58 protein-coding genes and 2 pseudogenes (2 of these 60 only partly in view) are annotated in these 56,489 nt (G+C 66.1%); 42 read left to right on the top strand and 18 right to left on the bottom strand.

Translation table 11 applies throughout. The features are described 5' to 3' along the window. On the bottom strand, positions 1-728 hold the 5' portion of the coding sequence (gene ramB / locus H7K34_RS21000; protein WP_108926068.1) for an acetate metabolism transcriptional regulator RamB. 688 nt of this gene lie to the left of the window's left edge; the window shows 728 of its 1,416 coding nt (coding positions 1-728); the start codon lies at positions 726-728; its stop codon lies beyond the left edge, outside the window. Positions 729-891: 163 nt separating this feature from the next. Between ramB and H7K34_RS20995 the strand changes: the two genes are divergently transcribed. The 4 genes and pseudogenes from H7K34_RS20995 to H7K34_RS20980 all read left to right on the top strand — a co-directional run bounded on the left by H7K34_RS20995 (position 892) and on the right by H7K34_RS20980 (position 5,216). Continuing rightward, a complete protein-coding gene (locus H7K34_RS20995; RefSeq protein WP_108926069.1) occupies positions 892-1,686 on the top strand; it encodes an acyl-[acyl-carrier-protein] thioesterase in 795 nt (264 codons plus the stop codon). Between the two features lie 253 nt (positions 1,687-1,939). Beyond that, the gene (aceA, locus tag H7K34_RS20990) at positions 1,940-3,226 is read left to right on the top strand and encodes an isocitrate lyase (protein WP_108926070.1); all 1,287 of its coding nucleotides are present in this window, start codon (positions 1,940-1,942) and stop codon (positions 3,224-3,226) included. A 205-nt stretch (positions 3,227-3,431) separates the two neighbouring features. Continuing rightward, a pseudogene (locus H7K34_RS20985) lies at positions 3,432-4,246 on the top strand (3-hydroxybutyryl-CoA dehydrogenase). Positions 4,247-4,355: 109 nt separating this feature from the next. Next, positions 4,356-5,216 carry a cyclopropane mycolic acid synthase family methyltransferase gene (locus H7K34_RS20980; RefSeq protein WP_264063980.1) on the top strand — a complete coding sequence of 287 codons (861 nt, stop codon included), beginning with the start codon at positions 4,356-4,358 and terminating at the stop codon, positions 5,214-5,216. A gap of 49 nt (positions 5,217-5,265) precedes the next feature. On the opposite strand, the gene pcaA is transcribed toward H7K34_RS20980, so the two are convergent. Both pcaA and H7K34_RS20970 read right to left on the bottom strand, forming a co-directional pair. Continuing rightward, a complete protein-coding gene (gene pcaA, locus H7K34_RS20975) occupies positions 5,266-6,129 on the bottom strand; it encodes a cyclopropane mycolic acid synthase PcaA (protein WP_264063979.1) in 864 nt (287 codons plus the stop codon). A 182-nt stretch (positions 6,130-6,311) separates the two neighbouring features. After that, a complete protein-coding gene (locus tag H7K34_RS20970; protein ID WP_108926074.1) occupies positions 6,312-7,013 on the bottom strand; it encodes a TetR/AcrR family transcriptional regulator in 702 nt (233 codons plus the stop codon). A gap of 134 nt (positions 7,014-7,147) precedes the next feature. Here H7K34_RS20970 and H7K34_RS20965 point away from each other — a divergent pair, with 134 nt between their 5' ends. The 6 genes from H7K34_RS20965 (at position 7,148) to deoC (ending at position 11,411) form a co-directional block, all read left to right on the top strand. Then, a complete protein-coding gene (locus tag H7K34_RS20965) occupies positions 7,148-8,527 on the top strand; it encodes a DUF445 domain-containing protein (protein ID WP_372510829.1) in 1,380 nt (459 codons plus the stop codon). Between the two features lie 87 nt (positions 8,528-8,614). Then, a complete protein-coding gene (locus H7K34_RS20960; RefSeq protein WP_108926075.1) occupies positions 8,615-9,022 on the top strand; it encodes a helix-turn-helix domain-containing protein in 408 nt (135 codons plus the stop codon). A 313-nt stretch (positions 9,023-9,335) separates the two neighbouring features. Next, on the top strand, positions 9,336-9,944 hold the full coding sequence (locus H7K34_RS20955; protein ID WP_108926076.1) for a heparin-binding hemagglutinin: 609 nt from the start codon (positions 9,336-9,338) through the stop codon (positions 9,942-9,944). A 72-nt stretch (positions 9,945-10,016) separates the two neighbouring features. Next, complete coding sequence (locus H7K34_RS20950; RefSeq protein ID WP_036466514.1) at positions 10,017-10,304, top strand: DUF2516 family protein; 288 nt, start codon at positions 10,017-10,019, stop codon at positions 10,302-10,304. 4 nt (positions 10,305-10,308) lie between these two features. Continuing rightward, positions 10,309-10,746 carry a DUF2599 domain-containing protein gene (locus tag H7K34_RS20945; RefSeq protein WP_264063978.1) on the top strand — a complete coding sequence of 146 codons (438 nt, stop codon included), beginning with the start codon at positions 10,309-10,311 and terminating at the stop codon, positions 10,744-10,746. Continuing rightward, positions 10,743-11,411: a deoxyribose-phosphate aldolase gene (deoC, locus tag H7K34_RS20940; protein ID WP_264063977.1), complete on the top strand. Its 669-nt coding sequence runs from the start codon at positions 10,743-10,745 to the stop codon at positions 11,409-11,411. Before H7K34_RS20945 ends, deoC begins: the two co-directional genes overlap by 4 nt. Positions 11,412-11,419: 8 nt before the next feature. On the opposite strand, the gene H7K34_RS20935 is transcribed toward deoC, so the two are convergent. From H7K34_RS20935 to H7K34_RS20925, 3 genes and pseudogenes are all read right to left on the bottom strand, one after another. Continuing rightward, the gene (locus H7K34_RS20935) at positions 11,420-12,292 is read right to left on the bottom strand and encodes an LmeA family phospholipid-binding protein (RefSeq protein ID WP_372510864.1); all 873 of its coding nucleotides are present in this window, start codon (positions 12,290-12,292) and stop codon (positions 11,420-11,422) included. A 125-nt stretch (positions 12,293-12,417) separates the two neighbouring features. Beyond that, a complete protein-coding gene (locus H7K34_RS20930; protein WP_264063975.1) occupies positions 12,418-13,260 on the bottom strand; it encodes a carbon-nitrogen hydrolase family protein in 843 nt (280 codons plus the stop codon). A gap of 80 nt (positions 13,261-13,340) precedes the next feature. After that, positions 13,341-13,852, bottom strand: a pseudogene (locus H7K34_RS20925) (DUF2505 domain-containing protein). Positions 13,853-13,854: 2 nt separating this feature from the next. On the opposite strand from H7K34_RS20925, the gene H7K34_RS20920 reads away from it, so the two are divergent. Continuing rightward, positions 13,855-14,955: a UDP-N-acetylmuramate dehydrogenase gene (locus H7K34_RS20920; protein ID WP_372510863.1), complete on the top strand. Its 1,101-nt coding sequence runs from the start codon at positions 13,855-13,857 to the stop codon at positions 14,953-14,955. Positions 14,956-14,994: 39 nt separating this feature from the next. After that, positions 14,995-16,356 carry a L,D-transpeptidase gene (locus H7K34_RS20915; protein WP_372510828.1) on the top strand — a complete coding sequence of 454 codons (1,362 nt, stop codon included), beginning with the start codon at positions 14,995-14,997 and terminating at the stop codon, positions 16,354-16,356. Here the strand turns inward: H7K34_RS20915 and H7K34_RS20910 are convergent. Further along, positions 16,340-17,089 carry an SDR family oxidoreductase gene (locus H7K34_RS20910; RefSeq protein ID WP_108926085.1) on the bottom strand — a complete coding sequence of 250 codons (750 nt, stop codon included), beginning with the start codon at positions 17,087-17,089 and terminating at the stop codon, positions 16,340-16,342. The genes H7K34_RS20915 and H7K34_RS20910 overlap by 17 nt on opposite strands. Before the next feature lie 178 nt (positions 17,090-17,267). Between H7K34_RS20910 and H7K34_RS20905 the strand changes: the two genes are divergently transcribed. From H7K34_RS20905 to H7K34_RS26990, 8 genes are all read left to right on the top strand, one after another. Then, positions 17,268-18,575 carry an ROK family protein gene (locus tag H7K34_RS20905; RefSeq protein WP_264063972.1) on the top strand — a complete coding sequence of 436 codons (1,308 nt, stop codon included), beginning with the start codon at positions 17,268-17,270 and terminating at the stop codon, positions 18,573-18,575. 59 nt (positions 18,576-18,634) lie between these two features. Beyond that, the gene (gene mshA / locus H7K34_RS20900; protein ID WP_264063971.1) at positions 18,635-19,969 is read left to right on the top strand and encodes a D-inositol-3-phosphate glycosyltransferase; all 1,335 of its coding nucleotides are present in this window, start codon (positions 18,635-18,637) and stop codon (positions 19,967-19,969) included. Further along, positions 19,966-20,481 (top strand): type III secretion system chaperone family protein, encoded by a 516-nt coding sequence (locus H7K34_RS20895; RefSeq protein ID WP_165839911.1) that lies wholly within the window; start codon positions 19,966-19,968, stop codon positions 20,479-20,481. The genes mshA and H7K34_RS20895 overlap by 4 nt, the downstream gene beginning before the upstream one ends. Before the next feature lie 25 nt (positions 20,482-20,506). Continuing rightward, complete coding sequence (locus H7K34_RS20890; RefSeq protein WP_264063970.1) at positions 20,507-21,256, top strand: phosphoglyceromutase; 750 nt, start codon at positions 20,507-20,509, stop codon at positions 21,254-21,256. 162 nt (positions 21,257-21,418) lie between these two features. Beyond that, positions 21,419-22,648 (top strand): sensor histidine kinase, encoded by a 1,230-nt coding sequence (locus tag H7K34_RS20885; RefSeq protein ID WP_108926087.1) that lies wholly within the window; start codon positions 21,419-21,421, stop codon positions 22,646-22,648. Positions 22,649-22,697: 49 nt separating this feature from the next. Next, positions 22,698-23,381 carry a two-component sensory transduction protein RegX gene (gene regX, locus H7K34_RS20880; protein ID WP_108926088.1) on the top strand — a complete coding sequence of 228 codons (684 nt, stop codon included), beginning with the start codon at positions 22,698-22,700 and terminating at the stop codon, positions 23,379-23,381. 367 nt (positions 23,382-23,748) lie between these two features. After that, the gene (locus tag H7K34_RS26665) at positions 23,749-24,966 is read left to right on the top strand and encodes a PPE family protein (protein ID WP_272896336.1); all 1,218 of its coding nucleotides are present in this window, start codon (positions 23,749-23,751) and stop codon (positions 24,964-24,966) included. Between the two features lies 1 nt (position 24,967). Continuing rightward, positions 24,968-25,153 carry a PPE family protein, SVP subgroup gene (locus H7K34_RS26990; protein WP_372510826.1) on the top strand — a complete coding sequence of 62 codons (186 nt, stop codon included), beginning with the start codon at positions 24,968-24,970 and terminating at the stop codon, positions 25,151-25,153. 46 nt (positions 25,154-25,199) lie between these two features. Here H7K34_RS26990 and H7K34_RS20870 read toward each other — a convergent pair whose 3' ends face one another. Together H7K34_RS20870 and H7K34_RS20865 are read right to left on the bottom strand one after the other, a co-directional pair. Further along, positions 25,200-26,141: a hypothetical protein gene (locus H7K34_RS20870; protein ID WP_264063969.1), complete on the bottom strand. Its 942-nt coding sequence runs from the start codon at positions 26,139-26,141 to the stop codon at positions 25,200-25,202. Between the two features lie 31 nt (positions 26,142-26,172). Further along, entirely contained in the window at positions 26,173-26,958 is a 786-nt protein-coding gene (locus tag H7K34_RS20865) for a hypothetical protein (protein WP_108926092.1), read from the bottom strand. 174 nt (positions 26,959-27,132) lie between these two features. Here H7K34_RS20865 and H7K34_RS20860 point away from each other — a divergent pair, with 174 nt between their 5' ends. The 9 genes from H7K34_RS20860 to H7K34_RS20820 all read left to right on the top strand — a co-directional run bounded on the left by H7K34_RS20860 (position 27,133) and on the right by H7K34_RS20820 (position 34,727). Beyond that, positions 27,133-28,149 carry a Ppx/GppA family phosphatase gene (locus H7K34_RS20860; protein WP_264063968.1) on the top strand — a complete coding sequence of 339 codons (1,017 nt, stop codon included), beginning with the start codon at positions 27,133-27,135 and terminating at the stop codon, positions 28,147-28,149. Next, positions 28,146-29,165 carry a hypothetical protein gene (locus H7K34_RS20855; protein ID WP_264063967.1) on the top strand — a complete coding sequence of 340 codons (1,020 nt, stop codon included), beginning with the start codon at positions 28,146-28,148 and terminating at the stop codon, positions 29,163-29,165. The genes H7K34_RS20860 and H7K34_RS20855 overlap by 4 nt, the downstream gene beginning before the upstream one ends. Positions 29,166-29,181: 16 nt before the next feature. Beyond that, entirely contained in the window at positions 29,182-30,024 is an 843-nt protein-coding gene (locus H7K34_RS20850; protein ID WP_264063965.1) for a sugar phosphate isomerase/epimerase family protein, read from the top strand. Positions 30,025-30,037: 13 nt separating this feature from the next. After that, positions 30,038-30,868, top strand: coding sequence for a thioesterase family protein (locus tag H7K34_RS20845; protein ID WP_264063964.1), 831 nt, complete (start codon positions 30,038-30,040; stop codon positions 30,866-30,868). A 36-nt stretch (positions 30,869-30,904) separates the two neighbouring features. Next, positions 30,905-31,783 carry a pyrroline-5-carboxylate reductase gene (gene proC, locus H7K34_RS20840; protein WP_201263613.1) on the top strand — a complete coding sequence of 293 codons (879 nt, stop codon included), beginning with the start codon at positions 30,905-30,907 and terminating at the stop codon, positions 31,781-31,783. A 140-nt stretch (positions 31,784-31,923) separates the two neighbouring features. Then, positions 31,924-32,178, top strand: a complete 255-nt coding sequence (locus H7K34_RS20835) for a cell division/environmental response transcriptional regulator (RefSeq protein WP_108926097.1) — start codon at positions 31,924-31,926, stop codon at positions 32,176-32,178. 175 nt (positions 32,179-32,353) lie between these two features. Next, a complete protein-coding gene (locus H7K34_RS20830) occupies positions 32,354-32,455 on the top strand; it encodes a 30S ribosomal protein bS22 (RefSeq protein WP_003402602.1) in 102 nt (33 codons plus the stop codon). Positions 32,456-32,538: 83 nt separating this feature from the next. After that, positions 32,539-33,666, top strand: a complete 1,128-nt coding sequence (locus tag H7K34_RS20825; RefSeq protein WP_372510825.1) for an SDR family oxidoreductase — start codon at positions 32,539-32,541, stop codon at positions 33,664-33,666. Continuing rightward, positions 33,648-34,727: a lysophospholipid acyltransferase family protein gene (locus tag H7K34_RS20820; protein WP_264063963.1), complete on the top strand. Its 1,080-nt coding sequence runs from the start codon at positions 33,648-33,650 to the stop codon at positions 34,725-34,727. Before H7K34_RS20825 ends, H7K34_RS20820 begins: the two co-directional genes overlap by 19 nt. A 98-nt stretch (positions 34,728-34,825) precedes the next feature. Here the strand turns inward: H7K34_RS20820 and cmaA2 are convergent, their stop codons facing one another. The 5 genes from cmaA2 to H7K34_RS20795 form a co-directional block, all read right to left on the bottom strand. Continuing rightward, positions 34,826-35,734 carry a cyclopropane mycolic acid synthase CmaA2 gene (gene cmaA2, locus H7K34_RS20815; protein ID WP_264063962.1) on the bottom strand — a complete coding sequence of 303 codons (909 nt, stop codon included), beginning with the start codon at positions 35,732-35,734 and terminating at the stop codon, positions 34,826-34,828. A gap of 10 nt (positions 35,735-35,744) precedes the next feature. Beyond that, positions 35,745-36,278 (bottom strand): FAS1-like dehydratase domain-containing protein, encoded by a 534-nt coding sequence (locus H7K34_RS20810; RefSeq protein WP_264063961.1) that lies wholly within the window; start codon positions 36,276-36,278, stop codon positions 35,745-35,747. 47 nt (positions 36,279-36,325) lie between these two features. Next, entirely contained in the window at positions 36,326-37,243 is a 918-nt protein-coding gene (locus H7K34_RS20805) for an HAD family hydrolase (RefSeq protein WP_108926287.1), read from the bottom strand. Between the two features lie 296 nt (positions 37,244-37,539). Then, a complete protein-coding gene (locus H7K34_RS20800) occupies positions 37,540-37,830 on the bottom strand; it encodes a WXG100 family type VII secretion target (RefSeq protein ID WP_264063960.1) in 291 nt (96 codons plus the stop codon). After that, positions 37,823-38,134, bottom strand: a complete 312-nt coding sequence (locus H7K34_RS20795; protein WP_264063959.1) for a WXG100 family type VII secretion target — start codon at positions 38,132-38,134, stop codon at positions 37,823-37,825. The genes H7K34_RS20800 and H7K34_RS20795 overlap by 8 nt, the downstream gene beginning before the upstream one ends. 95 nt (positions 38,135-38,229) lie before the next feature. Here H7K34_RS20795 and H7K34_RS20790 point away from each other — a divergent pair, with 95 nt between their 5' ends. From H7K34_RS20790 to H7K34_RS20760, 7 genes are all read left to right on the top strand, one after another. After that, positions 38,230-38,499: a glutaredoxin family protein gene (locus tag H7K34_RS20790; RefSeq protein WP_264063958.1), complete on the top strand. Its 270-nt coding sequence runs from the start codon at positions 38,230-38,232 to the stop codon at positions 38,497-38,499. 122 nt (positions 38,500-38,621) lie between these two features. Further along, positions 38,622-40,019 (top strand): glutamyl-tRNA reductase, encoded by a 1,398-nt coding sequence (locus H7K34_RS20785; protein ID WP_264063957.1) that lies wholly within the window; start codon positions 38,622-38,624, stop codon positions 40,017-40,019. 13 nt (positions 40,020-40,032) lie between these two features. Beyond that, positions 40,033-40,980, top strand: coding sequence for a hydroxymethylbilane synthase (gene hemC / locus H7K34_RS20780; protein WP_264063956.1), 948 nt, complete (start codon positions 40,033-40,035; stop codon positions 40,978-40,980). Between the two features lie 23 nt (positions 40,981-41,003). Next, a complete protein-coding gene (locus H7K34_RS20775) occupies positions 41,004-42,671 on the top strand; it encodes a bifunctional uroporphyrinogen-III C-methyltransferase/uroporphyrinogen-III synthase (RefSeq protein WP_264063955.1) in 1,668 nt (555 codons plus the stop codon). Positions 42,672-42,717: 46 nt separating this feature from the next. Beyond that, entirely contained in the window at positions 42,718-43,707 is a 990-nt protein-coding gene (gene hemB / locus H7K34_RS20770) for a porphobilinogen synthase (protein ID WP_264063954.1), read from the top strand. Between the two features lie 40 nt (positions 43,708-43,747). Beyond that, on the top strand, positions 43,748-44,299 hold the full coding sequence (locus H7K34_RS20765) for a DUF3093 family protein (protein ID WP_264063953.1): 552 nt from the start codon (positions 43,748-43,750) through the stop codon (positions 44,297-44,299). Then, positions 44,296-44,550, top strand: a complete 255-nt coding sequence (locus H7K34_RS20760) for a hypothetical protein (RefSeq protein ID WP_264063952.1) — start codon at positions 44,296-44,298, stop codon at positions 44,548-44,550. The genes H7K34_RS20765 and H7K34_RS20760 overlap by 4 nt, the downstream gene beginning before the upstream one ends. Here H7K34_RS20760 and H7K34_RS20755 read toward each other — a convergent pair. Next, entirely contained in the window at positions 44,534-44,971 is a 438-nt protein-coding gene (locus H7K34_RS20755; protein ID WP_264064815.1) for an STAS domain-containing protein, read from the bottom strand. The genes H7K34_RS20760 and H7K34_RS20755 overlap by 17 nt on opposite strands. A gap of 305 nt (positions 44,972-45,276) precedes the next feature. Here H7K34_RS20755 and H7K34_RS20750 point away from each other — a divergent pair, with 305 nt between their 5' ends. Together H7K34_RS20750 and H7K34_RS20745 are read left to right on the top strand one after the other, a co-directional pair. Further along, positions 45,277-46,521 (top strand): acyltransferase family protein, encoded by a 1,245-nt coding sequence (locus tag H7K34_RS20750; RefSeq protein WP_264064814.1) that lies wholly within the window; start codon positions 45,277-45,279, stop codon positions 46,519-46,521. Positions 46,522-46,739: 218 nt separating this feature from the next. After that, positions 46,740-47,435 carry an Rv0518 family GDSL lipase gene (locus H7K34_RS20745; protein ID WP_264063951.1) on the top strand — a complete coding sequence of 232 codons (696 nt, stop codon included), beginning with the start codon at positions 46,740-46,742 and terminating at the stop codon, positions 47,433-47,435. A 278-nt stretch (positions 47,436-47,713) separates the two neighbouring features. Here H7K34_RS20745 and H7K34_RS20740 read toward each other — a convergent pair whose 3' ends face one another. Together H7K34_RS20740 and H7K34_RS20735 are read right to left on the bottom strand one after the other, a co-directional pair. Continuing rightward, on the bottom strand, positions 47,714-49,906 hold the full coding sequence (locus H7K34_RS20740; RefSeq protein ID WP_264063950.1) for an acyltransferase family protein: 2,193 nt from the start codon (positions 49,904-49,906) through the stop codon (positions 47,714-47,716). A gap of 20 nt (positions 49,907-49,926) precedes the next feature. Continuing rightward, positions 49,927-50,811, bottom strand: a complete 885-nt coding sequence (locus tag H7K34_RS20735; RefSeq protein ID WP_272896328.1) for an alpha/beta hydrolase — start codon at positions 50,809-50,811, stop codon at positions 49,927-49,929. Between the two features lie 225 nt (positions 50,812-51,036). Between H7K34_RS20735 and H7K34_RS20730 the strand changes: the two genes are divergently transcribed. From H7K34_RS20730 to H7K34_RS20720, 3 genes are read left to right on the top strand one after another with little or no spacing between them, the layout of a single operon-like run. Further along, the gene (locus H7K34_RS20730; protein WP_264063949.1) at positions 51,037-52,182 is read left to right on the top strand and encodes an LLM class flavin-dependent oxidoreductase; all 1,146 of its coding nucleotides are present in this window, start codon (positions 51,037-51,039) and stop codon (positions 52,180-52,182) included. Positions 52,183-52,184: 2 nt separating this feature from the next. After that, positions 52,185-53,525, top strand: coding sequence for an MFS transporter (locus H7K34_RS20725; RefSeq protein WP_372510823.1), 1,341 nt, complete (start codon positions 52,185-52,187; stop codon positions 53,523-53,525). Between the two features lie 43 nt (positions 53,526-53,568). After that, entirely contained in the window at positions 53,569-54,951 is a 1,383-nt protein-coding gene (locus H7K34_RS20720) for an amino acid permease (RefSeq protein ID WP_264063948.1), read from the top strand. Here H7K34_RS20720 and H7K34_RS20715 read toward each other — a convergent pair. After that, positions 54,948-55,343 carry a nitroreductase family deazaflavin-dependent oxidoreductase gene (locus H7K34_RS20715; protein ID WP_264063947.1) on the bottom strand — a complete coding sequence of 132 codons (396 nt, stop codon included), beginning with the start codon at positions 55,341-55,343 and terminating at the stop codon, positions 54,948-54,950. The two genes, H7K34_RS20720 and H7K34_RS20715, sit on opposite strands and share 4 nt — an antisense overlap. A 100-nt stretch (positions 55,344-55,443) precedes the next feature. Between H7K34_RS20715 and hemL the strand changes: the two genes are divergently transcribed. Next, on the top strand, positions 55,444-56,489 hold the 5' portion of the coding sequence (hemL, locus tag H7K34_RS20710) for a glutamate-1-semialdehyde 2,1-aminomutase (protein ID WP_264063946.1). 286 nt of this gene lie beyond the right edge of the window; 1,046 of the gene's 1,332 nt are visible here — the first part of the coding sequence; the start codon lies at positions 55,444-55,446; its stop codon lies off the right edge, out of view.

Below are 56,489 nucleotides of genomic sequence, written 5' to 3'. Positions count from 1 at the left end.
ATCAGGTCACCGAACTCCAGGTAGGCCAATTCGGCGGCCATCTTGAAGACCTGCTGTCCCAGCGAGAGGTGATTGCTCATCTCCAGCGTCTTGGTCTTCGGCTCGAAGCGGTGCAGCACCGTGTCACCGAGGTCGATGCGCCTATTGATGTGTACGCCGTGCACCTCGGTGAGCCGACGCGTTAGTTCGCGGGCCAGGTCGCCGTGGTTCAGCCGGGTATGGACCGTGAGGTCCTCGGCCGCGGTGTCCAGCTCGTGCAGGTAGTTCTGCCGCTGGTAGAAGTAGTCGCGCACCTCTTCGTGCGGCATGGTGATCGATCCGCTGCCACTGCCGTCGGAGTAGCGCTCCTCGGTGGCGGCCGCCAGCTGCGCGGTGGTGAGGCGGTAGCGCCGGTGCAGGTTGACCACCGCGCGGGCCAGGGCGGGATGGGTGTTGACCATCTCGGCGACCTCGGGCGGATCGATGTTGATGTCCAGATCGCGATCCATGGTCACCTCGCGCAGCTCGGCGACCAGGCGGGTGTCGTCATGGGAGGCGAAGAAGGTCGCGTCCACACCGAACACCTCGGTGATCCGCAGCAGCACGGCCACCGTCAGCGGGCGAACGTCGTGCTCGATCTGGTTGAGGTAGCTCGGCGAGATCTCGAGCAGCTGGGCCAGCGCGGCCTGAGAGAACCCGCGTTCGTTGCGCAGCTGGCGAACCCGTGAGCCGACGAACGTTTTCGACATTTAACGCAGTCTACCTGCATTGCGAAGGAAGGATTCGCAGACTTGGCAGCCGACAGCCGGCGTCGCCAGGTTTGGTGTTTGTCTGCCGTCGTTGGCATGATTCGCATCGGGTCCTCGGGTACACCCCGGGGTAACTGACGCACGTTAATTGGGGAGCGAAGTCGTGAGCCTGGATAAATCAATGATGCCGGTGCCCGACGGTCACCCCGACGTGTTCGACCGCGAATGGCCGCTTCGGGTTGGCGACATCGACCGCACCGGCCGGTTGCGGTTGGACGCCGCGTGCCGGCACATCCAGGATGTCGGGCAGGACCAGCTGCGCGAGATGGGCTTTGAGGAGACCCATCCGCTGTGGATCGTCCGGCGGACAATGCTCGACCTGATCCGCCCCATCGAGTTCCAGGACATGCTGCGGTGTCGCCGCTGGTGTTCGGGCACGTCGAACCGGTGGTGTGAGATGCGGGTTCGGGTCGACGGACGCAAGGGCGGCCTGATCGAATCCGAGGCCTTCTGGATCAACATCAACCGGGAGACTCAGATGCCGTCGCGCATCTCCGACGACTTCCTGGAGGGCCTTCACAAGACCACGTCCGTCGATCGGCTGCGGTGGAAGGGCTATCTGAAGCCCGGCAGTCGCGACGATGCGACGGAGATCCACGAGTTCCCGCTGCGCGTCACCGACATCGACCTGTTCGACCACATGAACAACTCCGTTTATTGGAGCGTCATCGAGGACTATCTCGCGTCGCACCTGGAATTGATGCGGGCACCGCTGCGCATCACCATCGAGCACGAGGCTCCGGTGGGGCTGGGCGACAAGCTGGAGATCATCTCGCACGTCCATCCCGCCGGATCGACCGAGCAATTCGGTGCCGGACTGTCCGATCGCCCTGTTACAACGCTCACATATGCGGTCGGGGACGAGACAAAAGCGGTCGCTTCGCTCTTCAATCTTTAACCGGACAAGCGTCCCGTTAAATTAGCCGTGACCTGCGGATTTTAGTTACTGGCGGGTAGTTTCTGGAACGGTTCAGTTGCCGTTTACCTTCGCAGAATTTGCAAAATCGCGGCTTGGTCGTGGCCGAAATTGGCAATCAAAATGGGTGGACCAGCATCAACAGGCTGTGCGATCGTCGTGTTAACACACGAGTGAAGCTGTTATCGAACGCTGGTACGGCTTAACAAATTTTGACTGTTAAGGAGTAGCCCAAATGTCTGTTGTTGGCACCCCGAAGAGCGCCGAGCAGATCCAGCATGACTGGGACACCAACCCGCGCTGGAAGGACACCAGCCGCACCTACACCGCCCAGGATGTGGTGGCCCTGCAGGGCAGCGTCGTCGAGGAGAACACGCTGGCCCGTCGCGGTGCCGAGGTGCTGTGGGAGCAGCTGCACGACCTGGAGTACATCAACGCCCTGGGTGCCCTGACCGGCAACATGGCCGTGCAGCAGGTACGCGCCGGCCTGAAGGCGATCTACCTGTCCGGTTGGCAGGTCGCCGGCGACGCGAACCTGTCCGGCCACACCTACCCGGATCAGAGCCTGTACCCGGCGAACTCGGTGCCGCAGGTCATCCGTCGCATCAACAACGCGCTGCTGCGCGCCGACGAGATCGCCAAGGTCGAGGGTGACCGGTCGGTGGAGAACTGGCTGGCACCGATCGTCGCTGACGGTGAGGCCGGCTTCGGTGGCGCTCTCAATGTGTACGAGCTTCAGAAGGCGATGATCGCCGCAGGCGTCGCGGGGTCGCACTGGGAAGATCAGCTGGCTTCGGAGAAGAAATGCGGCCACCTCGGTGGCAAGGTGCTGATCCCGACCCAGCAGCACATCCGCACCCTGACCTCGGCGCGTCTGGCCGCCGACGTCGCCGGTGTGCCGACGGTCGTGATCGCTCGCACCGATGCCGAGGCGGCCACCTTGATCACCTCGGACGTCGACGGGCGCGACCAGCCGTTCATCACCGGTGAGCGGACCAAGGAAGGCTTCTACCGCGTCCGCAACGGCCTCGAGCCCTGCATCGCGCGGGCCAAGGCCTACGCGCCGTACTCCGACCTGATCTGGATGGAGACCGGGACTCCGGACCTCGAGCTCGCGGCCAAGTTCGCCGAGGGTGTCAAGTCCGAGTTCCCCGACCAGATGCTGGCCTACAACTGCTCGCCTTCCTTCAACTGGCGCAAGCACCTGGACGACTCCACCATCGCGAAGTTCCAAAAAGAGCTTGGCGCAATGGGATTCAAGTTCCAGTTCATCACGCTGGCCGGCTTCCACGCGCTGAACTACTCGATGTTCGATCTGGCCTACGGCTACGCCCGCAACCAGATGAGCGCCTACGTCGAGCTGCAGGAGCGCGAGTTCGCCGCCGAAGAGCGTGGCTACACCGCGACCAAGCACCAGCGCGAGGTCGGTGCCGGTTACTTCGACCGCATCGCCACCACGGTCGACCCGACGTCGTCGACCACCGCGCTGGCCGGTTCCACCGAAGAGGGTCAGTTTCACTGAGGACGAGCGGGCTTTGGCCGCGAGGACGAAGTGAAACCGACGGCCGAAGTCACTGAGCTAAGCTGCGCAACTCGCGGCTGAAGTAGCATAGGCCCCGCCCAGCGATCCTGGGCGGGGCCTATTGCGGTGCAAGACACTACGAGTAGAGAGAAACGCAGTGAGCGACAAAGGGATTCAGCGGGTTGGGGTCGTCGGAGCCGGCCAGATGGGGTCCGGAATCGCCGAAGTTTCGGTCCGCGCCGGTGTCGCCGTCACGGTGTACGAGTCCACCGAGGCACTGATCACGGCCGGCCGCAACCGCATCGTGAAGTCGCTGGAGCGCGGCGTCAGCGCGGGCAAAGTCACCGAGCGCGAGCGCGACCGCGCTCTGAGCCAGCTCACCTTCACCACCGATCTGAAGGACCTCGCCGACCGCCAGCTGGTGATCGAGGCGATTATCGAGGACGCCGCCGTCAAGGCTGAAGTCTTCGCGAAACTCGACGAGGTAATCACCGATCCCGACGCGGTGCTCGCGTCGAACACTTCGAGCATTCCGATCATGAAGATCGCGGCGGCCACCAAGAACCCCCAGCGGGTGTTGGGTCTGCACTTCTTCAACCCGGTGCCGGTGCTGCCGCTGGTCGAATTGGTCAGCACGCTGGTCACCGACGAAGCCGCCGCCGCTCGTACCGAAGAGTTTGCCGGTGCGGTGCTGGGCAAGCAGGTGGTGCGCTGTTCTGACCGATCCGGATTCGTGGTGAATGCCCTTCTGGTGCCCTATCTGCTGTCCGCTATCCGGATGGTGGAGGCGGGATTCGCCACCGTCGAGGATGTGGACAAGGCGGTCGTCGCCGGCCTGTCGCACCCGATGGGTCCGCTGCGGCTGTCGGATCTTGTTGGCTTGGACACACTGAAACTGATCGCCGACAAGCTGTTCGAGGAGTTCAAGGAACCGCACTTCGGTCCGCCGCGCTGCTGCTGCGGATGGTCGAGGCGGGCATGCTGGGCAAAAAGTCGGGTCAGGGCTTCTACGCGTACTGAACCGCCTAGCATATTTCTGCACCGACCTGCGCATTGTCGTTGTGAGAAGCATGTGAGCACGTCGGGTATCATTTTTGGCGGTCACCAAAGCGAGAGGTATTTATTTAGCATGACGCAGCTCAGGCCGTATTACGAAGAGTCGCAGTCCATCTACGACGTCTCGGACGAGTTTTTCGCATTGTTCCTGGACCCGACGATGGGTTACACGTGCGCTTACTTCGAGCGTGACGACATGACGCTGGAAGAGGCGCAGAACGCGAAGTTCGACTTGGCGCTGGGCAAGCTGAACCTCGAGCCCGGCATGACGTTGCTCGACATCGGTTGCGGCTGGGGCGGCGCGCTGCAACGAGCGGTTGAGAAGTTCGACGTTAACGTCATCGGAATCACGCTGAGCCGCAATCAGTTCGAGTACAGCAAGGCCAGGCTGGCCAAGGTTCCTACCGAACGCACCGTCGAGGTGCGCCTGCAGGGCTGGGAAGAATTCGAGGACCGGGTCGACCGGATCGTCACCATCGGCGCCTTCGAAGCCTTCAAGTCGGAGCGTTACCCCGCGTTCTTCGACCGTGCCTACAACGTTCTTCCCAACGACGGCAGGATGCTGCTGCACACAATTCTGGCGCAGACTCAGAAGTCGATGTTCGAAAAGGGCATCAAATTGACGATGAACGATATCCGTTTCGCGAAGTTCATCGGCGACGTGATTTTCCCGGGTGGGCGGTTGCCGGCCGTGGAGGACCTCTTGCAGCTTGCGCCGGACGCCGGATTCACGGTCGAGAAGGTGCAATTGCTGCAGCCGCATTACGCCCGGACGCTGAATATGTGGGCCGCCAACCTCGAGGCCAACAAGGACAAGGCGATCGAGATCCAGTCCGAAGACATCTACGACCGCTATATGCATTACCTCACGGGCTGCGAGAACTTCTTCAACAAGGGCATCACCGACGTAGGCCAATTCACCTGCGTCAAGTAGACCCCAGCAGAAAGGGCGGGCCGGGCTGTTTGTCCCGGCCCGCTTTCGTTTACTTTTCCAGCGTGAACTGGTCGACGTCGGTGTAGCCTTGGCGGAACAGCTTGGCGCAACCGGTCAAGTACTTCATGTAGCGGTCGTAGACCTCTTGAGACTGGATCTCGATCGCCTTGTCCTTGTTGGCTTCCAGCGCGGCGGCCCACATGTCCAGGGTTCGCGCATAGTGCAGCTGCAGCGACTGGACCCGGGTGATCTTAAAGCCGGCGTCGCTAGCATGCTCTTCCACCAACTGAGCGGTGGGCAGCCAGCCGCCGGGAAAGATCTCGGCCAGGATGATCTGTGTGAAGTGAACGACTTCGTGGGTCAGCGGTCGGCCGTTTGCCCGGGTCTCCTTGAACGTGGGGCGCGCGATGGTGTGCAGCATCATCACGCCGTCGGCCGGCAGTACTCGATAGGCCATCTCGAAGAAGCGGCCCCAGCGCGCGCGGCCGAAGTGCTCGAATGCACCGATTGAAACGATCCGGTCGACCGGCTCGTCGAATTTCTCCCAGCCTTCCAGCAACACCCTCCGAGTGCGCTCGGTGTCCAGCTGATCGAAGGATTTCTGGACGTGCTCGGCCTGGTTCTGGGACAACGTCAGGCCCACGACATTGACGTCGTACTTCTCGATGGCCCGCCGCAGGGTGGCACCCCAGCCGCAGCCGACATCCAGCAATGTCATCCCGGGTTCGAGGTGCAACTTGGACAGCGACAGGTCGATCTTGGCGAGCTGCGCCTCTTGCAGGGTCATGTCGTCGCGCTCGAAGTACGCGCAGCTGTAGGTCTGCGAAGGGTCCAGAAAAAGCCGGAAGAAATCGTCAGACAGGTCGTAGTGTGCTTGCACGTTTCCGAATTGCGGCGTGAGCTGCACGGCCATAACGAAAAACGCCTTTCTGTATCCCGGAGGAGGAAACGAATCGGGAGGGAACCTATCGACCTCCGGTGCATGCCTCACTGCATGCTAGCGGGTTCGACCGGCACAGGTTGTGCTCGCGGCCGTCACCTAGAGTCACATGGAGCAGGGGCAATTCACAAAACGAGCGGCACGCCGGGGATCGTTCAGGACTCGCGCGGGGGCACGATCGGCGAAGGATGGGGTTCCTCGCGGAACTTCTCCAGCGATCCGCCCACTTCGACGATTCCGCACAGTGCATTCCAGCTAAGCATGGTCAAGTAGTCGATCAGTTCGTCTCTGCTCATCCGCGGGTTCGACATCCACGAGTGAGTGGCCAATTGCACACCGCCGACGATCAAGTAGGACCATGGCTCCGCGCCGCCGGTGTCCATCCCGGCCTGCTCCATGCGGCGGCGCAGCATCACCGCGATCATGCGGGCGATGATCCGCTCGGAGTCGGCGATCACCTTGCTTTTGCTGGCCGAGCTGTTCGCCATCACAAACCGGTATGGCTCCGGTTCGTTCGCGACGGTGTCGACGTAGACGCGGATCACCGCGCGGGTCAGGTCGATGCCGTCGAGATTGGAGGACAGCGCCGCGGCCATGTTCGGAATCAGCGTGGTCTGCGCGATCCGGCGCATCACCGCGGTCGTCAAATCGTTCTTGTCGACGAAGTAGCGGTACAGAACCGTCTTGGAAACCCCGATCTCCGCCGCGATCTCGTCCATGCTGAGGTAGCGGCCATGTCGGCGAATTGCCTCGATCGTGCCGTCAACCAGCTCATTGCGACGCTCGACCTTGTGTTGATGCCAGCGCCGCTTGCGACCGTCCGTCTTAACGATTACAGCCGGGATTTGCTCTGTCACTGTCGACGATTCCCATTCACTAGACGTCCCCGATACTACGACGGAGGGGGTCTGTTTGGCGGACGGGACGCCATCTCCGGGGACGGCGGGCGGTGGTGTCGTAACACGAATTGGCCCAGGCGATACATGATGGTGTGGTGGTACATAGAGCCTCGCCGAGAACCGAGGCATCGGAGCCGGCCGCCCCGCGGCCGCAGCCAACCACGTCGTCAGAGGCGCAGCGGACCCGCACATCCTTCGCGGAGTCATTCGCTGGAGCCGACCCGGAGGCGGACGCGCAGCGCCGGATAGGGCTGCGCCGGATGAAATTGGTGGCATTGAGTTTCTTGATTGGTGCCACCGGCGTGTTCCTCGCCTGTCGATGGGCGCAGGCGCACGGCAGCGTGGGCGTCTGGGTCGGCTATGTCGGTGCGGCCGCCGAGGCGGGCATGGTGGGTGCCCTCGCGGACTGGTTCGCGGTGACCGCGTTGTTCAAGCACCCGCTGGGCATACCGATCCCGCACACCGCGATCATCAAGCGGAAGAAGGACCAACTCGGCGAGGGTCTGGGGACCTTTGTGCGGGAGAACTTCCTGTCGCCGGCGGTGGTGGAGACGAAGCTGCGCGACGCCCAGGTGTCCGGGCGGCTCGGCAAGTGGCTTTCGGAGCGGGCGCACGCCGAGCGGGTGGCGAGCGAGGCTGCGACGGTGCTTCGCGTGCTCGTCGAGCTGCTGCGTGACGAGGACGTCCAGCAGGTGATCGACAAGATGATCGTGCGGCGGATCGCCGAACCGCAGTGGGGGCCACCGGTAGGGCGGGTGCTGGCGACGCTACTCGCCGAGAACCGGCAGGAAGCCCTCATCCAGCTGCTCGCCGATCGGGCCTTTCAGTGGTCCCTGAACGCGGGCGAGATCATCCAGCGAGTAGTCGAGCGTGACTCGCCGACCTGGTCGCCGCGGTTCGTCGACCATCTCGTCGGCGACCGCATCCACCGCGAATTGATGGACTTCACCGACAAGGTGCGGCGCAACCCCGACCACGAGTTGCGCCGTTCGGCGACCCGCTTCCTGTTCGAGTTCGCCGACGACCTGCAACACGACCCGGACACCATCGTGCGCGCCGACGCGATCAAAGAGCAGCTGATGGCCCGCGACGAGATCGCCAACGCGGCCGCGACGGCGTGGACGACGCTGAAGCGGCTGGTGCTCGAGGGCGTCGACGATCCGTCCAGCGCGTTGCGCACCCGCATCGCGGACGCCGTCGTTCGCATCGGGGAGTCACTGCGCGACGACGCCGAGCTACGTGACAAGGTCGACGGCTGGATTGTGCGGGCCGCTCAACATCTCGTCTCGCAGTACGGCGTCGAGATCACCGCGATCATCACCGACACGATCGAACGCTGGGATGCCGAGGAGGCGAGCCGGCGAATCGAGCTGCACGTGGGCCGTGACCTCCAATTCATTCGGATCAACGGCACCGTGGTCGGGTCGCTCGCGGGGCTGGCGATCTACGCGATAGCGCAGCGGTTCTTCTAGGGGTGCTAACTACTGCTTGCAAATGCAAGCACATGTCCGTACGCTCTGTTCCTGTCAAGGTCGGCCATCGGACCCAAGGAGCACGCAATGTCACCGGAGGAGACGCTCTCCGCCAAGGTGTCTACCGCGGCGTCCGATATCGGCAGCTTCATCAGAAGTCAGCGCGAGCTCGCTCAGGTCTCGGTGCGACAACTCGCCGAACTGGCCGGTGTCAGCAATCCCTATCTGAGCCAGGTCGAGCGCGGCCTGCGTAAACCCTCCGCCGACGTCCTCAGTCAAATCGCGAAGGCGCTGCGGGTCTCCGCCGAAGTCCTCTATGTGCGCGCCGGAATCCTTGAGCCGAGCGACAAGAGCCAGGTGCGTGACGCGATCATCACCGACACGGCGATCACCGAGCGTCAGAAGCAGATTTTGCTCGAGATCTATGCCTCATTTGCCCAGCAAAACGAATCGATCCATGAGGAGTGTCCGCCCGAATCCGATAGCCACGAGTGACGTAGCCCGGCCCGGCCCGCTCAGCTGCGAAATCGCCTGAGTTTGAGTTGGTGACGTATATCCCAAGGGCCGCCGGGTTACCTAGAAGGGAAGGATCCCTTGATCCTCATTGGTTTCAAGGCGCGGTGCGGCGCCGAAACCCACTCGATCGTCAACCTGACCCGACCAACCAGGAGGTTTCCCGGCAAGCCGCGTGCCATGTCAATCCGCGGGTCTTGACTACTCCTCGCACGAGGAGCCGACGCTTGCCTCGACTTCCAAACCAGACGCTTCACAACCCTAAGAACGACAACCAATCATGAAAGGAAAAACCATGGCTGAAAACACGAACATCGAAGAGCTTCGGGCGCCGCTGCTGGCGGCCCTGGGTGCCGCAGACTTGGCCCTGGCCACGGTGAACGAGCTGCTCGGCAGCCTGCGTGACCGGGCCGAAGACACCCGCACCGACACCCGCAGCCGGGTCGAGGAGAGCCGCGCTCGCATCGCCAAGCTGCAGGAGGACCTGCCCGAGCAGTTCACCGAGCTGCGTGAGCGCTTCACTCCCGACGAGCTGCGCAAGGCCGCCGAGGGCTACCTCGACGCCGCGACCAACCGCTACAACGAGCTGGTCGAGCGGGGCGAGGCCGCGCTGCAGCGCCTGCGGAGCCAGCGGCCCTTCGAGGAAACCACGGCTCGCGCCGAGGGCTACGTCGACCAGGCCGTCGAACTGACCCAGGAGGCCCTGGGCACCGTCGCCACGCAGACTCGCGCGGTCGGTGAGCGTGCGGCCAAGCTGGTCGGCATCGAGCTGCCCAAGAAGGCCGAGTCGGCCGGCAAGGCAGTGGCGAAGAAGGCCCCGGCCAAGAAGGCGCCCGCCAAGAAGGCCCCGGCCAAGAAGGCTCCCGCCAAGAAGACCGCGGCCAAGAAGGTCACCCAGAAGTAGTTCGGATTCCGAGTTGCCCTTCGGGGCAACTCGGATTCGACGTTTCTGACGGTGCCCGCATACCCTTAAGTCGTGAGTCACCTCGTGGGTACCGTCATGTTGGTCTTGCAGATCGGCGTCCTGGTGATGTCGGTGTACGCGTTCGTGCATGCTGCGATGCAGCGCCCCGACGCCTACACCGCCGCCGAAAAGCTGACCAAGCCGGTGTGGCTGGTGATCCTGGGCCTGGCTGTTGCGCTGACTTCCATCCTGAGCTTCGTTTTCGGCGTGCTGGGAATGGCGATCGCGGCATGCGCGGCCGGTGTGTATCTGGTCGACGTGCGGCCCAAACTTCTCGAAATTCAGGGTAAGTCGCGCTGACGCGATGAAGCCCCTGCTGGCCGCGCCTGCGGCGGCGGTTCTCGCGCTGCTGGGCCTGCTCCCGGAGACGGCCTCCGCCGATCCCGGCACCGAGACGCCGAATCCGGTGTACTCCCCGCCTTTTGTCGACCACACCGCATGGGCGCAGTGGGCACGGCTGACCAGCCTGCGGGTCTTCCCCACACCATCCGGGCGGCTGGCGTCACGGCAACCCGGCACGACAGATGCGGCCGACAAAGCCTGGTCCGAGGTGCTGGCGATGGCGCCGGACGCGGACACCCCCGGCATGCGGGCGCAATTCATCTGCCATTGGCAATTCGCCGAAACGGCGCAACCCGGCAAGACCAGCTGGAATCTCGAGCCCTGGCGGCCCGTCGTCGACGACACCGAGATGTTCGCGTCCGGGTGCAATCCCGGCGGTCCGGAAGAATCGTTCTCGTGACGCTGAATCGTGAGCAGCTGGCCGCACTCGTCGACCACACGCTGCTCAAACCCGAGGCCACCGAGGCCGATGTCGTCGCACTGATGGCCGAAGCCGCCGACTTGGGTGTCTACGCCGTCTGCGTCTCTGCGTCGATGGTGGAGGTCGCCGTCGCGGCCGGGGGCGTGCGGGTCGCGACGGTGGCGGGTTTCCCGTCGGGCAAGCACGCGTCGGCGGTCAAGGCGCAAGAGGCGGCTCGCGCGGTGGCATCCGGTGCAAGCGAAGTCGACATGGTCATCGACGTCGGCGCCGCATTGGCTTCAGAGCTGGACGCGGTGCGCTCCGACATCGCGGCGGTGCGGGCCGTGGTCCCGGGGGCCGTGCTCAAGGTGATCGTGGAATCCGCTGTGCTGTTGGGCGATTCGGACGGTCGCACGCTGACTGAGGTGTGCCGCGTCGCCGAGGAGGCCGGCGCGGACTTCGTCAAAACCTCGACCGGGTTTCACCCCGCGGGCGGGGCATCGGTGCGCGCGGTCGCGCTGATGGCCGAGACCGTCGGCGGCCGCCTCGGGGTCAAAGCCAGCGGCGGAATCCGCACCGCGGCCGACGCGATCGCGATGGTGGACGCCGGCGCGACCAGGCTTGGCCTATCGGGCACCCGGGCGGTTCTTGACGGACTCGGCTAACCCGGCGCTTAGATGTTGGCGAAGCAGGGGTTGGTGCTGCCGGTGGGAATGGTGGCGTTCTGGGTCGAGAAGTGGCTTGTCACGCCGGTAGACGTCACCTGCACGCGGTCCGCGTGGATACCCAACGGGTAATTGCCGGTCAGGTTTGCGGTGTAGGCGTCCAGCGTCGATTGCACGCTCTCTCTCGGCATGGTGAAGCCGAGCGCGTTGAAGCTCTGGATCTGCAGCTTGATCCCGGTGCCGGACACCACTGGCTTGGTGGTGATGTCGTCGAGCAATCCCTTCAGCTCGATGGTGCCGTCCGCGGGATGGGTGATCACGCTGTTGGTGACGAAGGGCCCCAGCACCGGTATCGCGTTTTGCACCGATCCCTTGATGCCGTCACTCGTCCAGGTGATGGTCGCGTCGAGCGACCCGATGGTGCCCTTCGACGACTCGGTCCTGTTCAGCTTGACGTCTTTGATGTTGATGTCGATCTTCATGCCCTTGGCATCGCGGATCTGATTGCCCGCTGTCGACACCGAGATGTTGGTGAAGTGCTGCGTCGCGAGCTGCCATAGCAACAGCGGTGCCACCCCGAACGACGCGGTGGCCTGATCCTTGACCTCGCAGGCCACCGCCTCGGCGACCTTGGTGTCGGCCACGCGCCGGGCGTACAGCTCGCCGCCGATCAATCCCGCGACGACCAGCGAAACCACGATGATGCCGATCAAAAGCAGCGACAGCGGGTCGCGCAGTCGTTTCTTCTTCGCCGGTGCCGGCTGTTCGCCGATCGGGGCAATGCGCTCGGTCGGGGCTGCGGGAGCGGGCGGCGGTGTGTAGTCGGCCTGCTGGGTGTCCGCGCCCGCCGGGTATTGCGCCGCGGTCGCGGTGTTCGGCAGCGAGCCCGCATCGTCGGCGCCCAACCCCTCGGTAGGGCCTTCGGTGAAGATTGGCCCGAAGGGTCCGTAATCCCCGGGAGGAGCCTGCGACGACGGGCCCTCGTTCGGTGGTCCTTGCGGGTTCGTCACCCGACCGATTCTGCCCTATCCCTACGAGCAAAGTCGGACTGGTTGCGCAGCACTGCGATGCTCTCCCGGGCCTTCGCGACGTTGTCGATCTCGATGTCGGCAACCACCAGCTGCGGGTTCGAGCCGGCCGAGGCGACCACCTCACCCAGCGGTGAGGCCACCAGGCTGCCGCCGACCCCCATCGGCGCACCGGAGGCAGATCCCGAGCTGTCCAGGGTGGCACCGGGATCGGCCTGACCGGCCGCGGCAACGTAGCTCATCGAGTCGAGCGCGCGGGCGCGGGCCAGCAACGTCCACTGCTCGAGCTTTCCGGGACCCGAACCCCAGGACGCGCAGACTGCGATGAGCTGGGCCCCGCGCCGGGCCAGCTCGGTGTAGAGCTCCGGAAAACGGATGTCGTAGCAAACACTCAGGCCCACTGCGACCCCGTCGACCGTGATCACCACCGGTTCCCGGCCGGGCGCCACGGTACGTGACTCGGTGAAGCCGAACGCGTCGTAGAGATGGATTTTGTCGTAATGGGTGTCCGGCTGGTTGGGAGTGCCCGGACCAGCCGCGATCAGCGTGTTCGTCACTCGCCCGTCGCCGGACGGGGTGAACATCCCGGCGATCACCGTCACGCCGGAGTCGGTCGCGATCCGCCGGACACCGTCGGCCCACGGGCCGTCGACGGGCTCGGCGATCGGTCCTAGCGGCACGCCGAACCGGCACATGGTCGCTTCGGGGAACACCACCAGGCTGGCACCGGCGGCGGCGGCTTGGGCGGTGTAGCCGCGCACCTGCTGCAGGTTCGCCGCCGGATCGCTGCCACTGAGCATTTGCGCCAACGCAATTCGCATGGCCGCCAGCTTAGGCTCGGTGACGATGCGCTCCGGTTTGCGGAGCGTTGCGGAGGCGGCCAGGTCAGCTTAGGAGCGAATCACGCGTTGTTGGTGATCCATTCCGTGGTGAAGCGGTGTTCTCTACTCACCAGATCGGCCAGATGAATGCCGATGATCTTCTCCACCTTGCCGCCGATGAGGGGGATCCGCACGTGGATGGTGATTCGGAACGTCAGACGCGCGCCGCCGCGAGCTATCGGCGACAGCTCGGCGGTGCCCGAGACGTTCACCGGGGTATCCACGATCGAGCCTTTGATGGACGCCACCGCGATGCCGTCGGTGACTGGTCCCCACGTCTCTTCGCGAGATCGCCACGGTGCAGCTGGGTGACCATGGCCGGCAGGTTGTGGCTGCGCACTTCCTGCAGCGTCACCACTTCGATGGTGCCGTCGTCCCCGGATTCACCACCGACCAGGATCGATTCCAGCCTCGCGCGGTCGACCGGAATGTCGGCCAGCCTGGCCCGCCAGTAGTCCGCCTCGCTGAAGGCCCGATGAAGCTTTTCGACACTGTCCGCGTAATCCGCGGCTAAGTCGAATGAGCGGGGCATAGCTGGTCAGGCTACCGTTACGGCCCGTGACCGGATCGCTGTACGCGGGTGCGCGCGTCGCCGAGGCGGCGCCGTTGGCTCCGCTGACCACTTTGCGGGTGGGACCGGCCGCGAGACGCCTGATTACCTGCACCAGCAGCGAACAAATCGTCGCCGTGCTGGCGGAGCTGGACCGGGCAAGCCGCGGACCGGTACTGGTGTTCGCCGGTGGCTCCAACCTGGTGATCGCCGACGACCTGACCGACCTGACCGCGGTGCAGTTGGCCACTCGCGGGATCACCGTCGACGGCAACGTGGTGCGCGCCGAGGCCGGCGCCGTCTGGGACGACGTGGTGCTCGCGTCCATCGAGCACGGGCTGGGCGGGCTGGAATGCCTGTCCGGCATCCCGGGATCGGCCGGTGCCACCCCCGTGCAGAACGTCGGGGCTTACGGCGCAGAGGTATCCGACACCATCAGCCGCGTCCGCGTGCTGGATCGCGGCAGCGGCGCGGTGCGCTGGATACCGGGCGGTGAGCTGGGCTTCGGCTACCGCACCAGCATGTTCAAGCGAGCCGGCGGTCAGCGGGTCCCAGCGGTCGTACTGGAAGTGGAGTTCGCGCTGGACGACTCGGGCCGCAGCGCGCCCTTGCGCTACGGCGAACTCGCGACGGCGCTGAACGCGACCAGCGGTGAGCGTGCCGAACCGGCGGCGGTTCGCGAGGCTGTGCTGGCCCTGCGGGCGCGCAAGGGCATGGTGCTCGACGCGGCCGACCACGACACCTGGAGCGTGGGTTCGTTCTTCACCAACCCGGTTGTCGCGCCGGGCGTTTATGAATCACTGGCGGCCCGGACCGACGGGCCGGTGCCGAACTATCCAGCACCCGACGGCGTCAAGTTGGCCGCCGGCTGGCTGGTGGAGCACGCGGGGTTCGGCAAGGGTTATCCGGCGGATCTGTCCGCCCCGTGCCGGTTGTCCACCAAGCACGCGCTTGCTCTGAGCAATCGCGGCAACGCGTCCACCGCGGATGTGATGGCGCTCGCTCGAGCCGTCCGCGACGGGGTCCGCGCCGTGTTTGCCATCACACTGGAACCCGAACCTGTCCTGGTGGGCTGTGGCTTGTAGCTGTGAATTTGGTCTAGCTGTACGCTTTCCCGACTGATTGTGGCGCCGACGGTGTCGGTCCTGCCGGTATCTTTTATTGTCGTGAGCACTTCCGACGCCCCGCCGCCAGTGAACCGGCGCCTGGCTTTGGCGGCCCTTGGGTTGGGTGTGTTCGCGCCGAGTGTGCTGGCCGCCTGCAGCGGCACCGTGGCCAAGCAAGCGCACAAGAACAAAGAGCAGTCGGCACCAAATCTGAAGTACCAGCCCGCCGACGCGGCCGCCGACGTAGTCCCCATCGCGCCGGTCAGTGTTTCGGTCAGCGACGGCTGGTTCCAGAAGGTGGCGTTGACGAATTCGTCCGGCAAGACCGTTGCCGGGGCGTTCAACCAAGACCGCACCGTCTACACGACGACCGAGCCGTTGGGCTACGACGCGAGCTACAGCTGGAGCGGATCGGTCGTCGGCCACGACGGCAAGGCCGTTCCCGTCACGGGCAAGTTCACCACCGTGGCGCCCACCAAGAAGATCGACGGCGGCTTCCAGTTGGCCGACGGTCAGACCGTCGGCGTCGCCGCGCCGATCATCATCCAATTCGACGCGCCGATCACCGACAAGGCCGCCGTCGAGAAGGCGCTGACCGTGACCACCAACCCGCCCGTGGAGGGCAGTTGGGCCTGGCTGCCCGACGAGCAGCAGGGCGCACGTATCCACTACCGGCCGCGCGAGTACTACCCGGCGGGCACCACCGTGAATGTCGACGCGAAGTTCTACGGGCTGCCGTTCGGCGACAGCGCCTACGGGCTGCAGGACATGTCGTTGAAGATCCAGATCGGCCGCAAGCAGGTGGTCAAGGCCGAGGTGCCGTCGCACCGCATCCAGGTCATCACCGATGCCGGCGTGATCATGGACTTCCCGTGCAGCTACGGCGAGGCCGACAAGGCACGCAACGTCACCCGCAACGGCATCCACGTGGTCACCGAGAAGTACGCCGACTTCTACATGTCCAACCCGGCCGCCGGCTACAGCCACGTGCACGAGCGCTGGGCGGTGCGGATCTCCAACAACGGCGAGTTCATTCACGCCAACCCATCGAGCGCGGGAGCACAGGGCAACACCAACGTCACCAACGGCTGTATCAACCTGTCAACCGAGGACGCCGCGGAGTACTACCCGACAGCGATCTACGGCGACCCGGTCGAGGTGACGGGCAGCACCATCCAGTTGTCCTACTCCGACGGCGACATCTGGGACTGGGCCGTCGACTGGGATACCTGGGTGGCCATGTCGGCGCTGCCGACGCCGAACGCGCATCCGCCGGCCAGCCAGATCCCGCTCACCGCGCCGGTCACACCGTCGACCGCGCCGAGTTTGTCGGGCACACCCACCACCACCACCACGACGTCGCCTAGCCCCGGCGGTTAAACCGCATGGTGTTGGCCTGGTCGCGCGGCTTCAGCACGATCAGGTCCAAGTCGACGTGCGAAGGCCGCGAGGCCACGAACCCGATCACCTCGGCCACGTCGGCCGCCGTCAGCGGCGTGATGCCGTCATAGACCGAGCCCGCGCGTTGCTCATCGCCGTCGAAGCGGACCAGCGAAAACTCGGTTTCCACCGCGCCCGGAGCGATTTCGGTGAGCCGTACCGGCTTGCCCAGTAGCTCGCCGCGCAGGGTGCGATGCAGCGCGCCTTGCGCGTGCTTGGCTGCCGTGTACCCCGCGCCGTTGTCGTAGACCTCGAAGGCGGCGACCGAGGTGACGGTGATGATCAGGCCGTCGCCAGAGTCGATCAGCTTGGGCAGCAGCGCGCGGGTGACCCGCAGCGTGCCGATCACGTTGGTCTCCCACATCCACTGCCAGTGCTCGAGGTCGGCGCCGGCGACAGGTGCCAATCCGCGAGCGCCCCCGGCATTGTTGACCAGCACATCGACCCGGCTCAATTTGCTCGCAAACGCCTCGACCCCAGCGTCGTCTGTGACGTCAGCCACAATTGCCGTGCCGTCGATCTCGTTCGCCAGGGCATTTATCCGATCGGCGCGGCGCGCCACAACGACAACGTGAAACCCAAGGGCTGCAAGGGTTTTAGCGGTTGCTTCGCCGATACCGGAGCTTGCGCCCGTGACCACTGCAACTCGTTGATCCGCATTAGCTGAACTCACCGAGACAACTCTAATGAACGTGCTAAATTTCTCGTGTGCACCACAGCGCCCAGTTCAGCAACACAGCCGCGTGTCTTTGCGCGGCATGTGCGTGTTGTTGCCGCGCACTTTGCCGCGCCTGAACCCAACACAGGTTGTGGCCAAGACCGGCCATTTGGAACTCGGACAAAGGACGCTCGTGCGCTCGACTTCTCTCACTCATACACTTCATTCGCCCAGCCGTAAGGGTCACCTGCGGCTGCACCGCCAGATTCTGCCGCCGTCGCTGCACATCTCCGACTCCGCCGCGGCCTCGGTATTTCGGGCGGTCCGGTTGCGCGGCCCAGTCGGCCGCGACGTCATCGCCGGAGTCACGTCGCTGAGCATCGCGACGGTGAACAGGCAAGTAATTGCGCTGTTCGACGCGGGTTTGCTGCGGGAGCGTGCCGACCTAGCGGTTTCCGGTGCCATCGGACGCCCTCGGGTACCGGTGGAGCTCAACCACGAACCGTTCGTGACGCTGGGCATCCACATCGGCGCGCGGACCACCAGCATCGTGGCCACCGATTTGTTCGGCCGCACGCTGGACACGGTGGAAACCCCGACGCCGCTGAGCCCCCCGGGAGCCGCGCTGACGTCGCTGGCCGAGAGCGCCACCCGCTACCTGCGGCGCTGGCATCGCCGCCGGCCGCTCTGGGTCGGGGTGGCAATCGGTGGCACGGTCGACGGCACCACCGGTCACGTCGACCACCCGCGGCTGGGCTGGCGGCAAGCGCCGGTCGGACCGGTGCTGGCCGACGCGCTGAGCCTGCCGGTGTCGGTCGCCTCGCACGTCGATGCGATGGCCGGAGCCGAGCTGTTGCTGGGCATGCGCCGGTTCGCGCCGAGCTCACCGACCAGCCTGTACGTCTACGCCCGCGAGACCGTCGGCTACGCGCTGGTCATCGGCGGACGAGTGCACTGCCCGTCCAGCGGCCCCGGCACCATCGCGGGCCTGCCGGCCCACTCTGAGCTGCTCGGCGGCAGCGGCCAGCTCGAATCCACGGTCAGCGATGAGGCCGTGCTGGCGGCGGCGCGCCGGCTGCGAATCCTGCCGACGGCTCCCGCGGGCCGTGCCAACGGCTCCGCCACCGCGATCACCGATCTGCTGCGGGTGGCCCGGGCCGGGAACCAGCAAGCCAAAGATCTGCTCTCGGAGCGGGCCCGGGTGCTCGGCGAGGCGGTCGCGCTGTTGCGTGACTTGCTCAATCCCGACGAGCTGGTGGTCGGCGGCCAGGCCTTCACCGAATATCCGGAGGCGATGGAGCGGGTCGAGGAGGCGTTCACCGAGCGCTCGGTGCTGGCGCCGCGGGACGTCCGCGTCACCGCCTTCGGCAACCGGGTGCAGGAGGCCGGAGCAGGAATTGTGTCGCTGGGCGGGGTGTACGCCGACCCGCTGGGTGCGATGCGCCGTGCCGGTGTGATCGGCTCCCGGATCCCGGAAATCATCCCGGAGTCTTCCGCCTGACGCGAACAAGCCGCACGCGGGCTGGGTTGGGTGAAAGCCCGTCCTGTAAAGATGAAAGTGTGCGGCACGACGACGTCCTCCTGCGCAGCGATCCACGCCGGGTCGCGCTACTGGCAGTGCACACCTCACCCCTGGCTCAACCGGGCACCGGCGACGCCGGCGGGATGAACGTGTACGTGCTGCAAAGTGCGCTGCATCTGGCCCGGCGCGGTATCGAGGTGGAGATCTTCACCCGGGCCACCGCGTCGGTCGATTCGCCGGTCGTGCAGGTTGAGCCCGGCGTGCTGGTGCGCAACGTGGTGGCGGGACCGTTCGAGGGCCTGGACAAGTACGACCTGCCCACCCAGCTGTGCGCGTTCGCGGCCGGGGTGCTGCGTGCCGAAGCGTCGCATGAGCCCGGCCACTACGACATCGTGCACTCCCACTACTGGCTGTCCGGTCAGGTCGGCTGGCTGGCCCGCGACCGCTGGGCGGTGCCGCTGGTGCATACCGCGCACACGCTTGCCGCGGTCAAGAACGCGGCGCTGGCCAACGGCGATGCGCCCGAGCCGCCGCTGCGCACCGTGGGGGAGCAGCAGGTCGTCGATGAGGCAGACCGGCTGATCGTCAACACCGATGATGAAGCAAGGCAATTGATTTCGATCCATCGCGCCGGTCCGGAGCGAATCGACGTGGTTCATCCCGGCGTCGACCTGGAGGTGTTTCATCCGGGTGATCGCCGCGCGGCGCGGGCCGCGCTGGGACTGCCGCTCGACGAACAGATCGTGGCGTTCGTCGGGCGCATCCAGCCGTTGAAGGCGCCCGACATCGTGCTGCGGGCGGCGGCGAAACTGCCGGCGGTGCGCATCGTGGTGGCCGGCGGGCCGTCGGGCAGTGGCCTGGCCACCCCGGACGGTTTGGTTCGGCTGGCCGACGAACTCGGGATCGCGGCGCGGGTGACGTTCCTGCCGCCGCAGTCCCGGGAGAATCTGGCCACCTTGTTCCAGGCCTCGAATCTTGTTGCGGTGCCAAGCTATTCGGAGTCTTTCGGCTTGGTTGCCGTCGAGGCGCAGGCCTGCGGAACTCCGGTGGTGGCGGCGGCGGTCGGCGGGCTGCCGGTGGCGGTGCGCGACGGTGTCACCGGCTCGCTGGTTTCCGGGCACGACGTCGGCGATTGGGCGCACGCACTCGATGGGCTGCTGCGGTTGGACGGCACGCCGCAGGGCACGGCGATGAGCCGGGCCGCGGCCGCGCACGCGGCGACATTCTCCTGGGAAAGCACCACTGACGCGTTGCTGGCCAGCTACCGGCGGGCCATCGGCGACTTCACCGCCGCGCGGCAGCGCCGGGTTCGCGACCGGGTCGCCGCCCGCAAACCGCGCCGCTGGACACCGCGTCGCGGGGTGGGCGCGTGAATTCGTCCGTGCAGCAGCTGATCGAGCGTGCCCTCGATGCCAGCGATCTGACGTACTCGAAACACGAAGGCGCACATGGTGGGAAGCCGGGGCTGGTGGTGGAGCTGCCCGGTGAGCGCAAGCTCAAGACCAACACCATCCTGAGCATCGGCGAGCACTCGGTGCGCGTCGAGGCGTTCGTGTGCCGCAAGCCCGACGAGAACTATGAGGGCGTCTACCGGTTCCTGCTCAGGCGCAACCGCCGGCTTTACGGAGTCGCTTACACGCTGGACAACGTCGGCGACATCTATCTGGTTGGCCGGATGTCGCTGGCATCGGTTGACGCCGAGGAGATCGATCGAGTGCTGGGGCAGGTACTCGAAGCGGTGGATGCGGACTTTAATACTTTGCTGGAGTTGGGTTTTCGCTCATCGATTCAGAAGGAATGGGATTGGCGGGTGTCGCGTGGCGAGTCGCTGAAGAATCTGGAGGCCTTCGCCCACTTGATCGACGACGACGATGACGACCGCTGAATGAGTGCGTGAGAGACTGACCGGCATGGGTGACACTGCGACGCTGGTACTGCTTCGCCACGGCGAAAGCGAATGGAACTCGCTGAACCTGTTCACGGGGTGGGTCGACGTCGGCCTCACCGAAAAGGGCCGCACCGAAGCGGTTCGCAGCGGCAAGCTGCTGACCGAACATAACTTGCTGCCCGACGTGCTCTACACCTCGCTGTTGCGACGCGCGATCACCACCGCACACCTGGCACTGGATGCGGCCGACCGGCTGTGGATCCCGGTACACCGCAGCTGGCGGCTCAACGAACGTCACTACGGCGCGCTGCAAGGCCTCGACAAGGCCGAAACGAAGGCCCGCTACGGCGACGAGCAGTTCATGGCGTGGCGGCGCAGCTACGACACCCCGCCGCCGCCAATCGAGAAGGGCAGCGAGTTCAGCCAGGACGCCGACCCGCGTTATGCCGATATCGGCGGCGGCCCGCTGACCGAATGCCTGGCCGATGTGGTGGTGCGGTTCCTGCCGTACTTCACCGACGTCATCGTCCCGGATCTGCGCTTTGGCAAGACGGTGCTGATCGTCGCCCACGGCAACTCGCTGCGCGCCCTGGTCAAGCACCTCGACCAGGTCTCCGACGGTGAGATCTCCGAGCTGAACATCCCGACCGGGATTCCGCTGCGTTACGACCTGGACGCGGACCTCCGTCCGGTGGTGCCGGGCGGTACCTACCTGGACCCCGACGCTGCGGCAGCCGGCGCCGCGGCGGTAGCCAGCCAGGGAGCCCGGTAGGTTGGCCGCGCCGCCTGATTTTCGTCGCTTTTGAGCGCAAAAGGCCCTCTGGCCAAATTTCGCATGAACGGCAGCCGAACACCTGTGGCGCAAGTTGTGACTTGTCCGATTTTGGCCTCGTTCCGCTAGGGCTGCGTTCACCAGATTTGTAGAATTTGGTTCGTGACTGTGTTCTCGGCGCTGTTGCTGGCCGGGGTCTTGTCCTTGCTGACGCTGGCCGTTGGTGTGGCGGCCGGCACCCGTTTGTCTGCACGTGTGGTCCGACGCCGTCAACGAGCGGCCACCGAATCGACTGGAATCACCATCGCGCAGATGTTGCAGCAGATCGTCACCCTGATGCCGTTGGGTGCCGCCGTGGTGGATTCACACCGCGACGTCGTTTACCTCAACGAGCGAGCCAAGGAATTGGGCCTGGTGCGCGACCGGCAGCTCGACGACCAAGCCTGGCAAGCGGCGCAGCAGGCGCTGGGCGGTGAGGAAGCCGAATTCGACCTACAGCCCGGCAAGCGCGCGGCCGCCGGGCGGTCCGGGATATCGGTGCACGGGCAAGCCCGGCTGCTCAGTGAAGAGGATCGCCGGTTCGCCGTGGTCTTCGTCCACGACCAGTCCGACTACGCCCGCATGGAGGCCACCCGGCGTGACTTCGTCGCCAACGTGAGCCACGAGCTCAAGACCCCGGTCGGCGCCATGGCGCTGCTCGCCGAGGCTCTGCTGGCGTCGGCCGACGACTCCGAAACCGTGCGCCGGTTCGCCGAGAAGGTGCTGATCGAGGCCAACCGGCTGGGGGACATGGTCGCCGAGCTCATCGAATTGTCCCGGCTACAGGGTGCCGAGCGGTTGCCGAACGTCACCGCTGTTGAGGTCGATACCGTTGTGTCCGAAGCAATTTCGCGTCACAAGGTGGCCGCTGACAACGCCAAGATCGAGGTTCGTACCGATTCGCCCGCCGGTTTACGGGTACTCGGGGACCAAACGCTGCTGGTGACCGCATTGGCCAATCTCGTGTCCAATGCGATCGCCTATTCGCCGCCGGGTTCACCGGTGTCGATCAGCCGTCGCCGGCGTGGCGAGAACATCGAGATCGCGGTCACCGATCGCGGCATTGGGATTGCGCTCGAAGACCAGGAACGGGTCTTCGAGCGGTTTTTCCGGGGGGACAAGGCGCGTTCGCGAGCCACCGGCGGCAGTGGGCTGGGGCTGGCGATCGTCAAGCACGTTGCGGCCAATCACGATGGCAGCATCGGCGTGTGGAGCAAGCCGGGAACCGGTTCGACGTTCACGTTGTCCATCCCGGCCTATCAGGACAGCGAACGCGACGAAGAATCCGAGCAACCCCGGGCTCGCGAGGTGCGGCCCAACAGGTCCCAACGAGAGGAAGAACTAAGTCGATGACCAGCGCATACGACGATGCAGAGCGAAGCGATGAGGAGGAGTGGCGCTCGTGACCAGTGTGCTGATAGTGGAGGACGAGGAGTCGCTTGCCGATCCACTGGCCTTCCTGCTCCGTAAGGAAGGCTTCGAAGCCACCGTGGTGACCGATGGGCCCGCGGCGCTATCCGAGTTCGATCGCGCCGGCGCGGACATCGTGCTGCTCGATCTGATGCTGCCGGGCATGTCGGGCACCGACGTGTGCAAGCAGCTGCGCGCTCGTTCCAGCGTTCCCGTGATCATGGTGACGGCCCGCGACAGCGAGATCGACAAGGTGGTCGGCTTGGAGCTCGGAGCCGATGACTATGTGACCAAGCCGTATTCGGCGCGCGAATTGATTGCGCGGATCCGGGCGGTGCTTCGCCGGGGCGGCGACGACGACTCCGAAATCAGTGACGGCGTCCTCGAGTCCGGCCCGGTGCGGATGGACGTCGAGCGGCACGTCGTGTCGGTCAGCGGCGACACAATTACCTTGCCGCTCAAGGAGTTTGATCTGCTCGAATACCTGATGCGCAACAGCGGTCGGGTGCTCACCCGTGGGCAGCTGATCGATCGGGTTTGGGGCGCGGACTATGTCGGCGACACCAAGACGCTGGACGTCCACGTCAAGCGGCTGCGGTCCAAGATCGAAGCCGACCCGGCCAACCCGGTGCACCTGGTGACGGTTCGCGGACTGGGCTACAAGCTCGAGGGCTAGTCGTTCGTCTGTTGTAAAGCTCTGACCCGCGCGAAACGCGTTGCCGCACATGGCAGTACGTCGCGTTGCGATTCTCGCCGAATCTCTGTTTGCTGAAAATCCGCTCCAGCCAGTCGGGACACTGGGGACATGCCATCAGGCAAGCGCCTGCTGGCAAATCAATGCAGTGCGTCGCCGCGGAGAGCGGGATACCCCACTTACCACTGACCGGCGGTCATTATCGAACCCCCTTGCGCTTGTGCCGGGCCCGTTAGACACTTTCTAGCAACACGCTTCAGAGGATTTGATCCTTAACGGGGAGACATGTGAGGCGCTTTTAGCAACACGTGTCAAAGGATTTCATCCTTAACTGGGGGAGGTTGAGGTCGTGGATTATGCGTTGTTGCCGCCTGAGGTAAATTCCGGGCTCATCTATGCCGGGCCGGGTTCGGGGCCGTTGTTGGCGGCTGCGGCAGGCTGGGATGCAGTGTTTGCCCAGTTGGAATCTGCCGCCAATGGTTACGCGTCGCAGGTTTCGCTGCTAACCGGCCAAGCCTGGTCGGGTCCGTCGTCGATGCTGATGGCTGCGGCGGCTGCGCCGTACACGGCGTGGCTACAGATCAGCGCTGCTCAGGCGGAGCAAACGGCCGCCCAGGCCTACGCCGCGGCAGCGGCTTATGAGGCGGCGTTTGCGATGACGGTGCCGCCTCCGATGGTCGCGGCCAACCGGGCGCAGTTGATGGCATTGGTGGCGACTAATTTCTTCGGGCAGAACACGTCCGCGATCGCGGCCACCGAGGCTCAGTACATCGAGATGTGGACGCAAGACACCACCGCCATGTATGCCTATGCTGCTGACGCTTCGACGGCGAGCACCCTGGAATCGTTCGAGGAGCCGCCGCGGACCACTAACGATGCCGGCCCCGCTAACCAGGCCCGCGCGGTGAGCCAGTCGGCAACGAACACCACCCAGCAAACAGTTACCAATGCCATTGGCCCGCTGCAGGATCCCACCCTGCAGCCCGGCAACATCATCACCCTCGCGCCGCGCGGCAACACCTTGGTCACCCTTAACCCCGGTGTCAGCGTCCAGGTCTTCCGCGGGTTCCCGATCGGGTTTGCCACCTCCACCGGTGCCACTGTCGATGTCGCCCAGGGGGTGGTCGAAACGGCCGACGGCTCCGCGACGGGGCTCATCACCTTGCCCGCTGGCGGTTACTTCTATCCCGCCTCGTCGGGCGCCACCTTCACCGTTGAGGCCGGCACAATGTATGCGTTGAACAACTCCGCCACGGCGGCGTCCATGACCATTACGGGAGGCGCTGTCGACGTCACTGGCGCCGCCAGCGCGTTTAGCTGGAACCCCGCCACCGGGGTCCTCACAGTCCTGGCGCACGGCAGCGTCAGCGTCGCTCCCGCCGCCCCGGTCCCTGCTGTTGTGTCGGGTTCGTCGAGTGGCGTGGCGGCCGCCCCGATGGCGGCTTCGCCGGGCTTGGTGGGGACGTCGGCAATTCAGCCTCAGTTCAATGCGGAGGGACTCGCGGATTGGGCTCGTCGACTATCTGACGCCGACCTAGCCGCCGGCCTCGGCCAGAGCGCCGGTTGAAATGGGTGAGGTGAACGTGCCGGTGCTGGCAGGGTGGCACGATTTCTCTAGCGTTCGCGTGCAGTGTGCGGGCCCGGGCACATCGTCTGCGCTGGGTGCGTTGTCGGTGCCTCCTGGCTGGCCGATGGCTGGCACAGAGGCGGATCCGGCCGCGCCGCCAGCGTCGCCGCGCTCGACGACACGGTAAATCGGCGCGCGGCTCCCCGGTTCTTCGCAGCAACGTGCACGTGCGCTCAGCGCAGGCCGACCTCGGCGTGCCCGGTTCCCAACACTGACCAGCTGTGGTCGACGACTCGGGTACGGCCTTCGCGGTGGCTGATCTCGACGTGAATGTCAGCCTGCTCGGTGTTGGTGCACACCGCGGTGTCCCCGTCGGGATCGGTGTAGCGCAGACTCACGCACCTTTGCTCCGGCTGGTCGACCCGGATCGACACCGCGCGGTTCCCGATGCGCCCCTTCAATTGCCAGTGGCCCAGCTGTAGCGTGGTCCGCATCCGGAGTGCGGGCAAAGGGCTTGCGGGCCAATCCTTTCCGTCGATACGGAAGCGGATGAACGCCATCGGTGCAAGTCTGCGCAGTCCGGGCTTGTGTGACACCGCGGTGACCACCTCCAAGACGTCGCCGCCGCCGAGGTCGGCGTGGATCCACCCCCAGCGCTTGGCGTTGCCGTGCCCGTAGATGTGGGCGAGGGCACCGCGCCAGCCGTCGACGCGTCTAGTCGCGGCGCCGATGGTCAGCGACCCGGTGAAGTCGGCGGTAGGCGCGACCACCACCTGAGCACCGGGCAGTAGCTCGCGTTCCGACGCCACCCGCGGAAACGTCCACAACGGCTTTCCGGCGTCCGTCCAGGACAGTTCCCAGGCGAGTGCTCCGGCCTGACCGGCCAGGCCTTCGGGCCCCACGCGTATGCCCCCGGCATCGAACCAGGTCGCACCGGCAGCGGCTAGAGCGGGCACAGGGCCGAACCGTTCGGTGTGCGGCGGGCCGTCCGGCGGAAACCAGGTTGCCCAGCCATGTGCATAGGGGTCACCGCCCTGGGTCGGGGCGACCGTCTCGCCGTGAACCCACAGGCCGGCGTGCGTCTGCGGGTCCGAGAGGGTGGCGTACCAGACTTCAAGCCGCCCGGCCGCACCCTTCCAGCGCGGAGCCGCCGCCGATCGCATCTCGTCATCCATGGGCCCACCTCCGGCCGGCTGGTGGGTGCGGTTACTCAGCGATTCGAGTCGCCGGGTGCACGGCGATGAGCCCTAATTGACTGCGGCGCTTACACATTGCCGCCAGCTCGGCATAGGCTTTGGAGCCGAGTAGTTCGCTGAGTTCGTCGGCCAGGCTTTCCCACACCGGCTTGGCGCCGACATGCGCGGCCGGATCGCCGGTGCAGTACCAGTGCAAGTCGGCGCCCCCGGAGCCCCAGCCGCGGCGGTCGTATTCGGTGATCCACGTCTTGAGGATCTCCGTGCCGTCGGGCCGCGTCACCCATTCCTGGCTGCGCCGGATCGGCAACTGCCAGCAGACCTCGGGTTTCATCGTCAGCGGCGGCACGCCCAGCTTGAGCGCCTTGCTGTGCAGCGCGCAACCGACCCCGCCGGCAAAGCCGGGCCGATTCAAGAAAATGCACGCCTGCTTGTATTTGCGGGTGCGGTACTGGGGCTGGCCTTCATGCTCGTCGAGTTCGAGATAACCCTTACGGCCCAAGCCTTTTTCGCGAAATTGCCAGTCATCGTCGGTGAGTTGTTTGACTGCGTCGTCCAAGCTGGCGCGGTCGTCGTCGTCGGACAGGAATGCGCCGTGCGAGCAACACCCGTCGTCCGGGCGGCCCTCGACCGTGCCGCGGCAGGCCGGTGTGCCGAAAACACACGTCCAGCGGGACAGCAGCCAGGTGAGATCGGCCGCGATCAAGTGTTCCGGATTGTCCGGATCGAAGAACTCCACCCATTCACGGGCAAAATCCAACTCCACTTCTTGCCCAGGCTCGGGGTGCGAATTCGCCACGGATGCAACGTTAGACCAATATTCGTGTCCATCGACCTGCTGACACTCGCGCCCGCCCGGTGATGGATCAGCGGATCCCGGTTTGCCCCGGAATCGTGGCTCGCCGCGCCGGAATGTTGGGCTTCCCAGCGGGGCGCAACCCAAACCGCATCGGTGTCCCGCTAGTTTGTTTTCGTGCGATTAGGCGTGCTTGACGTGGGTAGCAATACGGTCCATCTATTGGTGGTCGATGCCCACCGCGGCGGGCATCCGACCCCGATGAGTTCGACGAAAGCCACGTTGCGGTTGGCCGAGGCCACCGATAGCTCGGGCAAGATCACCAAGCGCGGCGCCGAAAAGCTGACCTCCACGATCGACGAGTTCGCAAAGATCGCCGTCAGCTCCGGTTGTTCGGAATTGATGGCTTTTGCCACCTCCGCGGTCCGCGACGCGGAGAATTCCGACGACGTGTTGACCCGGGTGCGCAAAGAGACCGGTGTCGACTTGCAAGTACTGACCGGGGTGGACGAGTCCCGGCTGACCTTTCTGGCGGTGCGCCGCTGGTACGGGTGGAGCGCCGGGCGAATCATCAACCTCGACATCGGGGGCGGCTCGCTGGAGCTGTCCAGCGGTGTCGACGAGGAACCCGAAGTGGCGTTGTCGCTGCCGCTGGGCGCCGGGCGGTTGACCCGCGAGTGGCTGCCCGACGATCCGCCCGGGCGGCGCCGGGTGGCAATGTTGCGCGATTGGCTGGACACTGAATTGGCGGATGCCAGCACGGCCGTGCTCGACGCCGGCGCCCCGGACCTCCCGGTGGCGACGTCGAAGACTTTCCGCTCGCTGGCGCGGCTCACCGGTGCGGCGCCGTCAGCCGCCGGACCACGGGTGAAGAGAACCCTGACCGCCAACGGCCTCAGACAACTCATATCTTTCATCTCTAGGATGACCACCGCTGACAGGGCGGAATTGGAAGGAGTCAGCGCCGAGCGGGCGCCGCAGATCGTGGCGGGCGCTCTGGTGGCGGAGGCGAGCATGCGAGCACTGTCGATGGAAACAGTGGATATCTGCCCGTGGGCATTACGGGAAGGTCTCATCTTGCGCAAGCTCGACAGCGAAGCCGACGGAACCGCCCTCGTAGAGACTTCGGTGCGCAATGCTGGAGGTCAGGGAGTTGATCGGAACACCAACCGATCGAGAGGCGACAAACCATGACCGGACCACATTCCGAGACCGAGAGCCCCGGCACTCGGCCCATCTCGGTGGCCGAACTGCTGGCCAGGAACGGAACCATTGGCTCCCCCGCTGTCACCCGACGGCGGCGGCGCCGCCGCGGCGATAGCGACGCGGTGACCGTCGCCGAGCTGACCGGTGAGATTCCCGTCATCCGCGACGATGACGAGCACGACGAGACAACACACCAAGCCCACGGCTCGGTCGAGGTCGCCGAGACCGAGTCCGAAGCAAGCCCCAAGCCGGTCGACGAACAACTGGCTACCCGGGACCAGCCCAAACCCGGGTACTGGACTGAAGCAGAGCCGCGTTGGCCCAAGTCGCCACCGCAGCCGCCCCGGGTCGGGCCCGAGCGCAGTGCCTACCCGCGGCCCGCGCGCCGCGATGCAGAGCAAGCCGAGGAACCTGCCGGGACGCCGATGCCGTCGTCCGGCGCCGAGGACATGAGCCCGGATCCGCTGGAGCAATACGCGGATATGCCGGTGGACGTGATGGACTCCGAGGTGCGCGAAGCCGAACCCGCGACCGAGGATTCGGCTTACGTGCGTTCCTACTTGCAGACGTCGGATTCGACCCTGTTCGGCGGGCAGACCCTGGCCGACGAGGTGGCTCGACGGCGCAGCGACGAGCGCGACGAAGCCGACGCGGACTCGCTGAACGCCGCGAAGGCTGTCGAGGAAGACCACCCGGCCGCGGCTCCGCCCAAGGACGCGCACCCGGCGCCGGGCCGATTAGCGGCGCTGTGGCACGGCAGCCTGATCGTGTTCCAGTCAATGCTGGCCGTCGCATTCGGCGCCGGGCTTTTCATCGCGTTCGACCAACTGTGGCGATGGAACAGCCTGGTAGCGCTGGTGCTGTCGGTGCTGGTCATCCTCGGTCTGGTGGCCGGGGTGCGGGTAGTCCGCAAAACCGAGGACATCGCGAGCACGCTGATCGCGGTGGCGGTCGGGGCGCTGATCACCTTGGGACCGCTGGCGCTATCCATGCAGTCCGGCTAGGCGTCACCCGCAAACTGTGCGCCCCGCAATCAAGGTCGGCCTGTCCACGGCCTCGGTCTACCCGTTGAGGGCCGAGGCGGCATTCGAGTATGCGGCCAGGCTCGGCTATGACGGGGTCGAGCTGATGGTGTGGAGCGAGTCGGTCAGCCAGGACGTCGCCGCCGTCAAGAAGCTGTCGCGGCGCTACCACGTGCCGGTGCTGTCGGTGCACGCTCCCTGCCTGCTGATCTCGCAGCGAGTGTGGGGTTCCAACCCGATTCCCAAGCTGGAACGCAGCGTGCGGGCCGCCGAGCAACTCGGTGCGCAGACCGTCGTCGTGCATCCGCCGTTTCGCTGGCAGCGGCGCTACGCCGAGGGATTCAGCGAGCAGGTGACGACCCTGGAAGCGTCCAGCGACGTGATGGTCGCGGTGGAGAACATGTTCCCGTTCCGGGCCGACCGGTTCTTCGGGGCCGACCAGTCGCGGGAGCGGATGTGCAGGCGCGGCGGCGGCCCAGGACCGGCGATTTCGGCGTTCGCGCCGTCGTATGACCCGCTGGACGGCAACCACGCGCACTACACGCTGGACCTGTCGCACACCTCGACCGCAGGCACCGACGCGCTGGAAATGACGGAACGGATGGGCGCGGGCCTGGTGCATCTGCATTTGTGCGACGGCAGCGGCATGCCGTCGGACGAGCACCTGGTGCCCGGGCGCGGCACGCAACCCACCGCCGAGGTGTGCCAGATGCTGGCCGCCGGCCAGTTCGCCGGCCACGTCATCCTCGAGGTGTCCACGTCCACCGCGCGCTCGGCCAGCGAACGTGAAGCCATGCTCGCCGAATCGCTGCAATTCGCCCGCACGCATTTGATGCGATGACCCTCAGGAGACCATGACCGCGCTATTCACCACCGCAATGACGTTGCGGGAGGTCGATCCGGGTGTATTCGAGGGAGAGCTCAACAAGCACTGGACCATCGGGACCAAGGTGCACGGCGGCGCGATGCTGGCGCTGTGCGCCAACGCCGCGCGCAGCGCGTGCGCCGGGCACCCGGCCGGACTCGAGCCGGTTGCGGTGTCGGCGAGCTTCCTGTGGGCGCCCGATCCGGGACCGATGCGGCTGCTGACCTCGATCCGCAAGCGCGGCCGCCGGATCTGTGTTGTCGACGTCGAACTCCTGCAGGGCGATCGCACCGCCGTGCACGCCGTGGTCAACCTCGGCGAGCCCGAGCACTTTTCGCCCGACGGTGACACGGCGCCGCTGCTGTCGGCGAATCCCGTCGCGGATCTGATGGCTGCAGAGCCGCCCGACGACGTCGAGCCGATCGGGCCCGGTCACCCGCTGGCCGGGCTGGTGCACCTCGGCGAGGGCTGCGATGTCCGGCCGTTGCTGTCCACGCTTGCGCCCAGCACCGACGGGCGGCCGCCGGTGCTGCAGATGTGGGCGCGGCCGCGCGACGTTGCTCCTGACGCCCTCTTCGCGCTGATGTGCGGCGATCTATCTGCACCGGTGACCTTCGCCGTGCAGCGCACCGGATGGGCACCCACGATTGCGCTCACCGCCTTCCTGCGGGCACTGCCCGCCGACGGCTGGTTGCGCGTGATCTGCACCTGCCTCGAGATCGGGCACGACTGGTTCGACGAGGACCACATCGTCGTCGACAGCCTGGGCCGGCTCGTTGTCCAGTCCCGCCAATTGGCGCTGGTGCCCGCGCCCCGGTAACCGGGAGAAGCCCGGCCGTCTGCGATGCTTTCTCCCATGGCGAGAATCGCGATCATAGGCGGTGGCAGCATCGGCGAAGCCTTGCTGTCGGGTCTGCTTCGGGCAGGTCGGCAGGTCAAAGACCTGGTGGTGTCCGAACGTGTGCCGGAACGCGCCAAGTACCTGGCCGACACCTATTCGGTGTTGGTGACGTCGTCACTGGCCGACGCCGTCGAGCACGCCACGTTTGTTGTCGTTGCGGTGAAGCCCGCCGATGTCGAGTCGTTGATGGGGGAGCTGGCCCGAGTCGCCGCCGCGGCCGAGGACGGTAGCGCCGAGCAGGTTTTCGTCACCGTCGCGGCTGGAATCACGGTCACCTACTTCGAGTCCAAGCTCCCGGCGGGAACACCGGTGGTCCGGGCGATGCCGAACGCGGCGGCGGTGGTGGGTGCGGGGGTGACCGCCCTGGCCAAGGGACGTTTTGTCACCGGCCCGCAGCTCGAGGAGGTTTCGGCGTTGTTCGAGGCCGTCGGCGGCGTGCTGAGTGTCCCCGAGTCTCAAATGGACGCGGTGACCGCACTTTCGGGTTCGGGGCCCGCCTATTTCTTTTTGATGGTCGAGGCTCTGGTGGACGCGGGCGTCGCGGCGGGGCTGAGCCGGGACGTGGCGACCGGCCTGACGGCACAGACCATGGCCGGTTCGGCGGCGCTGCTGCTGGAACGGCTCGATCAGGAGCGGGGACCGGCCGGCAGCGAGGCCCTGGGGAAGCAAGGGGATACCGCCGCGGCCCAGCTGCGAGCCACGGTGACTTCTCCGGGCGGTACGACCGCCGCTGCGCTGCGCGAACTCGAACGAGGAGGCCTGCGGACAGCCGTCGACGCGGCCGTTCAGGCCGCTAAAAAGCGCTCTGAACAGCTAAGAATTACATCGGAATAATTCAAGAAATTTAAAATGATTGTCCCCCACCAGTACCAGTAACCCCACTAGTCCCGCTATTCTCCTTTGTGTATGCCCGTGTGGGTGCCAGCGGAGGGGAAGCCGCTGGCGTTGCGCGGGCCTGACACGATTGGGTTGCGATGACGTCTACGAACGGGCCATCGGCGCGGGATTCCGCAGGTAAGCCGCGGGATACAGCTTCTGTCGATAGCCAGGCCAGGACACAATTTCTCACCGTCGCCGAAGTGGCGGCCCTGATGCGGGTCTCCAAGATGACCGTTTACCGCTTGGTGCACAACGGAGAGCTACCGGCGGTGCGGGTTGGCCGGTCCTTCCGGGTGCACGCGAAGGCGGTGCACGACATGCTGGAGACGTCCTACTTCGACGCCGGCTGAGTCACCCCTGGCCGCGAGACGACGGCGGACGGGTCGGGACTGGCGCGTGGCCTTTTGAGCGGTCGCGCGACTGGGTGGTTTGGTGTTCGGTGCGGCCCGCCGGGTAAAGTGACTCGAGATTTTCAAGTCCTTTAGCAGTCCTTAACAAGCGGTCACAGGTCAGATAGCGGAGTTCATGGGTTCAGTAATCAAGAAGCGGCGCAAGCGTATGTCGAAGAAGAAGCACCGCAAGCTGCTGCGTCGCACGCGGGTGCAGCGCAGAAAACTTGGCAAGTAAGCCCCGCTTCGCCGCATTACCGAACTCGCCGACTGCCGCGCCGCTGTAGCGCCGGGGCTTGTCTCGGCCGTTAGGCTATTTGCGTGGATTCGTCGAGCGGGGGCGGCGCCGGAACCGGCGACAACGCGGATAACACCATGCACTACCCGAAAGTGGTGCTGGTTACCGGTGCGTGCCGGTTTCTCGGTGGCTACCTGACTGCCCGGCTGGCGCAGAACCCGCTGATCCAGGGCGTTATCGCCGTAGACGCGATCGCCCCCAGCAAGGACATGCTGCGCCGGATGGGCCGGGCCGAATTCGTCCGCGCCGACATTCGTAATCCCTTCATAGCCAAGGTGATTCGCAACGGCGACGTCGACACGGTGGTGCACGCCGCGGCGGCGTCGTATGCGCCGCGCTCCGGCGGGACGGCGGCGCTGAAGGAACTCAACGTGATGGGCGCCATGCAGCTTTTCGCGGCCTGCCAGAAAGCGCCCTCGGTGCGACGCGTCGTGCTGAAGTCGACCTCCGAGGTCTACGGGTCGAGCCCCCGCGATCCGGTGATGTTCACCGAGGACAGCAGCAGCCGTCGGCCCCTGCGCGGTGGTTTCGCCAAGGACAGCCTCGATATCGAGGGCTACGTGCGCGGGCTGGGCCGGCGCCGGCCGGACATCGCGGTGACGATTCTGAGGCTGGCCAACATGATTGGGCCGGCGATGGACACCACACTGTCGCGGTATCTGGCCGGGCCGGTGGTGCCGACCATGCTCGGCCGCGATGCGCGATTGCAGTTGCTACACGAGCAAGATGCATTGGGTGCGCTGGAGCGTGCGGCGATGGCAGGCAAGGCCGGCACCTTCAACGTCGGCGCCGAGGGCATCGTCATGCTGTCGCAGGCGATCCGTAGGGCGGGCCGGATTCCGTTGCCGGTACCCGGTTTCGGGGTGTGGGCGCTGGATTCGCTGAGACGGGCTAACCGTTACACCGAAATAAATCGTGAACAATTCAATTACTTAAGCTATGGCCGAGTCATGGACACGGCGAGGATGCAGTCCGAGCTCGGCTACCAGCCGAAATGGACGACGGCGGAGGCGTTTGACGACTACGTTCGTGGTCGCGGCTTGACTCCCATAATCGACCCACATGGGGTACGCTCCTTGGAGGGTCGCGCCATAGCCTTAGCGCAGCGCTGGGGAAGCCGAAATCCAATTCCATGGGGTGGGGTCAGGTAGATATCGTGGCGGGTGAAACCAGAGCGAATGTCATTCCCCTGCACAGCAATAAGGGTCGAGTCGCAGCTCGCCGGAGAGCCGAAGCCTCGCGTCAGCATCCCTCGCTGCTCTCCGATCCGCACAACCGGGCGTCGGCCGAACAGCTCGCCGCAGTAGTTCGTGAAATCGACGAGCACCGTCGCGTCGGGGGCGGAACTTCGGCAACCGAAGCGCCGCTCAGCGAGTTTGCCCAACAGGTCGCCGCGGTTGCCGGATTCTTCCGGCAGCGGTTGACGGGCGACTACACCGTCGACGAGTTCGGGTTCGATCCGCACTTCAACAACGCCGTCGTCCGGCCTTTGCTGAGATTCTTTTTCAAGTCGTGGTTCCGGGTCGAGGTCACCGGAATCGAGAACCTGCCGAGCGAAGGCGCCGCGCTGTTGGTGGCCAATCACGCCGGGGTGTTGCCGTTCGACGGACTGATGTTGTCGGTGGCGGTGCACGACGAGCATCCGGCGCAGCGCGACATGCGGCTGCTCGCCGCCGACATGGTGTTCGACATGCCGTTGATTGGCGAAGCCGCCCGCAAGGCGGGTCACACCATGGCCTGCACCACCGACGTGCACCGGCTGCTGGCCGCGGGCGAGCTGACCGCGGTGTTCCCGGAGGGCTACAAGGGCCTGGGCAAGCGCTTCGAGGACCGCTACCGGCTGCAGCGGTTCGGTCGCGGCGGCTTTGTGACGGCGGCGTTGCGCACCAGGGCGCCGATCATCCCGTGCTCGATCATCGGGTCCGAAGAGATCTACCCGATGCTGACCGACGTGAAGCTGTTGGCGCGGCTGTTCGGCCTGCCCTACTTCCCGGTCACTCCGCTGTTTCCGTTGGCCGGGCCGGCCGGCCTGGTGCCGCTGCCGTCGAAGTGGCGGATCGCGTTCGGCGAGCCGATCTACACCAACGACTACGCCCCCTCCGACGCCGAGGACCCGATGGTCACCTTCGAGTTGACAGATCAGGTGCGCGAGACGATCCAGCAGACGCTGTACCGGCTGCTCGCCGGGCGCCGCAACATCTTCTTGGGCTGAGCTTTTCGCTTCAGCGTCTTGACCTAACTCCGCTACGTCGCCTGCAGATATGCAAGTGCCCCGGTGCCAGGGCGCCGGGGCACTATGCATGCAAGCGGTTACTTGACCAGGGTGAACTGGCACACGTTCGTGTAGCCGTCGCGGAACAGATCCGAGCAGCCCCGCAGGTAGTGCATGTAGATGTCGTAGGTCTCCTGCCCTTTAAGGGCGATCGCCTCTTCCTTGTGTGCCTCGAGCGCATCCGCCCAGGCGTTCAACGTCCGAACGTAGTTCCATCCGATTTCGTGATGGCGCTCGATCTTGAAACCCGCCTGGGTCGAGTAGTGGTCGACCTGGTCGATCTGCGGCAACTTCCCGCCCGGGAAGATCTCCCTGAGGATGAAACTGATGAAGCGCAGCAGGCTCATCTTTATCTTCAAGCCGCTGTCTTTGGTCTGCTCGGCACTGGGCACCACGATCGTGTGCAGCAGCATCCGGCCGTCGTCGGGCAGCAAGTTGTAGTACTTCTTGAAGAACGTGGCATAGCGCTCGTATCCGGCGTCACCGGCGCCATCGGCGAAGTGCTCGAATGCGCCCAGTGACACGATGCGGTCGACCGGCTCGTCGAATTGCTCCCAGCCCTGGATCCGCACCTCTTTGCGACGCGGACTGTCGACCTCTTCGAACTTCGCCTTGTCGTGGGCGAACTGGTTCTCGCTCAGCGTCAGGCCGATCACATTGACGTCGTACTCCTGGACGGCGTGGCGCATCGTCGAACCCCAGCCGCAGCCGATGTCGAGCAGCGTCATGCCGGGCTCTAGGTTCAGCTTGTCCAGCGCCAGCTTGCGTTTGGCGAACTGCGCTTCTTCGAGCGTCATGTTGGGACGCTCTTCAAAGTAGGCGCAGCTGTAGGTCATCGACGGGTCAAGCCAAAGCTTGAAGAATTCGTTTGATTTGTCGTAGTGGGACCGGACCGCTTCGACCGGTGGCTTTAACTGGGTGCCACCTGTTTCCCCCTGTGACGTCATTAAATCGACCCTACTTTCCTGCAGAAATGGACGCAATCGCGGCGACGGTTTCTTCAGCGCCGACTTCCTGATTTGCAGCCTCACCGAGCATCGTCACGGTGCTGGTTATGAGGGGGTTCCCATCGGCATCGGTGATCTCGCTGCGGATCTCCGCGATAACGGTGCCGTGGGACTCGATTACCGAGTCTAGATACGTGTCAAAGTGCAACTTGTCGTGGGCCAGGACCGGGCGGTGAAACTTGAACTTCTGGTCTCGGTGAAGAACCCTGGCGATATTGATCGGGATGCTGAACTTGGTGAAGATGTCCAGCTGCACACGCCGGCCCGCGATCGCCAGGAACGTCAGCGGGGCCACCACGGCGGGATACCCAGCCTCGGCGGCATCAATCTCGCTGAAGTGCGTCGGGTGCTCGTCTTGCACCGAGCTCGCGAACTCTCGGATCTTCTCTCGACCGACCTCGAAGTAGTCCGGTGCCCGGTAGTGGCTGCCGATGAGGCTCTGGGTCCCCTCTGGAAGGTGCTTGGAGCCCTCTGGAGTTGTCATGGCTTTGCCCGCTCCCCACTCGAATCGTTGCTCAGCGGCGCAGCTTATCAGCGTGATTGACGTCGCGACGCCAACGCCGCCAGCGCACCGCCCGCCGCGCCGAGCGCCAGCGCCGACGGCACTCCAATCCGGGCCGCCTTGCGCGCGGTCCGGAAGTCGCGGATCTCCCATCCCCGTTCGCGGGCCAGGCTGCGTAAACGCGCGTCGGGGTTGATGGCGACCGCCGTGCCCACCAACGACAGCATGGGCACGTCGTTGTAGCTGTCGGAATAGGCCGTGCATCGTTTGAGGTTGAGGCCCTCGCGGATCGCCAGGGACCGCACGGCATGTGCCTTGCCGGGACCGTGCAGGATGTCCCCGACGAGCCGGCCGGTGAAGATGCCGTCGACCGACTCCGCGACCGTCCCGAGCGCACCGGTCAGGCCGAGCCGGCGCGCGATGGTAGCGGCGAGCTCATACGGCGTTGCGGTGATCAGCCACACCTGCTGGCCGGCGTCCAGGTGCATCTGGGTGAGTTCGCGGGTGCCATCCCAGATCTTGTCGGCGATGATCTCGTCGTAGACGTCCTCGCCGAGAGCGACCAACTCCTCGACCGAGCGGCCTTCGATGAAGGTGAGCGCTTTGCGCCGGCCGGCGGCGACGTCCTCGCTGTTCTCCTTGCCGAGCAGCTGAAACTTGGCCTGCGCGTAGATGAATCCGACCACATCGCGATAAGTGAAGTAGTTACGTGCGGCCAGCCCGCGTCCGAAATGCACCGCGGAGGAGCCTTGCACCAGCGTGTTGTCCACGTCGAAGAAGGCGGCGGCGGTCAGGTCGATCGGCGGTTGCGGGCCACCCTCCGCAGCGGTCGCTTCCTGCAAGCCTTCAAGCGCACGGGCCGCGCTGGCGTTCGTGGCGACCGATTCCAGGTCGACTCGAACGGCGGGGTCGGCGCTGATCGACTCATCCGACTCAGAGGAAGTCATCGCCACACCTCCTAGATCACCGTGCCGCCTGGTGGCCCGGTGTTGCGGCCGCTGTTAACCCTATCCGGCAGTTGGGGTCGGCAGGTTTACACCTCTGGCATCGGATGGTGTCACGACCGCCGGCGGTGCGGTGGTGTTCGGCTGGTCGCGCGAAATGCCTTCGTGGACTTGGTGTTCGCCGGACTGGGTCGGCGCCGGCCGTCCATCCGGGCGTTGTCCATCAAATTCGACCCGATCTATCTGACGGGTAGTTGTCCGGGTGGGGCCGGCTCGGGTGATCTAACGGGATGCCCGCCTCACGACCACATCGCCAGATTCGTTGACATGGCTCCGGTGTAGTTGCCGTGCGCCGTGGCGCCCGCGGTCCGCAATTGGCCTAACGCCTCGCGCATCATCGCCTCGCCGCGAGCCCAGTGCTGATGAGCTTCGGCGTGCGCCGCCGCTGCCTCACCCGACCATGTCGCGTGCAGATTGCTTACCAGCGAGTCGATTTCGCTGAGCATGCTTTCCGCATAGCGCTGGAATTCGGCCATCCGTTGTACGGCTTCGGCCAGGGCTAGCGGATCCACCCGAAACGCGTCAGCCATCGTGCAGCTGTCGAATCGCTTGGGTGGAAAAGGCTTCGTTGTCGTGATAACCCGTACCGGCGTGGGCCACCGCTGTGGCCAGGATCGACAATCCGGCCTCGACCTCGCGCACCCCCTGACGCCACCGCTCCCACGCCGCCGAGTAAGCGCCGCCCGATCCACCCTGGCAGCCGCCCAGCATCTCGGCGACCTGACCGTCCAGCCCGGCCAGCTGATTTCGCAGATTCTCGGCACCCCCGAGCAGCGACTCGGCAAATCCGTGCATCACCTGCGGATCGACGCGCAGATTGTTGTCGGCATGCATAGCCGCAACCTAATAATCGCCGGGTCGCGCCACAATTCACCCCGGGGCGCCCCCGAGGCCGGCGAGCGGTTCGGCGCCGATGCCACACTGGTCGCATGACCCAGGCCGCCGGCCGCCCGAAGGTGGAGCTGCTGACCCGCGATGGATGCACCATCTGCGCGCGGGCTTACGCACGGTTGGCTGAGCTGGCCGGGGAGCTGGATTTCGACCTCGCGGCAACCGACGTCGACGCCGCCGCGGCGTCCGGCAACCCCGGGCTGCGGGCGGAGTTCGGCGACCGCCTACCGGTGATCTTGCTGAATGGCAGCGAGCACAGTTACTGGGAGATCGACGAGCCGCGGCTGCGCGCCGACCTCGGCCGGTAACGCTGCGGGCCCCGAGCAAGGTGTGCGCCAACTCAATATTTGGTAGCCCACCGAATAAACGTTTACCGTAGACACCAGTTCAGTTACTGGAGTAGCGAGGGAGCTGGCCAGGTGATGCTGCCGTGAGCATCTTGCTCTTCGGGGTTTCGCACCGTAGTGCGCCGGTCTCCGTTCTGGAACAACTCAGTATCGACGAATCCGACCGCAACAAGATCATCGAGCGGGTCTTGCAATCGCCGCTGGTCACCGAGGCCATGGTGCTCTCGACCTGCAACCGGGTCGAGGTCTACGCGGTCGTCGATGCGTTCCACGGCGGTTTGGCCGCAATCGGGCAGGTGCTGTCCGAATACTCCGGAATGTCGATGGGCGACCTCACCAAATACGCCTACGTGCGCTACAGCGAGGCCGCCGTCGAGCACCTGTTCGCCGTTGCCAGCGGGCTGGACTCCGCGGTGATCGGCGAACAGCAGGTGCTGGGACAGGTCCGCCGGGCCTACGCCGCCGCCGAGGCGAATCGCACGGTCGGACGGGTACTGCATGAGCTGGCCCAACGTGCGCTGTCGGTGGGCAAAAGAGTGCACTCCGAAACCGCCATCGACGCTGCCGGTGCCTCGGTGGTCTCGGTCGCGCTGGGCATGGCCGAACGCAAGGTGGACGGGCTGGTGGGCAGGACCGCGGTCGTCGTCGGAGCCGGAGCGATGGGCGCACTGGCGGCCGCACACCTGACCCGTGCCGGCATCGACCAGATCATCGTCCTCAACCGTTCGCTGTCCCGGGGACAACGGCTGGTCCGCAAGATCCGCGAATCGGGGGTGCGCGCCCAGACGCTGACGCTCGACCGGCTCGCCGACGCGCTGGCCGGTGCCGACGTCGTGGTGAGCTGTACCGGAGCGGTAAGCCCCGTGGTGTCGCTGGCCGACGTCCACAACGCGCTGGCCGCCGCGCAGCGCGACGAAGCCGGTCACCCGCTGCTGATCTGCGACCTGGGCATGCCGCGCGACGTCGATCCCGCGGTGGCCGGACTCCCCGGCGTCTGGGTCGTCGACGTGGAGCGGATCCAACACGAGCCCGCGGCGCACGCCGCCGCCGGCGACGTCGACGCCGCTCGCCACATCGTGGCCGCCGAGGTTGCCGCCTACCTGGCGGGGCAGCGGATGGCCGAGGTCACCCCGACAGTCACCGCGCTGCGCCAGCGCGCCGCCGACGTCGTCGAAGCCGAGCTGCTGCGGCTGGAAAACCGGCTTCCAGGACTCGAGAGCACCCAGCGCGAGGAGGTCGCCCGCACCGTCCGGCGGGTGGTGGACAAGCTGCTGCATGCACCCACGGTGCGGATCAAACAACTCGCCAGCGCACCCGGCGGTGACAGCTATGCCGAAGCCCTGCGCGAGCTTTTCGAACTCGACCAGACCGCCGTCGACGCCGTCGCCACCGCAGGCGAATTACCGGTGGTATCAACGGGATTCGACGCGGGTACGCACACCCATCCCGCGTCGGGCGGCCCAATACCGTCCGCCGAGTAGCCGATTGGCGCACGTGATTCGGTTAGGCACGCGGGGCAGTCTGCTGGCCACCACTCAGGCCTCCGTCATCAGAGACACTCTCATCGCCAACGGCCACCCCGCGGAGTTGGTGATCATCAGCACAGTTGGCGATCAGTCCTCGGCGCCCATCGAGAGTTTGGGGGTGGGCGTCTTCACCACGGCGTTGCGCGAGGCCATTCTGGATGGCCGGGTCGACGCTGCGGTGCACTCGCACAAGGATTTGCCAACCGCCGACGACCCGAGGTTCACCATCGCGGGGATACCGGCACGCAACGACCCGCGCGACGCGCTGGTTGCGCGCGACGGGCTGGTGCTCGGGGAGTTGCCGGCAGGTTCGCTGGTGGGGACATCTTCGCCGCGGCGGGCCGCACAGCTTAGAGCACTGGGTCTCGGTTTGGAAATCCGCCCCCTACGAGGCAACCTAGATACCAGGTTGAACAGGGTAAGTAGTGGTGATCTTGACGCTATCGTGGTGGCCCGGGCCGGACTGGCTCGACTGGGCCGGCTCGCTGATGTCACCGAGACGCTAGAGCCGGTGCAAATGTTGCCAGCACCGGCTCAGGGCGCGCTCGCCGTGGAATGCCGCGCTGATGACAGCCGGCTGGCGGCAGTGCTGGCGGAGTTGGACGACTCCGACACACGTGTTGCGGTCACCGCGGAGCGAACTCTGTTGGCCGAATTGGAGGCGGGTTGCTCCGCACCGGTGGGAGCGATCGCTGAGGTGGTCGAGTCCATTGATGAGGACGGGCGCGTCTTCGACGAGCTGTCGCTGCGTGGTTGCGTGGCGGCGCTGGATGGATCGGATGTGATCCGTGCGTCCGGCATCGGCGCTCCGCAGCGGGCTCGAGAGTTGGGGCTCTCGGTGGCCGCGGAGCTGCTGGAGTTGGGCGCGGGAGAGCTGATTGGGGGAGCGCGGCAAGACCCCGCGCAAGGAAACTGAATGAGAGTGACTTGGGAGCGACAATGACGACGCGAGGGCGCAAGCCGAGACCGGGCCGCATCACGTTCGTGGGCTCTGGCCCGGGTGACCCGGGATTGTTGACCACGCGGGCGGCCACAGTGCTGGCCAATGCGGCCCTGGTATTCACCGATCCCGACGTACCCGAACCGGTGCTGGCGCTGATCGGCAAGGACCTGCCGCCCGTTTCGGGCCCGGCGCCTGCCGAACCACCGCCGACGACGGCCGACGGCTCACTTGATCCGGATCAGCCTCAGGCTGCACCGACGGTGCTGTCCGGCGGTGCCGACATCCGCCCGGCGCTGGGTGAGCCCGCCGAGGTTGCCAAGACGCTGACCGCAGAGGCCCGCACGGGCGTTGACGTGGTGCGGCTGGTCTCCGGTGACCCGCTGACGCTCGACGCGGTCATCAGCGAGGTGAACGCCGTCGCGCGGACTCACCTGCATGTCGAGATCGTGCCCGGCCTGGCCGCGACCAATGCGGTACCGACCTATGCGGGTCTGCCGCTGGGCTCCTCGCACACGGTTGCCGATGTGCGCGGCGACGTGGACTGGGAGGCGCTGGCCGCGGCTCCCGGACCGCTGATCCTGCAGGCCACCCCGACGCATCTGGCCGACGCGGCCCGCACCCTGATCGAGCACGAGCTGTCCGAGACCACCCCGTGCGTCGTGACCTCACAGGGCACCACCTGTCAGCAGCGTTCGGTCGAAACCACGCTGCACGGGTTGCTCGATCCGGCGGTCGTGGCCGGCGCCGGTGACCCCGCGGGCCCGCTGACCGGACCGCTGGTGGTGACCATCGGCAAGACGGTGAACAGCCGCGCGAAGCTGAACTGGTGGGAGAGCCGGGCGCTGTACGGCTGGACCGTCCTGGTGCCGCGCACCAAGGACCAGGCCGGCGAGATGAGTGATCGGCTGACCTCATACGGCGCGCTGCCGGTCGAGGTGCCGACCATCGCCGTCGAGCCGCCGCGTAGCCCCGCCCAGATGGAACGAGCCGTCAAGGGATTGGTCGATGGCCGGTTCCAGTGGGTGGTGTTCACTTCCACCAACGCGGTCCGCGCGGTGTGGGAGAAGTTCGGCGAGTTCGGGCTGGACGCCCGCGCGTTCTCCGGCGTGAAGATCGCCTGCGTCGGTGAGTCGACGGCGGACCGGGTCCGGGCTTTCGGGATCAGCCCCGAGCTGGTGCCGGCCGGGGAACAGTCCTCGCTGGGCCTGCTGGATGACTTCCCGCCCTACGACAGCATTTTCGATCCGGTGAACCGGGTATTGCTGCCGCGTGCCGACATCGCCACCGAGACGCTGGCCGAGGGGCTGCGCGAACGCGGTTGGGAGATTGAGGATGTCACCGCGTACCGGACGGTGCGTGCGGCGCCGCCGCCGGCGGCCACCCGGGAGATGATCAAGACGGGCGGCTTCGACGCGGTGTGCTTCACCTCCAGCTCGACGGTGCGCAACCTGGTCGGCATCGCCGGTAAGCCACACGCGCGCACCATCATTGCCTGCATCGGTCCCAAGACGGCCGAGACCGCCGCCGAGTTCGGCTTGCGGGTGGATGTGCAGCCCGAGACTGCTGCCGTCGGTCCACTGGTCGACGCGCTGGCCGAACACGCCGCGCGGTTGCGGGCCGAGGGCGCGCTGCCACCGCCGCGTAAGAAGAGTCGCAGGCGCTAATGGCGATCGCCAGCGCGGCGAAGCCTGATGCGGCGGGTCGCCGTTCATGAGCGGTGGCTCCTACCCGCGGCAGCGGCCGCGTCGGCTCCGTTCCACCCCCGCGTTGCGTCGCCTGGTGGCGCAAACATCTTTGGAACCAAGACATTTGGTGCTGCCGATGTTTGTCGCCGACGGCATCGACGAGCCGCGTGCGATCCCGTCGATGCCCGATGTCGTGCAGCACACCCGCGAGTCGCTGCGCCGTGCCGCCGCCGATGCGGTGGCGGCGGGGGTGGGCGGGCTGATGCTGTTCGGTGTGCCGCGCGACGAGGACAAGGACGCGACCGGCTCGGCCGGCACCGACCCCGACGGCATTCTCAACGTCGCGCTTCGGGACCTGGCCAAGGATCTCGGTGACGCCACGGTGCTGATGGCGGACACCTGCCTCGACGAATTCACTGACCACGGTCACTGCGGCGTCCTCGACGCCCGCGGGCGGGTCGACAACGATGCTACCCTGGGCCGCTACGTGAAATTAGCTGTGGCGCAAGCAGAGTCAGGCGTTCACGTGGTGGGGCCGAGCGGGATGATGGACGGGCAGGTGAGCGCCATTCGGGACGGCCTGGACGTCGCCGGCTACACCGACGTGGTGATCCTGGCCTACGCGGCGAAGTTCGCTTCGGCGTTCTACGGCCCGTTCCGGGAAGCGGTGAGTTCGAGCCTCTCCGGTGATCGTCGCACCTACCAGCAGGAGCCCGGGAACGTCCGGGAAGCGGTGCGTGAGGTCGAATTGGACATCGACGAGGGCTCCGACATCATTATGGTCAAACCGGCGATGAGCTACCTCGACGTGGTGGCCGCCGCCGCGGAGGTTTCGCCGGTGCCGGTGGCCGCCTACCAGGTGTCGGGGGAGTACGCGATGATTTGCGCTGCGGCAGCGAACAATTGGATCGACGGGCGTGCCGCTGCTCTGGAGTCGCTGACCAGCATTCGCCGCGCCGGAGCCGACATCGTGCTCACCTATTGGGCCGCGCAAGCGGCAGGCTGGCTTTCCTAACGGCCACCGCGGCGGTAGACAATCAGGGGATGAGGCTCCAATGACCACAGTGAGGGATGTCAACCCCAAACCGCTTTTCTACGAACCCGGCGCCAGCTGGCTTTGGGTGCTGAGCGGCCCGGCGGCGGCGGCGTCAATGATCCTGATCGAAATATGGAGTGGCGCCGCGATATCGCTGTGGGTTCCGGCGATCTTTTTGGTGATGGTCTCGGCGTTCATCTCACTGCAGGTGAAGGCGGCACGCATCCACGTTTCCGTCGAACTGACCGACGACGCCTTGCGTCAGGGCTCCGAGACCATCCTGGTGCGCGAAATCATCAAGGTGTTTCCCGAGCCCGAGAATCCGGCGAATTCCGACAAGGAGCTGGCGAGGTGGCAGTCGGCGCGGGCGCTCGGTGAACTGTTCGGTGTTCCGCGCGGCCGGACCGGCATCGGCCTGAAGCTCACCGGGGGTCGCACCGCGCAGGCGTGGGCGAAACGGCATCGTCGCCTTCGGGAAGCGCTGACCCCGCTGGTGCAGGAGCGGGTGGAGCCGGCCCGATCGGACGCCTTCGATATCGATGGTCACGATGACGAAGGGTCGCAGCTGTGATGGCCCGCTACCGGGCTCTGGTCGAACTCGGCCTGGCTGGTGCGGCATTGGTCGGTGTCGGGGCGAGCTGGCTGCATGCCCGTCACATCGTGGGCGTCGCGCCGATCACGGACGGGCAGCCGTCGACCACCTCGTTGGTTTACGACCCTGCGCTATTGGCCATGCTGCTGGCGACGATCGCCGGAGTGCTGGCCGTCCTCGGAACGTCGCGGCTGTGGCAAGCAAGCCGCAGCGCTAAGCCGTCTTCCTGATCAGCGGCAGCGCCAGCCGGCGCCGGTAGACGACCGCGTCGGCAAGGTCGCCGAACGCCTCGGGCACCGAGCCGGCGGTCAGAAACGCGGAATCGCCGTCCGCCGCGACCAGCTGTTCGGTGACATCGGGGCGGGCGACCAGCGTCCACTCCATGCCGGCCCCGCGGCAGTCCTCGTCGAACGTGTACAGCAGCGAGAAGCCGGCCCCGGCGAAGTGGCTCACGTCGCTGATGTCGAGCACCACGGGAGTGTCACCGACGATGAAACGGCGAAGGCAATCGCGGACCCGGTCGACATTGACGGCATCGATCTCCCCGCGGATGGTCACCACCGTCGCGAGGTGGCGGCAGTGGGCCCGAACCTCGGCCCCACCGCAGTCGATGCTGCCATTTCCCTGCCGAGTGGTCATCGCGATCGTCATGACGCCCCAATTCCCGTACTGATGCAAGGCCGACACGACGCCGACCGAAGCTAGCTATAACGTTGCCCGCCAAACCTAAGGAGACCGGAAGCCGCGTCTAACTGTTTGCTAAAAAGCTGACCCGAAGCGCCCTCTGGAGGTAAAGAGGCGGCCACACCGCCGCCGTGGCGCGATCCGGGCTATCGCGCTGTTAGGCTGCTCTGGCTACCGGTTGTGAGTCTGGGGGCTTGTGATAGGGCGATATCGCCCGGTCAGCCGGGTGAGAAGGCAAACGAAACTGCATGAGTCCAGACCGAAAGAGCGTCGTGCGCACCGCAGAGATCAAGGGTGAGATCAAAGCCCTGACGGGATTGCGCATCGTCGCCGCGGTGTGGGTGGTGCTGTTCCACTTCCGGCCGATGCTCAGCGATATCTCGCCTGATTTCCGCGAGAACCTCGCGCCGGTACTCAACTGCGGCGCCCAAGGTGTCGATCTGTTCTTCATCCTCAGCGGATTCGTGCTGGCCTGGAACTATCTCGACCGGATGGGCCGGTCCTGGTCGACGCGCGAGACCCTGCACTTCCTGTGGCTGCGGCTGGCCCGGGTGTGGCCGGTTTACCTGGTCACCCTGCATCTGGCCGCGCTGTTGGTGATCCTGTCACTGCACGTCGGTCATGTCCCGTTGCCCGAGGCCAATGACCTCACCGCGATCAGCTATGTGCGCCAGGTGCTGCTCGTGCAGTTGTGGTTCGAGCCGTTCTTCGACGGGACAAGCTGGGACGGGCCCGCCTGGTCGATCAGCGCGGAATGGCTCGCCTACCTGCTGTTCGGTCTGCTCGCGCTGGTGGTCTTCCGGATGAAGCTGGCCACCCGGGCCCGGACCCTGATGTTTCTGGCCGTGGCGGCCTCGCTGCCGCCGGTGGTGCTGCTGTTGGCCAGCGGCCATTTCTACACGCCGTGGAGCTGGCTACCGCGGATCGTGACGCAGTTCGCCGCGGGGGCGCTGGCCTGCGCCGCCGTGCGCCGATTGCGGCTGACCGAGCGCGGCCGCCACGTCGCCGGATACCTCTCCCTGCTACTGCTGGCTGCCGTGGTGGGGGTCCTCTACTGGTTCAACGCGCATCCCATCACCGGAGTCGTGGAAAACGACAGTGGTGGGGTGGTCGACGCGCTGTTCATTCCGCTGGTGATCACGCTGGCGGTCGGCCTGGGCGGCCTGCCGAGACTGCTGTCTACCCGGGTGCTGGTGTACGGCGGGCAGATCTCGTTCTGCCTGTACATGGTGCACGAGCTGGTGCATACATCCTGGGGATGGGCGGTCGAGCAATTCAAGCTCACGCCGTGGGAATCCGATTCGCCCTGGAAATGGAACGTCCTTGGCCTATTTGTCATCGCCCTGGCGCTTTCGAGCCTGCTCTATCACTTCGTGGAGGAGCCGGCCCGCCGCTGGATGCGCAGGATGGTCGACGTCCGGCCCGCGGCCCAGCGACCCGAGTCCAGTGAGTCGGGTCCGGTCAAGGTACACCCGATCGACGGCGGGCCGGCATCGGTTACCGCCCGCGCGGTATGACGAGTGCCCGCGAATCATGCTGTGCCCCAAAATCTCTCGGATGCGGATTCGCCCACGGTAGGCGCGCCGCACTGGTAGCTTGAACTTTGCCGACCGGCTCGGACATGGATCACATAGGAGTGACAGCGCGTTGACGGTCCGTTCGCGCCGGTTCTTCGTACGATTTCCGTTGAATGGGGTGCAGCACACCGCCATGCCGTGCACAGGGGGAGGTAGAAGTGAGTCGCCTGGCCGCGTTCGTCGTTAATCTCGCTCTGCTGGTAGGCCTGATCGTCGAGGTCGTGGGGCTGCCGGCTCCGATGCGGGCCCGCGGCATATCGACGCTGAGCTCCCGGCTCACCCACATCGCGGTGATCGGCGACTCCTATACGACCGGCACCGACGAAGGCGGCCTGGGCCCGAAAGCATGGACCGCTCTTACCTGGCAGACGCTGACCAAGCGAGGTATGCAGATCGCCCCCGACGTGGCGGCTGAGGGCCGAGCCGGGTATGTGGTGCCCGGCGACCACGGCAGCATCTTTCAAGACCTGACGTCCAGGGTGGCCAAGCCGGACGACGTGCTGGTGGTGTTCTACGGCTCCCGCAACGATCAGGGCTCAGATCCGGGTCTGTTGGCCGGACGGGCTCGCGACGCCTTCACTCTCGCGCGCATCCTCGCGCCGTCGGCGAGATTCCTGGTGATCGGGCCGCCCTGGCCGACCGCCGATGTGCCCGGGGACATACTGCAGATTCGCGACGTGCTGAACTCTGAGGCGCGTGCCGCGGGCGCCGCGTTCGTCGACCCGATCGGCGCGCGTTGGTTCGTCGACAGGCCCGACCTGATCGGCCCGGATGGCGTGCACCCCAACGACGCTGGGCATCGATACATGGCCGACAAGATTGCACCGCTGATTCGTACGCAATTGCTCACGTAACGAGGCATCGATATTTTCAACGGGCTGGCCCCCCGTCAAAATGCCAGCCGCGCAAGGCATTAACGCGCCAACGGTTGGTGCTTAGTCTTCTGCGTGCCGCTCGTAGTCCCACTGCTCCAGGCGTGCCTGCAGCTGCATCAACCCAATCCCGACGACTGGCGTAGCAGCCGCGATGCAGACCAACAACAGCGGGGACATTTCAAACCTCCAAAACCCTTACATTCGTAACACGTTCGGGATTGTGGCGGGGTTCATTTGCAAAGAAAGTCATCGCAACGTCATCCGTCCGTTATGGCACGATCCGCCAGCGCACCCAGCACCGGTGCCAACAGTTGTGCATATTCGCTTGTGACGTGGTTGTCGTCGCGGAAGACCAGGGTGTTACCGACGATCATTGGGCAGCGCTCGGCCGTGCAGAACAAGTCGGTGAGATCGGCATAGTGACCGCCGTTTCCGGTGGTGGCCGCGCGCTCCTTGGAGATGCCATCGTCGTTGACCGCAGCCGACCGGCTCGGCGCGCAGGCGGTGGCGTCGTCCAGATGTCCGGACAGGCAGGTGGGTACCGGGGATTGCGGATCCGGGGCAGGGCCTAGGACCAGGACCGTCGCGCCGGTACGGCGCAGCTGTGCGACGGTGCGGCCCAGGGTCTCGATCCACGCCGGGTCGTAGGACACGAAGCCGAAGTCGCTGCCGTAGCGCCGGCTCATGTCCAGCACGACCAGACGCGGGTGTTCGGCGGCCACGCGGGCGATGACCTGGCCGCGCCACTGTTCGCACTCGGTGTACTCGCGGCCGAGATAGGGGCTGTCGATGGGCAGGTCCTGCACCGGGCAGGTCACTTTGGCCAGCGTCTCCAGCCGCCAGTGTCGCTGCTGGGCAACCTGCTGAAAGGCCGGGTTCCACATCGCCGCGTGCGAGTCGCCGAGCAGGGCGACCGTTGTCGGCGAGCCGGTGTCGCCTGTCGCGCACTCGCTTTGGCCGACGTCGCGCCAGGAGCGCACGCAGCCGTTCACGAAGACGGCGGCCTTGTCGGCCGGCGCCTGGGCAAGTGGCGGGTCCAGATTCGACGGGACGGCCCGCAGGCCCGCGGCGGCCGCGATGGCGGCGCGCACCTGTGTGAGGGCCTGCTGGACGGCCGCTTCCCGGGGATCGGTGGCGTTCGGGCCGCCGGGGGCGGCCGTCGGCAGCGCCATGATGTTGGCCTTCGCCGCGGCCGGTCCGTGGCCGACCGGCACCGGTATCACCGTCAGCAACAGCACGCACGCGGACGCGGTGGCCGCGCTGGCGATCCCGGCCACCGCCAGGCTGGCCTTGGCCGACCGGCGCAGGGCCGCGGCGAATCGGCCGGGATTCTCCACCAGGTAGAAGGTGATCACCGCGAGCCCGGCCGAGACGGCGGTGCCGGTCAGCCGGGCCGCCAGGCCGGCGGGCTCACCGAGCAGCCGCGCCAACAGCAACAACACCGGCCAGTGCCAGAGGTACCAGGAATAGGACACCCGCCCGATCGCGCGCATCGCCGGGCGGCACAGCAGGCGACCGACGCCCAGGCTGCGGGTGGCACAGCCGCCGCCGATCACCAGCGCGGTGCCCAGCACGGGCAGCAGCGCCGCGGTGCCGGGGTAAGGCGTGGCGGGCCCCAGCTGTGTGCAGGTCAGCAGGATCAGGGCCAGGCCGCCCCATCCGGCGATCGCCGCGGGCAGCAGCGGCAGCCGGCGCCACTGCTCGATCGACAGCGCGACCAGACCCCCGACGGCCAGTTCCCAGGCGCGGGTGGGCAGCGAGAAGAATGCCCACGGCGGCGAGGCTCGGGTCCACACCACCGCTGCCGTCAACGAGGCCGCGGCGACCAACGCCAGCACCACTGCGTATGGCATGGCCTTGGCCTTGGAATTGGGCTGGGCCTCGCGGCGCACGCGTCCGACCAGCCACGCGGTGCCGATGATCAACACCGGCCACACCAGGTAGAACTGTTCCTCGACACCCAGCGACCAGTAGTGCTTGAACGGCGACGGCACGTCGGCGTTCAGGTAGTCGGTGCCTTGGCTGGCGAACCGGTAGTTGCCGACGTAGAGCGCGCTGGCGATGCCGTCGAGGAAGACGGTTCGCGCCTGCAGCGGCGGCAGCACGATGGCCGCTCCGATCGCGGTAACGACAGCGACGGTGGCCGCGGCCGGCAACAGCCGGCGGGCCCGCGCGCCGTAAAAGCGGCCCAGTGCAACGGTATTGGCGCCGCTGACCTCGCGCCAGAGCAGTCCGGTGATCAGGAATCCGGAGATGACGAAGAAGACGTCCACGCCGATGAATCCGCCGGCGGTACCGGGGATGCCCGCGTGGTAGAGCACGACGGCGACGACCGCGACGGCCCGCAGGCCTTCGATGTCCGGTCGGAATCCGCGCCGCTGTATTTGCCGGGTGGGGCCATCGCCCGCTGGTGAGGGCGGGCTGGCGGGGGTTTCCTGCCGGACTGTCATACCTTTTTCGGGTGCCCCCGCTACGTCGCGAGCCAGGAGATTTCGCCGGGTAACTGCAGGCGCCACCAGGTGATGTCATGGCCGCCGACAGTGAAGCTGACAGCCGGCGGAGTTTGCAGTTGGCCGACGAATTGGCGGGTGGCGGGATAGAAGCGGTCGAAGGTGCCGCAGTCCACCCGCAGCGGGATCTGTGACAACGCCGGCAGGCCCAGCACACTGTTCGCCATCCAGTCGTCGTTGCTGTCGAACGCCCCGGGCGCGCAATCGGCGTAGGACGAGTACAGCGCCGGGCTGATCGCGCAGATTCCCGCGGTCCGCGACGGCCCCAGCTTGGCGCCCAGACGCAGCGCCCCGTAGCCGCCCATCGACCAGCCCATGAAGCCGACCCGGGACGTATCGAGGCCCATCGAACCCAGCATCGGCAGCAGCTCGTCGAGGACCATCGCACCCGAGTCGCTGCCGTCGGCCCGTTTGTGCCAGTAGGAATCGGAACCGCCGTCGACTCCCACCACGGCGAACGGCGGCTTGCCCTCCTTGACCAACCGGGCAAGCGCGTCAGGCACACCGCAGTCGAGCATCATGTTCGCGTCGCCGTCCTTGCCGTGCAACGCGATCACCGGGCGCAGCAGGCCGCTCTGCGGAGTCTGCCCGGGCGGCAACGCGATCACCCAATTGGTCTTGACGCCGCCGCGCGCCTTCGAGATGAACGAGCCGGTGAGTTTGGTGGGCAGGTTGCTGCTCGCGGTGGAGGGCTCGAACGGGGAGGGTGACATCGGCTGGGGCGCCGCCTGTGGTTCCAGCGGGTCCAGCCAGGCGCTCAAAGCCCACGCGCCCGCGGCCGCAACGCTGGCACTGGCGCCCATTCGCAGCACCGCGCGGCGGTTCAGATCAGGCACGAGCGTCATAATGCCGGGCCGGCTGGGTTTTTCCGACCCTGCCACGCCGTTTGGAAGGGCATTGTGATGCGGCAGTCATCGACCAGTGACGTGCGACACCACCCGGCCCGTCCGGCCCAATGGAATCTGGCAGGTTACAACCCTCGCGTGCCGCGGCCGGCTTGGGGACGCTGGAACTTTCGTGCCGGCTTTGCACCGCCGGCCCAATGCTGATCAAGAGCGGAAGAGGATTGAATGAGCCTGGCATTTCACTGGTTTTTGCCGACGTACGGGGATTCGCGCAACCTCGTCGCCGGCGGACACGGCACGTCGATGCACGGCGACCGTCCCGCGACTTTGCGCTATTTGCACCAGATTTGTGCCGCCGCCGAAGACAACGGCTTTGAAGCGGTGCTCACACCGACCGGATTGTGGTGTGAGGACGCCTGGTTGACGACGGCGACGCTGATCGAACGCACCGAGGCGCTGAAGTTCCTGGTGGCATTCCGCCCGGGTCTGCTCAGTCCCACGCTGGCCGCACAGATGGCCGGCACGTTTCAGCGGCACTCGGATGGCCGGTTGCTGCTCAATGTCGTCACCGGCGGCGAAGCGCACGAGCAGCGGGCCTACGGCGACTATCTGGACAAGCAGGCGCGCTACACGCGTACCGCCGAATTCTTGAATGTGGTGCGCCAACTGTGGACTTCGACAGAACCGGTGACGTTCGCCGGTGAGCACCTTGCGATCGAGGGCGCGCAGCTCAACAACCGGCCCGACCCGGTGCCCGCGGTGTTCTTCGGCGGATCGTCGGGATCGGCGGGCCCCGTTGCCGCCAAATACGCCGACGTCTACCTCACCTGGGGCGAACCGCTGGCGGCCGTCGGCGAGAAATTGGACTGGGTGCGCGGGCTGGCCGCCGATGCCGGCCGGACATTGCAATTCGGTTTACGGATCCACGTGATCAGCCGCCCCACCGCCGAGCAAGCGTGGGCCGAAGCCGACCGGCTGCTGTCGGCGATCGATCCTGCAGATATCGAGCGAGTGCAGGCCAGCCTGGCACGCAGCGAATCCGAGGGCCAGCGCCGGATGCTGAAGTTGCACGGCGGCAACAACAATCGGCTGCTGATCGCGCCCAATCTGTGGGCAGGTGTCGGCCTGGTGCGCGGCGGTGCGGGCACCGCGCTGGTCGGGTCGCATGAGGAGGTCGCCGAGCGGCTGCTCGAATACGCCGACCTCGGCATCGACCACTTCATCCTGTCGGGCTACCCGCACCTCGAAGAGGCCTACTGGTTCGGCGAGGGCGTGCTGCCATTGCTGGAGCGCCGGGGCGTGTGGAAACACCCCAACCGCAAGACCCAACCGGCCTCCGCGACGCCGTTCGCCGTGGCCTCGGCGCAATAGCGGTGGCGACGACGCTGCCCGCTGCGTCGATAGCGGTGCCGGACATTCCCGGCGAATCCGACGCCGACCGCCGCCGGCGGCTGCGGACCGTCGTCGCCGCGAGCCTGCTCGGCACCACGGTGGAGTGGTACGACTTCTTCCTCTACGCGACCGCGGCCGGACTGGTTTTCAGCAAGGTGTTCTTCCCGAACGCGAGCTCCGTGGTGGGCACGCTGCTGGCATTCGCGACCTTCGCCGTCGGGTTCGTGATGCGGCCCATCGGCGGTCTGGTGTTCGGCCACATCGGAGATCGCATCGGACGCAAGCGCAGCTTGGCGTTGACGATGCTGATCATGGGCGTCGCGACCGCGCTGATCGGGGCGCTGCCGACCGCGGCTCAGATCGGGGCGTGGGCGCCGGTGCTGCTGCTGGTGTTGCGCGTGCTGCAGGGTTTTGCGCTCGGCGGCGAATGGGGCGGCGCGGTGCTGCTGGCCGTCGAACACAGCCCCGGCGACCGGCGCGGCCGCTACGGGGCCATCCCGCAGATCGGCTTGGCGTTGGGACTGGCGCTGGGCACCGGCGTCTTCGCGTTCCTACAGGTTGTGTTGGGCCCCACGCGATTTCTCGCGTACGGCTGGCGCATCGGCTTCCTGCTGAGTGTGGTGCTGGTGGTGATCGGCGTCGTGGTGCGGCTTCGGGTCGAAGAAACCCCGGCCTTCCGGCAGCTACGCGACCTCGAGGCATCGTCCACCGTGCCGATCCGGGAAGTCCTACGCGAACCTCGGTCTCGGCGAAACACGTTGCTGGGACTGCTGTCTCGTTGGGCCGAAGGCTCGGCCTTCAACACCTGGGGTGTGTTCGCGATCAGCTATGCCACCGGCGCGTTGGGCTTAAACAGGGTGTCGGTGCTGATCGTGGTGACCATCGCCGCGCTGTTGATGGCGGTGCTGCTGCCCGTTTCCGGAGCGTTGACCGATCGGTACGGCGCGCGCCGGGTGTACCTGATCGGCGTGGCGCTCTACGGGCTGGCGGCCTTTCCGGCGTTCGCCATGTTCGGTACCAGGAACCTGGTCTGGTTCGGGTTGGCGATGATCCTGGTGTTCGGTGTCCTGCACGCGTTGTTCTACGGCGCGCAAGGCACGCTGTACTCGTCGCTGTATCCGACCGGCACGCGCTACACCGGTTTGTCGTTCGTCTACCAATTCTCGGGCGTGTACGCATCCGGGGTGACGCCGATGATCCTCACCGCGCTGATTGCCGCCGTCGGTGGCGCGCCCTGGCTGGCGTGCGGGTATCTGGTTGCGACCGCGGCGATTAGCGTGTTCGCCACGGCGCTGATCCGCGACCAAGACCTGTACCTGTAGTCGGTGGTTGCCGTCGGCGGTGAAGCCCGCTAGCGTCCCCCGGATGCGGCCGTCTGCGGGTAATGAATTCGATGAGCCCGAAGATGGTACCAATACTCAACTACGCCAAGGGCTTTCGCTACGACAGCTGTGTATGATCTCGCTCGGCGGCGTGATCGGCGCCGGATTGTTCGTCGGCTCGGGCGTGGTGATCTGCAATACCGGGCCCGCCGCATTCCTGACGTATGCGCTTTGCGGCGTGCTGGTTGTGCTGGTGATGCGGATGCTGGGCGAGATGGCGGCCGCCAACCCGTCAACCGGATCGTTCGCCGATTACGCGGCCAAGGCGCTGGGCGGCTGGGCCGGGTTTTCGGCGGGCTGGCTGTATTGGTACTTCTGGGTGATCGTCGTCGGATTCGAGGCGGTCGCCGGCGGCAAAGTTCTCAACTACTGGTTCCACGCCCCGCTATGGGTGCTGTCGCTGTGCCTGATGGTGCTGATGACCGCGACGAACCTGTTCTCGGTGGCATCGTTCGGCGAATTCGAATTCTGGTTCGCCGGAATCAAAGTCGCTACGATCGTGATCTTTCTGGGGATCGGCGCGGTGTTCGTGCTCGGCCTGTGGCCGGGTCACCACGTCGGCTTGGAGAACCTGACCGCGCACGGTGGGTTCTTCCCGAAAGGCGTCGGCGCGGTGTTCGCCGCGATCGTGGTGGTGATCTTCTCGATGGTGGGCGCCGAAATCGTCACGATCGCCGCCGCCGAAAGTCGCGACCCCGCACTTGCGGTCCAGCGGGCGACCAGATCGGTTGTCGCGCGCATCGCAGTCTTCTTCGTGGGTTCGGTCTTTTTGGTCGTCGTCATCCTGCCGTGGAATTCGGTGGAGCTCGAAGCATCGCCCTATGTCGCGGTGTTCAAGCAGATGGGCCTGGCCGGCGCGGATCAGGTGATGAACGCGGTGGTGCTCACCGCGGTGCTGTCCTGCCTGAACTCCGGGCTCTACACGGCGTCGCGCATGCTGTTCGTGCTCGCCGCCCGCAACGAAGCGCCGATGCGATTAGTCCAACTCAGCCGGCGCGGCGTCCCGCACTTCGCCATCTTGTTCTCGTCGGCGATCGGTTTCGGGTGTGTCATCGTGTCGTGGCTGGCGCCGCACACGGTATTTCTTTTCCTGCTCAACTCGTCGGGCGCGATCATCCTGTTCGTCTACTGGCTGATCGCGCTCTCGCAGATCGTGCTGCGCCGCCGGACACCCGCGGAGAAACTCCGGGTGAAGATGTGGTTCTTCCCGGTGCTGTCGATCCTGACGCTGGCCGGGATCACCGCCGTGCTGGTGCAGATGGCGTTCGACGGCTCCACCCGCAGCCAGCTCTGGCTCAGCCTGCTGTCGTGGGCGGTGGTGCTGGCGATCTACGCCGTCGCGCGTGCCCGGGGCCGGGTCGGTTAGGACGTCTTGGTGAACAGCACGGCCTGCTCGAACGGCAGCCGGCCGAACACCTTTTGCACTCGAGGCCCGATGTGCTCGGCTGCCTCGTCCCTGGTGACGACCTGAGCGTCGGCGATGCCGAACGTTTTGCCGTGGCGGCGCATCTGCCCGCCGCCGGCCGCGTCGAGATTCTTCAACCAGTCGCGATCGGGGCCGTAGGTCAGCAGCACCGCGATGCCGGGTTTGCCGTTGACGGTGGCGCTGAACGCGCTGACCGGCGTGCGATAGGACTTTCCGGAGCGCCGTCCGACGTGCTCGATGATGGCGAATGATGGGGCCCAGCCGGCCCACATCCGTTGAATCGGGTTGGTGACATACCGGTTGAAGCGGGCCAGGCGCTGGGGAAGTTGCATAACCACCATCCAACTCGCGGTGCCCGAACCCCTCAACCCCGTAGCGGGACTCTTACACCCTGTAGTTGATCGGGTCGCGGAGGCTGGAACACTGGTCGGCATGGGCAGCACTGAGCAGACGACCACGTCTGTGGGCACCTCGGCGAGTTTGTTCGACGCCGCGTGCGCGGTGATCCCCGGCGGGGTGAACTCACCGGTACGCGCCTTCACCGCGGTGGGTGGCACGCCGCGCTTCATCACCGAGGCGCACGGCTGCTGGCTCACCGACGCCGACGGCAACCGCTACGTCGACCTGGTCTGCTCGTGGGGCCCGATGATTCTCGGCCACGCGCACCCGGCCGTGGTCGACGCGGTCGCCAAGGCCGCGGCCTCGGGGCTGTCGTTCGGGGCGCCGACTCCCGCGGAGACCGAGCTCGCCACCGAGATCATCGGCCGGGTGCCGGCGGTCCAGCGGCTGCGGCTGGTGAACTCGGGTACCGAGGCCACCATGAGCGCGGTGCGGCTGGCCCGCGGTTTCACCGGGCGCGCCAAGATCATCAAGTTCTCCGGCTGCTATCACGGCCACGCGGACGCGTTGCTCGCCGACGCGGGTTCCGGGGTGGCGACGCTGGGTCTGCCCTCCTCGCCCGGGGTCACCGGCGCCGCCGCGGCCGACACAATTGTATTGCCCTACAACGATATTGACGCGGTGCGCGAGACGTTCACCCGGTTCGGCGACCAGATCGCGGCGGTGATCACCGAGGCCAGCCCGGGCAACATGGGCGTTGTCCCACCGGCCGCTGGCTACAACGCGGCGCTGCGCGCGATCACCGCCGAGCACGGCGCGTTGCTGATCATCGACGAGGTGATGACGGGCTTCCGGGTCAGCCGAAGCGGTTGGTACGGAATCGATCCGGTCGGCGCCGACCTGTTCACCTTCGGAAAGGTGATGAGCGGCGGGCTGCCGGCCGCCGCGTTCGGCGGGCGGGCCGAGGTGATGGAGCGCCTCGCGCCGCTGGGGCCGGTGTATCAGGCCGGCACGTTGTCGGGCAACCCGGTCGCGATGGCCGCCGGGCTGGCCACGCTGCGTGCCGCCGACCACGCCGTCTACACCGCGCTGGACGCCAACGCCGGTCGGCTGGCCGGGCTGTTCTCCGAATCCCTCAC

Origin of the sequence: Mycobacterium montefiorense (assembly GCF_025823255.1) — a bacterium.
Taxonomy (GTDB): Bacteria; Actinomycetota; Actinomycetes; order Mycobacteriales; family Mycobacteriaceae; genus Mycobacterium; species Mycobacterium montefiorense.
This window is presented reverse-complemented; position numbering and strand designations above follow the sequence as displayed.

Bases quoted from the DNA above. Each gene is read 5' to 3' on its own strand.
- H7K34_RS20945 (WP_264063978.1), top strand. From the start codon at position 10,309: ATGAAGCCCCTGCTGGCCGCGCCTGCGGCGGCGGTTCTCGCGCTGCTG.
- H7K34_RS20820 (WP_264063963.1), top strand. From the start codon at position 33,648: ATGGGGTGGGGTCAGGTAGATATCGTGGCGGGTGAAACCAGAGCGAAT.
- H7K34_RS20835 (WP_108926097.1), top strand. From the start codon at position 31,924: ATGACGTCTACGAACGGGCCATCGGCGCGGGATTCCGCAGGTAAGCCG.
- H7K34_RS20765 (WP_264063953.1), top strand. From the start codon at position 43,748: ATGACCACAGTGAGGGATGTCAACCCCAAACCGCTTTTCTACGAACCC.
- pcaA (WP_264063979.1), bottom strand. From the start codon at position 6,129: ATGGCCGTGCAGCTCACGCCGCAATTCGGAAACGTGCAAGCACACTAC.
- H7K34_RS20980 (WP_264063980.1), top strand. From the start codon at position 4,356: ATGACGCAGCTCAGGCCGTATTACGAAGAGTCGCAGTCCATCTACGAC.
- H7K34_RS20800 (WP_264063960.1), bottom strand. From the start codon at position 37,830: ATGGCTGACGCGTTTCGGGTGGATCCGCTAGCCCTGGCCGAAGCCGTA.
- H7K34_RS20720 (WP_264063948.1), top strand. From the start codon at position 53,569: ATGCGGCCGTCTGCGGGTAATGAATTCGATGAGCCCGAAGATGGTACC.
- H7K34_RS20830 (WP_003402602.1), top strand. From the start codon at position 32,354: ATGGGTTCAGTAATCAAGAAGCGGCGCAAGCGTATGTCGAAGAAGAAG.
- H7K34_RS20755 (WP_264064815.1), bottom strand. From the start codon at position 44,971: ATGACGATCGCGATGACCACTCGGCAGGGAAATGGCAGCATCGACTGC.
- H7K34_RS26990 (WP_372510826.1), top strand. From the start codon at position 24,968: ATGGGTGAGGTGAACGTGCCGGTGCTGGCAGGGTGGCACGATTTCTCT.
- hemB (WP_264063954.1), top strand. From the start codon at position 42,718: ATGAGCGGTGGCTCCTACCCGCGGCAGCGGCCGCGTCGGCTCCGTTCC.
- H7K34_RS20960 (WP_108926075.1), top strand. From the start codon at position 8,615: ATGTCACCGGAGGAGACGCTCTCCGCCAAGGTGTCTACCGCGGCGTCC.
- H7K34_RS20730 (WP_264063949.1), top strand. From the start codon at position 51,037: ATGAGCCTGGCATTTCACTGGTTTTTGCCGACGTACGGGGATTCGCGC.
- aceA (WP_108926070.1), top strand. From the start codon at position 1,940: ATGTCTGTTGTTGGCACCCCGAAGAGCGCCGAGCAGATCCAGCATGAC.
- proC (WP_201263613.1), top strand. From the start codon at position 30,905: ATGGCGAGAATCGCGATCATAGGCGGTGGCAGCATCGGCGAAGCCTTG.
- H7K34_RS20955 (WP_108926076.1), top strand. From the start codon at position 9,336: ATGGCTGAAAACACGAACATCGAAGAGCTTCGGGCGCCGCTGCTGGCG.
- H7K34_RS20890 (WP_264063970.1), top strand. From the start codon at position 20,507: ATGGGTGACACTGCGACGCTGGTACTGCTTCGCCACGGCGAAAGCGAA.
- cmaA2 (WP_264063962.1), bottom strand. From the start codon at position 35,734: ATGACGTCACAGGGGGAAACAGGTGGCACCCAGTTAAAGCCACCGGTC.
- H7K34_RS20795 (WP_264063959.1), bottom strand. From the start codon at position 38,134: ATGCATGCCGACAACAATCTGCGCGTCGATCCGCAGGTGATGCACGGA.
- H7K34_RS20790 (WP_264063958.1), top strand. From the start codon at position 38,230: ATGACCCAGGCCGCCGGCCGCCCGAAGGTGGAGCTGCTGACCCGCGAT.
- H7K34_RS20735 (WP_272896328.1), bottom strand. From the start codon at position 50,811: ATGACGCTCGTGCCTGATCTGAACCGCCGCGCGGTGCTGCGAATGGGC.
- H7K34_RS20775 (WP_264063955.1), top strand. From the start codon at position 41,004: ATGACGACGCGAGGGCGCAAGCCGAGACCGGGCCGCATCACGTTCGTG.
- H7K34_RS20715 (WP_264063947.1), bottom strand. From the start codon at position 55,343: ATGCAACTTCCCCAGCGCCTGGCCCGCTTCAACCGGTATGTCACCAAC.
- H7K34_RS20805 (WP_108926287.1), bottom strand. From the start codon at position 37,243: ATGACTTCCTCTGAGTCGGATGAGTCGATCAGCGCCGACCCCGCCGTT.
- H7K34_RS20740 (WP_264063950.1), bottom strand. From the start codon at position 49,906: ATGACAGTCCGGCAGGAAACCCCCGCCAGCCCGCCCTCACCAGCGGGC.
- H7K34_RS20845 (WP_264063964.1), top strand. From the start codon at position 30,038: ATGACCGCGCTATTCACCACCGCAATGACGTTGCGGGAGGTCGATCCG.
- H7K34_RS20810 (WP_264063961.1), bottom strand. From the start codon at position 36,278: ATGACAACTCCAGAGGGCTCCAAGCACCTTCCAGAGGGGACCCAGAGC.
- H7K34_RS20930 (WP_264063975.1), bottom strand. From the start codon at position 13,260: ATGCGAATTGCGTTGGCGCAAATGCTCAGTGGCAGCGATCCGGCGGCG.
- H7K34_RS20870 (WP_264063969.1), bottom strand. From the start codon at position 26,141: ATGGATGACGAGATGCGATCGGCGGCGGCTCCGCGCTGGAAGGGTGCG.
- H7K34_RS20855 (WP_264063967.1), top strand. From the start codon at position 28,146: ATGACCGGACCACATTCCGAGACCGAGAGCCCCGGCACTCGGCCCATC.